This window comes from Roseateles sp. PN1, assembly GCF_038419725.1.
Lineage (GTDB): Bacteria > Pseudomonadota > Gammaproteobacteria > Burkholderiales > Burkholderiaceae_C > Paucibacter_A.
Window position 1 is genome coordinate 169286 of record NZ_JBCARA010000007.1, and the last position, 55796, is coordinate 225081.

The 55796-nt window shown below is 63.2% G+C and carries 51 protein-coding genes and 1 tRNA gene (2 of these 52 running past the window's edge); 38 read left to right on the forward strand and 14 right to left on the reverse strand.

What is annotated here, in order from left to right; translation table 11 throughout:
• The 3 genes in view from mutM to AABB87_RS12965 are tightly spaced (at most 26 nt apart) and all read left to right on the forward strand, a layout consistent with a single transcriptional unit that may run on beyond the window.
• Window positions 1–351, forward strand: partial view of a bifunctional DNA-formamidopyrimidine glycosylase/DNA-(apurinic or apyrimidinic site) lyase gene (gene mutM, locus AABB87_RS12955; RefSeq protein WP_341971623.1) — the end only. The gene continues 489 nt to the left of window position 1, outside the view; only the last 351 of its 840 coding nucleotides appear in the window; its start codon lies beyond the left edge, outside the window; it ends in the stop codon at window positions 349–351.
• Window positions 336–1382 (forward strand): A/G-specific adenine glycosylase, encoded by a 1047-nt coding sequence (gene mutY / locus AABB87_RS12960; protein ID WP_341971624.1) that lies wholly within the window; start codon window positions 336–338, stop codon window positions 1380–1382. Before mutM ends, mutY begins: the two co-directional genes overlap by 16 nt.
• Before the next feature lie 26 nt (window positions 1383–1408).
• The gene (locus AABB87_RS12965) at window positions 1409–1711 is read left to right on the forward strand and encodes a hypothetical protein (RefSeq protein ID WP_058718627.1); all 303 of its coding nucleotides are present in this window, start codon (window positions 1409–1411) and stop codon (window positions 1709–1711) included.
• A 39-nt stretch (window positions 1712–1750) separates the two neighbouring features.
• Here the strand turns inward: AABB87_RS12965 and rapZ are convergent, their stop codons facing one another.
• From rapZ to AABB87_RS12980, 3 genes are all read right to left on the reverse strand, one after another.
• Window positions 1751–2635: an RNase adapter RapZ gene (gene rapZ / locus AABB87_RS12970; RefSeq protein WP_058722012.1), complete on the reverse strand. Its 885-nt coding sequence runs from the start codon at window positions 2633–2635 to the stop codon at window positions 1751–1753.
• Between the two features lie 74 nt (window positions 2636–2709).
• Window positions 2710–4404 (reverse strand): DNA repair protein RecN, encoded by a 1695-nt coding sequence (gene recN / locus AABB87_RS12975; protein WP_341971625.1) that lies wholly within the window; start codon window positions 4402–4404, stop codon window positions 2710–2712.
• 42 nt (window positions 4405–4446) lie between these two features.
• Window positions 4447–5322, reverse strand: coding sequence for an NAD kinase (locus AABB87_RS12980; protein WP_058718629.1), 876 nt, complete (start codon window positions 5320–5322; stop codon window positions 4447–4449).
• Window positions 5323–5412: 90 nt separating this feature from the next.
• Between AABB87_RS12980 and hrcA the strand changes: the two genes are divergently transcribed.
• The 5 genes from hrcA to AABB87_RS13005 all read left to right on the forward strand — a co-directional run bounded on the left by hrcA (window position 5413) and on the right by AABB87_RS13005 (window position 9530).
• Window positions 5413–6432 carry a heat-inducible transcriptional repressor HrcA gene (gene hrcA / locus AABB87_RS12985; protein ID WP_058718630.1) on the forward strand — a complete coding sequence of 340 codons (1020 nt, stop codon included), beginning with the start codon at window positions 5413–5415 and terminating at the stop codon, window positions 6430–6432.
• Between the two features lie 64 nt (window positions 6433–6496).
• Window positions 6497–6574, forward strand: a tRNA-Ile gene (locus AABB87_RS12990).
• Window positions 6575–6720: 146 nt separating this feature from the next.
• Window positions 6721–7506, forward strand: coding sequence for an EAL domain-containing protein (locus AABB87_RS12995; protein WP_341971626.1), 786 nt, complete (start codon window positions 6721–6723; stop codon window positions 7504–7506).
• 138 nt (window positions 7507–7644) lie between these two features.
• Window positions 7645–8823: a hypothetical protein gene (locus AABB87_RS13000; protein WP_341971627.1), complete on the forward strand. Its 1179-nt coding sequence runs from the start codon at window positions 7645–7647 to the stop codon at window positions 8821–8823.
• 53 nt (window positions 8824–8876) lie between these two features.
• A complete protein-coding gene (locus AABB87_RS13005) occupies window positions 8877–9530 on the forward strand; it encodes a glutathione S-transferase family protein (protein ID WP_341971628.1) in 654 nt (217 codons plus the stop codon).
• Between the two features lie 6 nt (window positions 9531–9536).
• Here the strand turns inward: AABB87_RS13005 and AABB87_RS13010 are convergent, their stop codons facing one another.
• Window positions 9537–10301, reverse strand: a complete 765-nt coding sequence (locus tag AABB87_RS13010; RefSeq protein WP_341971629.1) for an SOS response-associated peptidase family protein — start codon at window positions 10299–10301, stop codon at window positions 9537–9539.
• A 72-nt stretch (window positions 10302–10373) separates the two neighbouring features.
• Between AABB87_RS13010 and AABB87_RS13015 the strand changes: the two genes are divergently transcribed.
• On the forward strand, window positions 10374–10928 hold the full coding sequence (locus AABB87_RS13015; protein ID WP_341971630.1) for a GNAT family N-acetyltransferase: 555 nt from the start codon (window positions 10374–10376) through the stop codon (window positions 10926–10928).
• Here the strand turns inward: AABB87_RS13015 and AABB87_RS13020 are convergent.
• Window positions 10925–11587, reverse strand: a complete 663-nt coding sequence (locus AABB87_RS13020; protein ID WP_341971631.1) for a YqiA/YcfP family alpha/beta fold hydrolase — start codon at window positions 11585–11587, stop codon at window positions 10925–10927. The genes AABB87_RS13015 and AABB87_RS13020 overlap by 4 nt on opposite strands.
• Window positions 11588–11852: 265 nt before the next feature.
• On the opposite strand from AABB87_RS13020, the gene AABB87_RS13025 reads away from it, so the two are divergent.
• The 3 genes from AABB87_RS13025 to AABB87_RS13035 all read left to right on the forward strand — a co-directional run bounded on the left by AABB87_RS13025 (window position 11853) and on the right by AABB87_RS13035 (window position 16184).
• Entirely contained in the window at window positions 11853–14681 is a 2829-nt protein-coding gene (locus AABB87_RS13025) for a zinc-dependent metalloprotease (protein ID WP_341971632.1), read from the forward strand.
• Between the two features lie 172 nt (window positions 14682–14853).
• Window positions 14854–15864, forward strand: a complete 1011-nt coding sequence (locus tag AABB87_RS13030; RefSeq protein WP_341971633.1) for a transporter — start codon at window positions 14854–14856, stop codon at window positions 15862–15864.
• Between the two features lie 74 nt (window positions 15865–15938).
• Complete coding sequence (locus tag AABB87_RS13035) at window positions 15939–16184, forward strand: YdcH family protein (RefSeq protein WP_058718637.1); 246 nt, start codon at window positions 15939–15941, stop codon at window positions 16182–16184.
• Between the two features lie 592 nt (window positions 16185–16776).
• Here the strand turns inward: AABB87_RS13035 and AABB87_RS13040 are convergent.
• The 5 genes from AABB87_RS13040 to thiD form a co-directional block, all read right to left on the reverse strand.
• The gene (locus AABB87_RS13040; RefSeq protein WP_341971634.1) at window positions 16777–17418 is read right to left on the reverse strand and encodes a hypothetical protein; all 642 of its coding nucleotides are present in this window, start codon (window positions 17416–17418) and stop codon (window positions 16777–16779) included.
• A gap of 147 nt (window positions 17419–17565) precedes the next feature.
• The gene (gene mpl / locus AABB87_RS13045) at window positions 17566–18939 is read right to left on the reverse strand and encodes a UDP-N-acetylmuramate:L-alanyl-gamma-D-glutamyl-meso-diaminopimelate ligase (protein ID WP_341971635.1); all 1374 of its coding nucleotides are present in this window, start codon (window positions 18937–18939) and stop codon (window positions 17566–17568) included.
• A gap of 52 nt (window positions 18940–18991) precedes the next feature.
• Window positions 18992–19666 (reverse strand): HAD family hydrolase, encoded by a 675-nt coding sequence (locus AABB87_RS13050; protein WP_341971637.1) that lies wholly within the window; start codon window positions 19664–19666, stop codon window positions 18992–18994.
• 20 nt (window positions 19667–19686) lie between these two features.
• Window positions 19687–20973 (reverse strand): glutamate-1-semialdehyde 2,1-aminomutase, encoded by a 1287-nt coding sequence (hemL, locus tag AABB87_RS13055; RefSeq protein ID WP_341971638.1) that lies wholly within the window; start codon window positions 20971–20973, stop codon window positions 19687–19689.
• 102 nt (window positions 20974–21075) lie between these two features.
• Window positions 21076–22071, reverse strand: a complete 996-nt coding sequence (gene thiD, locus AABB87_RS13060; protein ID WP_341971639.1) for a bifunctional hydroxymethylpyrimidine kinase/phosphomethylpyrimidine kinase — start codon at window positions 22069–22071, stop codon at window positions 21076–21078.
• Between the two features lie 244 nt (window positions 22072–22315).
• On the opposite strand from thiD, the gene AABB87_RS13065 reads away from it, so the two are divergent.
• The 8 genes from AABB87_RS13065 (at window position 22316) to AABB87_RS13100 (ending at window position 35476) form a co-directional block, all read left to right on the forward strand.
• Window positions 22316–22468 carry a rubredoxin gene (locus tag AABB87_RS13065; protein WP_058722014.1) on the forward strand — a complete coding sequence of 51 codons (153 nt, stop codon included), beginning with the start codon at window positions 22316–22318 and terminating at the stop codon, window positions 22466–22468.
• A 102-nt stretch (window positions 22469–22570) separates the two neighbouring features.
• A complete protein-coding gene (locus AABB87_RS13070; RefSeq protein ID WP_058718642.1) occupies window positions 22571–22990 on the forward strand; it encodes a response regulator in 420 nt (139 codons plus the stop codon).
• A gap of 69 nt (window positions 22991–23059) precedes the next feature.
• Window positions 23060–23431 (forward strand): response regulator, encoded by a 372-nt coding sequence (locus tag AABB87_RS13075; protein WP_058718643.1) that lies wholly within the window; start codon window positions 23060–23062, stop codon window positions 23429–23431.
• Window positions 23428–24006, forward strand: a complete 579-nt coding sequence (locus tag AABB87_RS13080) for a chemotaxis protein CheW (protein WP_341971640.1) — start codon at window positions 23428–23430, stop codon at window positions 24004–24006. Before AABB87_RS13075 ends, AABB87_RS13080 begins: the two co-directional genes overlap by 4 nt.
• A 176-nt stretch (window positions 24007–24182) precedes the next feature.
• Window positions 24183–26525 (forward strand): methyl-accepting chemotaxis protein, encoded by a 2343-nt coding sequence (locus AABB87_RS13085; protein ID WP_341971641.1) that lies wholly within the window; start codon window positions 24183–24185, stop codon window positions 26523–26525.
• A gap of 23 nt (window positions 26526–26548) precedes the next feature.
• Window positions 26549–33079, forward strand: a complete 6531-nt coding sequence (locus AABB87_RS13090) for a hybrid sensor histidine kinase/response regulator (protein ID WP_341971642.1) — start codon at window positions 26549–26551, stop codon at window positions 33077–33079.
• Between the two features lie 137 nt (window positions 33080–33216).
• On the forward strand, window positions 33217–34254 hold the full coding sequence (locus tag AABB87_RS13095; protein ID WP_341971643.1) for a GGDEF domain-containing protein: 1038 nt from the start codon (window positions 33217–33219) through the stop codon (window positions 34252–34254).
• 148 nt (window positions 34255–34402) lie between these two features.
• A complete protein-coding gene (locus AABB87_RS13100) occupies window positions 34403–35476 on the forward strand; it encodes an alpha/beta hydrolase family protein (protein ID WP_341971644.1) in 1074 nt (357 codons plus the stop codon).
• Here the strand turns inward: AABB87_RS13100 and AABB87_RS13105 are convergent.
• The gene (locus AABB87_RS13105; RefSeq protein WP_341971645.1) at window positions 35448–36914 is read right to left on the reverse strand and encodes a cryptochrome/photolyase family protein; all 1467 of its coding nucleotides are present in this window, start codon (window positions 36912–36914) and stop codon (window positions 35448–35450) included. The genes AABB87_RS13100 and AABB87_RS13105 overlap by 29 nt on opposite strands.
• Before the next feature lie 33 nt (window positions 36915–36947).
• On the opposite strand from AABB87_RS13105, the gene AABB87_RS13110 reads away from it, so the two are divergent.
• From AABB87_RS13110 to AABB87_RS13140, 7 genes are read left to right on the forward strand one after another with little or no spacing between them, the layout of a single operon-like run.
• Window positions 36948–37526 (forward strand): YqgE/AlgH family protein, encoded by a 579-nt coding sequence (locus AABB87_RS13110; protein WP_341971646.1) that lies wholly within the window; start codon window positions 36948–36950, stop codon window positions 37524–37526.
• A complete protein-coding gene (ruvX, locus tag AABB87_RS13115; protein WP_295082029.1) occupies window positions 37526–37933 on the forward strand; it encodes a Holliday junction resolvase RuvX in 408 nt (135 codons plus the stop codon). The genes AABB87_RS13110 and ruvX overlap by 1 nt, the downstream gene beginning before the upstream one ends.
• Complete coding sequence (gene pyrR / locus AABB87_RS13120; protein WP_341971647.1) at window positions 37930–38430, forward strand: bifunctional pyr operon transcriptional regulator/uracil phosphoribosyltransferase PyrR; 501 nt, start codon at window positions 37930–37932, stop codon at window positions 38428–38430. The genes ruvX and pyrR overlap by 4 nt, the downstream gene beginning before the upstream one ends.
• Window positions 38431–38441: 11 nt before the next feature.
• Entirely contained in the window at window positions 38442–39404 is a 963-nt protein-coding gene (locus AABB87_RS13125; RefSeq protein WP_058718652.1) for an aspartate carbamoyltransferase catalytic subunit, read from the forward strand.
• Window positions 39401–40735: a dihydroorotase gene (locus tag AABB87_RS13130; protein WP_341971648.1), complete on the forward strand. Its 1335-nt coding sequence runs from the start codon at window positions 39401–39403 to the stop codon at window positions 40733–40735. Before AABB87_RS13125 ends, AABB87_RS13130 begins: the two co-directional genes overlap by 4 nt.
• Before the next feature lie 5 nt (window positions 40736–40740).
• Entirely contained in the window at window positions 40741–41478 is a 738-nt protein-coding gene (locus AABB87_RS13135; RefSeq protein ID WP_058718654.1) for a lysophospholipid acyltransferase family protein, read from the forward strand.
• A 17-nt stretch (window positions 41479–41495) separates the two neighbouring features.
• The gene (locus tag AABB87_RS13140) at window positions 41496–42383 is read left to right on the forward strand and encodes a ribose-phosphate diphosphokinase (RefSeq protein WP_341971649.1); all 888 of its coding nucleotides are present in this window, start codon (window positions 41496–41498) and stop codon (window positions 42381–42383) included.
• 81 nt (window positions 42384–42464) lie between these two features.
• Here the strand turns inward: AABB87_RS13140 and gpmA are convergent, their stop codons facing one another.
• Entirely contained in the window at window positions 42465–43208 is a 744-nt protein-coding gene (gene gpmA, locus AABB87_RS13145) for a 2,3-diphosphoglycerate-dependent phosphoglycerate mutase (protein ID WP_058718656.1), read from the reverse strand.
• A gap of 253 nt (window positions 43209–43461) precedes the next feature.
• Between gpmA and AABB87_RS13150 the strand changes: the two genes are divergently transcribed.
• The 8 genes from AABB87_RS13150 to AABB87_RS13185 all read left to right on the forward strand — a co-directional run bounded on the left by AABB87_RS13150 (window position 43462) and on the right by AABB87_RS13185 (window position 50364).
• Entirely contained in the window at window positions 43462–44694 is a 1233-nt protein-coding gene (locus tag AABB87_RS13150) for a porin (RefSeq protein WP_341971650.1), read from the forward strand.
• A gap of 28 nt (window positions 44695–44722) precedes the next feature.
• On the forward strand, window positions 44723–45148 hold the full coding sequence (locus AABB87_RS13155) for a hypothetical protein (RefSeq protein WP_341971651.1): 426 nt from the start codon (window positions 44723–44725) through the stop codon (window positions 45146–45148).
• Between the two features lie 60 nt (window positions 45149–45208).
• Window positions 45209–46720, forward strand: coding sequence for a methyl-accepting chemotaxis protein (locus AABB87_RS13160; RefSeq protein ID WP_295081822.1), 1512 nt, complete (start codon window positions 45209–45211; stop codon window positions 46718–46720).
• Between the two features lie 162 nt (window positions 46721–46882).
• Window positions 46883–47293 carry a rhodanese-like domain-containing protein gene (locus AABB87_RS13165; RefSeq protein ID WP_058718660.1) on the forward strand — a complete coding sequence of 137 codons (411 nt, stop codon included), beginning with the start codon at window positions 46883–46885 and terminating at the stop codon, window positions 47291–47293.
• 120 nt (window positions 47294–47413) lie between these two features.
• Complete coding sequence (gene grxC / locus AABB87_RS13170; protein ID WP_341971652.1) at window positions 47414–47674, forward strand: glutaredoxin 3; 261 nt, start codon at window positions 47414–47416, stop codon at window positions 47672–47674.
• Between the two features lie 144 nt (window positions 47675–47818).
• A complete protein-coding gene (gene secB / locus AABB87_RS13175) occupies window positions 47819–48280 on the forward strand; it encodes a protein-export chaperone SecB (protein WP_341971653.1) in 462 nt (153 codons plus the stop codon).
• A 77-nt stretch (window positions 48281–48357) separates the two neighbouring features.
• Window positions 48358–49380: an NAD(P)H-dependent glycerol-3-phosphate dehydrogenase gene (locus tag AABB87_RS13180; RefSeq protein ID WP_341971654.1), complete on the forward strand. Its 1023-nt coding sequence runs from the start codon at window positions 48358–48360 to the stop codon at window positions 49378–49380.
• Window positions 49381–49389: 9 nt separating this feature from the next.
• A complete protein-coding gene (locus AABB87_RS13185) occupies window positions 49390–50364 on the forward strand; it encodes a Bug family tripartite tricarboxylate transporter substrate binding protein (protein WP_341971655.1) in 975 nt (324 codons plus the stop codon).
• Window positions 50365–50400: 36 nt separating this feature from the next.
• Here AABB87_RS13185 and trmL read toward each other — a convergent pair whose 3' ends face one another.
• Window positions 50401–50871: a tRNA (uridine(34)/cytosine(34)/5-carboxymethylaminomethyluridine(34)-2'-O)-methyltransferase TrmL gene (trmL, locus tag AABB87_RS13190; RefSeq protein WP_341971656.1), complete on the reverse strand. Its 471-nt coding sequence runs from the start codon at window positions 50869–50871 to the stop codon at window positions 50401–50403.
• Between the two features lie 20 nt (window positions 50872–50891).
• Window positions 50892–51647, reverse strand: a complete 756-nt coding sequence (locus AABB87_RS13195; protein ID WP_341971657.1) for a ComF family protein — start codon at window positions 51645–51647, stop codon at window positions 50892–50894.
• A 41-nt stretch (window positions 51648–51688) separates the two neighbouring features.
• On the opposite strand from AABB87_RS13195, the gene AABB87_RS13200 reads away from it, so the two are divergent.
• The 3 genes from AABB87_RS13200 to ctaD all read left to right on the forward strand — a co-directional run.
• A complete protein-coding gene (locus AABB87_RS13200; protein ID WP_341971658.1) occupies window positions 51689–52609 on the forward strand; it encodes a biotin synthase in 921 nt (306 codons plus the stop codon).
• 260 nt (window positions 52610–52869) lie between these two features.
• Entirely contained in the window at window positions 52870–54075 is a 1206-nt protein-coding gene (gene coxB, locus AABB87_RS13205) for a cytochrome c oxidase subunit II (protein WP_341971659.1), read from the forward strand.
• Window positions 54076–54201: 126 nt separating this feature from the next.
• On the forward strand, window positions 54202–55796 hold the 5' portion of the coding sequence (gene ctaD, locus AABB87_RS13210) for a cytochrome c oxidase subunit I (protein ID WP_341971660.1). Its footprint extends 52 nt past the window's final position; the window shows 1595 of its 1647 coding nt (coding positions 1–1595); its start codon is at window positions 54202–54204; its stop codon lies beyond the right edge, outside the window.

The window sequence follows — 55796 nt, forward strand, 5'->3', positions numbered from 1 at the left end:
AAGTCGGCCCTGCTGGCGGGCGATATCGTTGTGGGCGCCGGCAATATCTACGCCTGTGAATCCCTGTTTTTGGCCGGCATTGACCCTCGGCTGGCCGCTTCCAAAGTCAGTCGGCCGCGGGCCGAGCGCTTGGCGCAGGCTGTGCGCGGCGTGCTGGCCCAGGCGCTGGAGGCCGGCGGTACCACCTTGCGCGACTTCAAAGATGCGCACGGCGTGGCCGGCAGTTTTCAGATGCAGGCCAGCGTCTATGGCCGCGAAGGCCTGCCCTGCTTGCGCTGCGACACCCCGGTGCGCCGCATCGTGCAGGGCCAGCGCTCCACCTTTTTCTGCCCCAAATGCCAAAAGAAGTAGTCGATTTTTTCGCGCCCCGCCTGGTGGCCTGGCAGCGCAGCCATGGCCGCAATAGCTTGCCTTGGCAGAACACCCGTGACCCTTACCGCGTCTGGTTGTCCGAGATCATGCTGCAGCAGACCCAGGTGACGACGGTGCTGGGCTACTACCAGCGCTTTCTGGAGCGTTTTCCCACGGTGCTTGACCTTGGCGCTGCCACGCTGGACGAGGTTTTGGCGCTGTGGGCGGGCTTGGGCTATTACAGCCGGGCACGCAATCTGCACGCTTGCGCTCAAGCCGTAGCCAGCCAGCACGCGGGGCAGTTCCCGGGCACGGCTGCGGCTTTGCAGGAATTGCCCGGCATCGGCCGCTCGACCGCGGCCGCCATTGCGGCTTTTTGCTTTGGCGAGCGGGTGGCGATTCTGGACGGCAATGTCAAACGCGTGTTGACCCGCTTGCTGGCTTTCGAGGGCGATATGGCCAGTGCGGCAGAGGAGAAAAAGCTCTGGCTGCTGGCCACCGAGTTGCTGCCTGCGCAGGGCGATCAGATGACGGCCGATCAAATGACGGCATATACCCAGGGCTTGATGGATCTGGGCTCAGGTGTGTGCACCGCTCGCTCGCCGCAATGCCTGCTGTGCCCGGTGAGTGAGTTGTGCGCCGGCCGCGCGCAAGGCGAGCCCACGCGTTTCCCGATCAAGACCAAGAAATTGAAGCGCAGCCGGCGCGAGAACTGGTGGCTGTGGCTGGAGCATGAGGGTCAGGTCTTGCTGAGCCAGCGCCCGGCCACCGGCGTGTGGGCGGGGCTGTGGAGCTTGCCCATGTATGACGATGAGGCGGCGCTGCAGCAAGCGGCCAGCGCGCTGGCCACGCCGCTGGAGCCTATGCCGGGCATCAAGCATGTGCTGACCCATTTCGACTGGACTTTGCATACCCAGCGTGCTGAATTGCGCGCCCGGCCGGACTCTGGCCAATTCGACGGAGAATGGGTCGCTCGCGAGCGCCTGGCTGAATACGCCTTGCCGGCGCCGCTGAAGAAACTAATTGGCTGACACCTCGTTGGCAGCTTGGGGCTTTGATGAATAGCGCTGTTAAAACCACGATCGAATCGGCACTGGTGGCCTTGTTTGCCGCTGGCTGCTGCCTGTGGTTTCTGGTCTCGGCCGCCAATCTGGACGAGCCGCCTGCGGCGCGCATCGTCTTGCTGGCCGTCGGGCTGGCCATTTGCCTGGCGGCGCATTGGGCGTTTATGGCCGTGGTGCTCAAGCGCAGCGGCCGCTCGCTGCTGCTATGGCTGCCTTTTGTGGTGATCTTTGTGCCTGTTGGCAGTGCGGTGCTGCTGGCTATTCTGTTCTCTGAGGACAAGCCTCAGCAGGCTTGAGCCCTCGCGCCTGCGGGCTCGCGCAGGCAATCACTGCGCTCAGCGCGCGTCCAGCTCCCGGTGGCGTTTGAGCACCTGGCCGTGGCTGGCGAATTTGCGCGCCAGCGCCTCGACCAAGAAGACCGAGCGATGCTGGCCCCCGGTGCAGCCAATCGCCACCGTCAGATAACTGCGCTGATCAGCGGCATAGCTGGGCAACCAAGTGGCCAGGAAGCCGGAGATCTGGCCCATCATCAAGTCCACCTCGGGCTGGGCTGACAAATAGTCAGCTACCGGTGCGTCGCGCCCGTTCAGCGGCCGCAGCTCGCGGTCGTAATAGGGGTTGGGCAGCACGCGCACGTCGAACACCAGGTCGGCATCGCTGGGCACGCCATGCTTGAAAGCGAAAGACTGGAACACCAGCGTCAACGTGGTGCCGTCCACCACCACCAAGTCGCGCACCCAGGCGCGCAGTTGGGCTGGGCGCAGCTGGGAGGTGTCCAGCACCGTAGATTCCACCCGCAGGGCGCTGAGCAGTTCGCGCTCCAGCGTGATGGCGTCCAGCAAGGCGCGGTGCTGATCTTCGCCTTCGGTCTGCAACTGTTGGCCCAGGTCTTGGCGCAGTGGGTGCGGGCGGCGCGTCTCGGAGAAGCGCCGCATCAAAGCCTCGGTATTGGCGTCCAGAAAGATCGAGCGCACCGGTACGCCTTCGGCGCGCAGCTTTTTGATCAGCGGCAGCAGCAAGGGCAGGGAGCCGACGCTGCGCACGTCCACCGCAATCGCCACATGGCGCTTGCCGCGCAGCTTTTCCAGGCTCAGGAATTCCAGCAGCAGCTCGGCCGGCAGGTTGTCGACGCAGAAAAAGCCGGCATCTTCCAGTGCATGCATCACCACCGATTTGCCGCCGCCCGACATGCCGGTGACCAGCACCACATCGCTTTGCATGGGCGCTTCTGCGGTGCTGCGATTGCTGGCCAGTGCTGAGTCCGGCGTAGGGGCGTCGTTCTCGGTGCTGCTGCTCATGACTTGGCCTTCTTGTGTTTAGCGCCGGCCGTGGGCAGGCCGGAGAGGTCCAGCATTTCCTGGGCGTGTGCCAAGCTGGTGGACGACAGTCGCTCGCCACCCAGCATGCGGGCGATCTCGGCAGTTCGCGCTTCGCCGCTGACCGGGCGCACCTCGCTGCAGGTCTGGCCGCCGTGCAAGCTTTTGGCCACCACCAGATGCTGGTCGGCACAGGCGGCGACTTGGGGCAGGTGAGTCACCGCCAAGACCTGGCGCTCGCGCCCCAGCTGCTTCATCAGGCGGCCCACCGTTTCTGCAACCGCGCCGCCGACCCCCGCATCAATTTCGTCAAAGATCAGCGTGCCCACGCCGGCTTGTTGCTGCTGGCTGGCCGTGACAGCGATGGCCAGTGCGATGCGCGACAGCTCGCCGCCCGAGGCCACTTTGGCCAGCGGGCGCGCGGCGCTGCCGGCGTGGCCGGCCACCAGAAATTCGGCCGACTCCAGGCCAAAGCTCTGCGGTTGATCTTGGCTCAGCAATTGAATCTCGAACACCCCACCGTTCATGCCCAGCTGCTGCATGGCTTGGGTGACGGCGGCAGCCAGCTTGGGCGCGGCCGAGCGGCGCGTGGCCGACACCTTCTTGGCTTCAGCGCTGAACTGCTGCTTGGCAAGCGCCAACTGCTTTTCCAGTGACTCCAGATCACTGGCAGCGTCCAGCGCTTGCAACTCGCCGCGCCACTGGGCGTGCAAGGCAGCCAACTCCTGCGGCGGGCGGCGGTAGCGGCGCGCCAGGGTCAGCCAGGCGGAAACGCGCTCGTCCAGCTCCTGCATGCGGCCGGGTTCCAGCTCGGTGCTGTGCAAATAGGCGCTGAGCGTGTGGCTGGCGTCTTGCATCTGCGTTTGCGCGCCGCGCAAGGCTTCAACGGCGGGCAGCAGGCTGGCATCAAAGTCCAGCACTTTTTCGAGTTGATCGAGGGCGGTGCTGAGCATGCTCTCGGCGCTGGGCTCGGCTTCGCTGAGCTCGTTCAGCGCGCCGCGCGCGGCGTCCATCAGCGACTGCGCATGCGAGAGCTTTTGATGCTCGGCGTTGAGCTCGTCCCATTCGTCGGCGCCGGGCGCCAGGCGATCAATCTCGCCGATCTGCCAGGCCAGGCGCTCGCGCTCGCGCAGCAAATCGGCTTGGTCGGACTGGGCATGGGCCAGCGCATCGCTGGCTTGCTTGAAGGCGGCGAAGGCGGCCGTCAGCGGCGCCAAGTCGAGGCCGGCGTAATCATCCAGCAGGGCGCGCACGGCGGCCGGGCGGGTCAGACCTTGCCAGGCATGTTGGCCGTGAATGTCCAGCAGGCTGTCGGCCAGCTCGCGCAGCTGCGTCACGGTGGCGGGGCTGCCGTTGATCCAGGCGCGGCTCTTGCCTTGGGCGTCAATGACACGGCGCAGCAGCAGCGTGCCGGATTCATGCTCGAAGCCGGCCTCATCCAGCCAGCTGGTGAGGTGGGCGGGGCGGTCGAACTCGGCCGTGATGTCGGCACGGGCTGCGCCCTCGCGCACCACACCGGCGTCGCCGCGGCTGCCCAGAGCCAGCTGCAGGGCGTCGATCAGAATCGACTTGCCCGCGCCGGTCTCGCCGGTCAACACCGAAAAACCGTTAGCGAAATCCAGCTCCAGCTCGGGAACGATGACAAAGTCCCGCAGGCTCATGCGCCTCAACATAGTTGCATCCTCAGCATCGGCAAAGAACAGGCCGCAGTCATTTCAACTCACTCCCTCATACCAGCGCAGCTTGCGGCGCAGCGTGGCGTAATAACTCCAGCCCTTGGGGTGCAAAAAACAAACCTGGTGGGTCGAGCGGCGCACGGTGATGCGGTCGCCGTGCAGCAGGCTGGCCAGGCTTTGCATATCGAAGTTCACACTGGCGTCGCGGCCGGCCACGATTTCCATGCGCACCTCGCCGGTATCGGGCAAGACGATGGGCCGGTTCGACAAGGTGTGCGAGGCAATCGGCACCAGCAGCCAGCCCGCGATGGAGGGGTGCAGAATCGGCCCGCCGGCGGATAGCGCATAGGCGGTGCTGCCGGTGGGCGAGGCGACGATGATGCCGTCCGCCCGCATATTGGCCACGAACTCATCGCCCACATCAACGCGCAGCTCCACCATGCTGGCAGTGGCGCCGCGGCTCACCACCACATCGTTGAGCGCAAAGCCTTCAAAAATGCTGCGCTCGTCGCGCCAGACGGCGCCTTCGAGCATGGGGCGCTTCTCGGTTTCGAAGTCTCCCGCCAAGATGGGCGTTAGCGCCTCTTGGTAATGTTCGATGGAAATATCGGTGATGAAACCCAGCCGGCCCTGGTTGATGCCCACCAGCGGCACGCCGTAGCGGGCCATCTCGCGGGCAAAGCCCAGCATGGTGCCGTCGCCACCGACAACGATGGCCAGGTCGCATTGCTGACCCAACTCCTCGTTCGATTTGGCGTCGAAGTTGGTGATGCCGGTGTTCAGGGCGGTGTCGCGCTCAAGCGAAACGTCCAGGCCTTGCCGCATCACAAAGTCGGCAATTTCCTCAAGAATTGGGCGGATACCCCGGGCTTGATGCTTGCCCACAATTGCCACATGTTGGAACGGTTTGGCCATGGCGAGAATTACACCACAGGCCCTTGTTGTTTCATGGAGAGTTCCGGGCCTTGAGCCCTTGGCGTTCGCGCCTGTCCCTACAATGCGCACATGCTCGACGAGCGATCCAAATCCCTGCTGAAAACCCTGGTTGAACGTTATATCGCTGACGGTCAGCCCGTGGGCTCGCGCACGCTTTCCAAAGCCTCCGGCCTGGAGTTGAGCCCGGCCACCATCCGCAATGTGATGGCCGACCTGGAAGACTTAGGGCTGATCGCCAGCCCGCACACCAGTGCCGGGCGCATCCCCACCTCGCGCGGCTATCGCCTGTTTGTTGACACCATGTTGACCACGCAGACCGCGCTGCTCGGGGCCGATGCGCGGCCGATTGAGCCGCATTTGGCGCCCGATCAACCGCAGCGCGTCATCGCCAATGCGGCGGCCTTGCTGTCCAATTTGTCGAATTTCGTCGGCGTGGTGACGGCGCCGCGCAAGCCCAGCGTCTTCCACCACATCGAATTCCTGCGCTTGGGCGAGCGGCGGGTCTTGGTGATCATGGTCTCGCCCGACGGCGATGTGCAGAACCGTGTCATCTTCACGGCGCAAGACCTGAGCCAGTCCGAACTGGCCGAGGCCAGCAACCGCCTGAACAATGGCTATGCGGGTTTGAGCCTGGAAGGTGTGCGGGAGCGCTTGAAGTCCGAAGTCGACGCGTTGCGCGGTGAAATCGCCGCCTTGATGAGCGCGGCCGTGCAAGCCGGCACCGACGCCATGGCCGAGGAGCAAGAGCGCGTGGTCATTGCCGGCGAGCGCAATTTGCTCACCGTGCAAGACTTCGGCAACGATATGGGCAGCTTGCGGCGCTTGTTCGATATGTTTGAGCAAAAGACGCAGCTGATGCGCTTGCTGGATGTGTCCAGCCGCGCTGAGGGTGTGCGCATCTATATCGGCGGCGAGAGCCAGGTCGTGCCCTTTGAAGAGTTGTCCATCGTTTCCGCGCCGTATGAGATTGACGGCCACATCGTCGGCACCTTGGGTGTGATTGGCCCGACCCGGATGGCTTATGACCGCATGATCCAGATCGTCGACATCACCTCGCGCATGATGAGTCAGGCGCTGTCGCAGAAATAGCCCGGCGCCGGGCCTATACAATCCGCGCCTTCCGGTGCAATGCCGGAGTGCATTTCCCTCTCGGGGGCCGCTAGCTCATGATGGTTAGAGCAGCAGACTCATAATCTGTTGGTGCCGTGTTCGACTCACGGGCGGCCTACCAAATTCCTTCTCGGCATGGTCGTTGACTAGCCGGCGCATCCCACCAGGCAAAGCCGAGAAGAATGCGATTGCTAGCCTCGACGATGAATGACGTGCCCTTGTGCCAGTGGATGGAGCGAGTTCAATTGCTAAAAGGACTGTTCAGCCATGACTGCCTCTAACTTCATTCAGCTTGACGATGGCTCCCCCTGTGGCGGCTGCGGCGATGCTGACAAGCTGAGCTTTCGCTTCGACTTTGCCTATCAAGCCATTGTTGATCTGGCCTCGCAAAGCATTTGGGCGCACGAGGCCTTGGTTCGCGGCCCTGAAGGCCAAGGCGCTGGTTCGGTGCTGAGTCAGGTGAACGAAGGCAACCGTTACCGCTTTGACCAAGCCTGCCGGGTCAAATCCATCAAGACGGCGGCGACGCTGGGTTTGGAGACCCGGCTGTCCATCAACTTCTTGCCCAACGCGGTTTACAAGCCCGAGGTCTGCATCCGCACCACGCTTGAGGCGGCGCGCGTCAACGGCTTCCCCTTGGATCGCATCATTTTCGAGGTGACCGAGGGCGAGCGGGTGGAAGACGGGCCATGGCTGGCTTCCATCCTGCGCGAATACCAGCGCTGCGGCTTTTTGACCGCCATCGACGATTTCGGCGCGGGCTATGCCGGCCTGACCTTGTTGGCTGACTTTCAGCCCGAGCTGATCAAGCTCGATATGGCCCTGGTGCGCGGTGTTGACGGCAGTCGATCTCGGCAGGCGATCGCGCGCGGCATTTTGCGCATCTGCCAGGACTTGGGGATTGCCGTCATCGCCGAGGGCATCGAGACCGTGGGCGAGCGCGACTTCTTCAGCCATGAGGGTGTGACCTTGATGCAGGGCTATTTGTTTGGCCGCCCGGGCTTTCGCGCGCTGACGCTGCCGGATGCGGTGGCCTGGCCTGTGGCGCGATAGACGCAGCTGCCTTCTTGGGCGCCACTGATTCGCGGGGGTGCTTAGCAAGATAAGGCTGTCTATGGGGCAGCCTCTGCGTGGCCGAGCGCGAGTCCGTCATTTGATATGTTCAACTGGCGGCCTTGACTCAGCTGCCTGATGATGACGAACCCCACTCTGCGGAAAAATCTCAAACTTTCTACCTTGCTGGCCGGCTTGTCGGTGCTGGCCTTGACCGCAGTGCTGCCGCTCAAAGCCGCGGCGGCCACGAATGCCTTGACGCTTCAGGCGCAGCAGTTGGCCGGGCAGACGCCGGTCACTGACCCCGAATTGGCGGCCTTGTTCGCGCAGACCAATGCCACCTGGGAGGCGCTGAAAAAGGGCCAGCTGGCCGAGATGCGCAAGTTCTCGCAAGCCAAGCTGGCGGCGGAACAGACCGCCTGCAAGACCTTGTTCTACCCCTTCGGCGGGCCGGATGTGCTCAATGCCTTGACCCTGTTCCCGAGCTGCCAGCACTACATCTTGTTTGGGCTGGAGCCCGTGGGCACCTTGCCGAATTTGAGCAATAAGCCGGCGGCCGAGGTGAAGCAGTTCGTCAAGGCGATGAATCAGTCGCAGGAATACTTGCTCCGTCGCAATTTCTTTGTCACGCAGTACATGAGCAAGGATTTCCGCTCCAAGAAGCTGGACGGCGTGATTCCCTTGATCAGCGTGACGCTGGCGCGCCTGGGGTATGAGCTGAAAGGCATCGAGTACAAATCGCTCGATGGCACGCCCTTTTTCGAGTACAGAACGCGCGACGCGGCGATTGATCCCAAGGCCGACCCAAATGCCGCCCCCGCTTCAGCGGCAGAAGCCAAGCCGCGCAAACGGGTGCCGCGCGCGGTGCTGTTTAGCTTCAGCCTCCCTGGTAGCAACAAGGTGCAGACCCTGTTTTATGCCAATTTTGATGCTTCCGACGAAGGCCTCAAGCGCCGCCCCTATTTCCCGCGCTATATGGAAAAGCATGCGCCCACGGCGACCTTGCTCAAGGCGGCGTCCTATCTGATGCATGGCCCTGAGTTCTCGAACATGACGGCTCTGGTGCTGAGTAAAAGCCCGGTGATCGTGCAGGACGACACCGGCCTGCCTTACCGCACGCTGCTCGATGCCGGCTACCGGGTGGAGCTGTTCGGCAACTACAGCAAACCCATCGGCCTGTTCAACTACCGCGCCCAGCCCGAGCTGGCCAAGGCCTATGCGGCCCTGCCGGCGCGCAGCACCTTGCCTTTCATGTGGAGCTACAACGTGGCGCGCGAGGACATGGGGCTGCAGTTGGCGCGCAAGCCCGCGAAGTGAATGGGCATGGCCTGTTCATTCGGAATTTGACTGAAACGAAAAGGGATCACGGCATGAATTCAGCGGCATTGCCATTGAGCGTTCTGGGCAAGGCGAGTTCCATCAATGTGCGCAAGGTCTTGTGGCTGTGCGCGGAGTTGGACTTGCCCATCGCTCACGAAGTCTGGGGCTCGGGCGAGCGCGATACCCAGGTGCCTGAGTTCCTGGCGCTCAACCCCAATGCAATGGTGCCGGTGATTCGTGATGGCGACTTTGTGCTGTGGGAGTCCAACACCATTTGCCGCTATCTGGCGCTGCGCCAGGGCCGCTTTGACTTGCTGCCTGCCGACCCGCAAGGCCGGGCGCGGGTGGAGCAGTGGATGGACTGGCAAGCAACCGAGTTGAACAATTCCTGGCGCTATGCCTTCATGAGCTTGGTGCGGCAAAGCCCCGCGCATGCTGACCCGCAGCAACTGGCCGCGGGCATCGCCAACTGGCATCGGCATATGCAGATGCTGGACGCGCAGCTGCAGCGCAGCGGCGGGCCTTTTGTGCTGGGTGACAGCTTCAGCTTGGCCGACATCGTGCTGGGCTTGTCCACCCATCGCTGGATGATGGCGCCTCTGCCGGCCGAGCAAAGACCTGTGCTGCCTGCGGTGCAGGCCTTTTACGAAACACTGAGCCAGCGCCCCGGCTTTCTGGCCCATGGGCGCAATGGCATGCCTTAAGTCGCTCTAAAGCAGCAAGCCCTGCTGCGGCTCCGCCGGCCCTTGGGGCCCGGCGCGCAAGCGTGCCAGCAAGGCATCGGTTTCCTGTGTGACCGAGGGCTCGAAAAGCTCGGCCGCTGGCAGCTTCAAAACCTCACGGCAGGCTTCTTCTTGCGGGCCGTGCAGCCACAAGTCCCACAACTCAGGTTGGATGGGAATGGCGCTGCGCTTGTCTTGCGCATCGTCCGGCAGCTTGGGGTCGGGCTTGTGCAGGCGAGCCAGCAGCGGGTGGCCGTCGCAATTCATCGTTAGCACGCTGAAGTTGGGCACCAGTTCGCCCGACTCCGGGTTGACCCATTCGCTCCAAATGCCGGCCAACGCCCAGGGCGCGCCATCGGCGCGGCGCAGCGTCCACCAGATATTGCGGCCGGTTTCCCAATTGGGCTCCTGGTAGCTGGCGGCTGCGATCAGGCAGCGCCGGCCCTTGGCCCAGGCGTCTCGGTAGGTGGGGCGCTGGTCCACCGATTCGATGCGTGCGTTATTGGTCAGGATGGCGCGCGAAGCCGGCCTGGCGCTGGCCGCGCGCGGCGCGATCATGCCCCACTGGCCCTTCATCGCCAGGCGTGTGCTGCCTCCGCTCGAATTGGGCAGACCTGCGCGTATGAAAACACCGCTGCCAAACGGGCCTACGGCCACGCCGGGGTAGGCGTCGCCCTGCAAGCTGCTGTGCAGGCTGGCGCGGAAGTAGCGCTCGATTTCTTCCTTGGGCGAAACATGGTGGAGGTTGCACATGATGGCTGGAGAATGTAGCGCTAAGCTGGGCCTAAGCGCTCAGCCCATGCCTGCCAAGTAGAAAGGTCTTCGATGTCTGAGTTGGTTTACCTGGCCGCGCCTAGCTTGGCCGATGTGGACGAAATGCTGGCCTTTGAGCAGGCGAACCGGGCCTTTTTCGAGTCGCGCATCAATGCCAGGCCGGCCAGCTACTACAGCCGCGAGGGCGTGGTGGCGGCCGTGATGACGGCGCAGTGTGAGGCGCTGGAGGATCAGGCCTATCAGTTCCTCTTGCGCGAGCAGGGCAGCGGCGCCCTGGTCGGGCGGGTCAATCTGAGCCAGATTCGGCGTGCCCACTTCCACGCCGCCAGCCTGGGCTACCGGGTGGGTGAGGGCCACCAGGGCCGCGGTTTCGCCAAGGCGGCCGTGCGCCTGGTCTTGGCCGAGGCCTTCGGCAAATTGGGCCTGGCCCGGGTGGAGGCCAGCGCCAGGCCTGACAACACCGGCTCATTGCGGGTGCTGCTGGGCCACGGCTTTGTGCAGTACGGCCACTCGCGCCGCAGTTTTGAGCTGGGCGGCGTCTGGCATGACTTGCTGCATTTCGAGCGGCATGCGGCGCTTGCAGACGATCTGCCTGACGGGCCTTAGAGCCGCAAGAAGTCGCTGAGCTCGGGCAACAGGCCTTCGAAGTCAGCCGTCAGGCCGTGGTCCGAGCCGGGCAATAAGTGGATGCGGCAGTTGGCGTAGCGGGCCTGCATTTCGCGCCAGTCCAGCACCTCGTCGCCCTTGGCGATGACGGCCAGAAAGCGTGCCGGCGCACGCAGCTCACCCCCGTCCAAGGCCTGCAACTCGCCCATGAATTCGGGGCGCACGAAAAAGCGCTGCTGCGGGTCTTGCCAGCAAGTTTGTTCGCCGATGTAGCCGGCCAAATCGCGGGCCGGGTCCACCGCAGGGTTGAGCAGCACGGTGGGCACTGCCTCCCAGCCCGGCTGCTGGGCCATCGCTGTGGCGTAGAAACCGCCCAGCGAGCTGCCCATCAGCGCGCTGCTGTGCAGCGGCCAGCCCTGCGTCAATTCCTGCATCAAGGCCATGGACTCGGCGGGAGAGGGCGGCAGCTGCGGGCAGGCGAAGTGCAAATCAGGGCGGTGCTGCGCCACCCATTGCGCCATGCGCATGGCCTTGGCCGAGCGGGGTGAGGAGCGGAAGCCGTGCAGGTAAAGCAGATGCGTGCAGCGGGGGGCTGGCACTTGCTGCGAATCTGCCGAAGCGGCCAGGTATTGGGGTGTTCCCGGATAAACATCGTTCATGCCCCGCAGTGTAGGCAGGGCGCGCGGCGCGCTTGCGACAAAGCGTGGAATGGCCTGTGCGAACGGCGGTATTCGCAATTGACGCCGGGCGGGTGAGCGGGGACAGTTGCGGGCTTCACGCGCATGCACATGCCCCAGCCCATGCCCCAGCTTGGCCTTGTGAGGTTTTGGCCGATGGGCGTGCATGCGATGATTGATTTGTCGGCCTGCGCAGCGTTTTGCTGGCGCGGGCCTTGTTTCAAAAAACGGTCCAAGGATGGTCTGAATGAGTTCTTTTGTTGATGCCAAAGACGTGCTGTTGCAGGCACCGGCCCCGGCTACGGCTCCGGTTCTCCGCCGCGCTGTGGGTTTGAGCGCTGTCGCCGCTGCCGTGGCTTTGCTGAGCGCTTGCGCAGGCACGCCTTCGGCGACCGCACCGGCCGCTGCCGCTGCTAACGCCGCACCCGCTGCGCCTGCAGCACCTGCCGCTGCCAATGGCACGCCAGCCGCCAAGGCCGCTGCCGCTCCTGCCGCACCCGGTGCAGCTGCATCAGCCGCCGGCCAGCCGCCGCGCCCGCCCGCTGACCCCACCGCGCCCAAGCCTTTCGCCGATGTGATCAAGGAAGCTAAGTCGCAAGACGGCCTGTTCCCGATCTGGCGCAAGGATGAAAAGGTCTGGCTGGAAATCCCCAAGGACAAGATCGGCAAGCCCTTCATGTTCACCGCCAACGTGGCTAACGCCGTCGGTGAGCGTGGTCTCTACGCCAGCCAGATGGGCATGGACCAACTGGTGGAATGGCGCCGCATTGGCAACCAGATCCAACTGGTGGCCTTGAACACCGCCTTCCGCGCCGAAGGCGGCGGCAAGCTGGCCGTGCAACAAGCTTTCTCGCCCAGCTTGCTGGCCGCAGGCACGGTGGCCAGCGCCGAGCACCCCGAGCGTAAGTCGGTGCTGATCGACGCCGGCATGTTCCTGAACGATATTCCTGGCCTGTCGACCCGCCTGGAAATGGCCTACCGCCTGCCTTACGCGGCTGACCGCAGCAATTCTTACTTCGAAGCCACCCGCGCCGACGCCAAGCTCAGCACCCTGACGGCTCGCATGCACTTCTTCACCCCGCGCATCCCTGCGCCGCCGCTGGTGGCCCCGCCGGTGCCGGTGCCGACACCGCCGCAGGCAACACCTGACCCCCGCAGCATGTTCGTCAGCTTCGTCTACAGCTTCACGGCCCTGCCGGAAACTGCCATGGCGCCGCGCCTAACCGACCCGCGCCTGGGCCACTTCATGGAAAGCTTCACCGACCTGGGCAAGGACAGCAAGCCCAACCCGCGCGTGCACTACGTCAAGCGCTGGCGCCTGGAGAAAGCCGACCCGGCAGCTGCGCTGTCTGAGCCGGTCAAGCCCATCACCTACTGGATGGACAAGAACATTCCGCCCAAGTACCGCCCCGCCGTCGAGGCTGGCATCGTGGAGTGGAACAAGGCCTTCGAGAAGATCGGCTTCAAAAACGCCGTGGTGGCCAAGCAGCAGCCCGACGATGCCAATTGGGACAATATGGACGCCGACCACGCCTCGGTGCGCTGGTTTGTTGGCGCCGATGTGGGCTTCGCCATTGGCCCCAGCCATGCGGACCCACGCAGCGGCGAAATCATCGATGCCGACATCGGCATGAGCGATATCTTTGTGCGCGGCGGCCGTGCCTTCATCAGCGAAGACCTGGGCCCCGGCATGTCGGCCGGTTTGAGCCAGGCCCCGCTGAGCCTGGCCGCCAAGGCCGGCGGCGCGGACCATGCTTATTGCAATTACGCCCACGAAGCCGCTGTTGAGCTGGACTTCGCCCTGGATGTGCTGGAAGCGCGTGGCGAGATCGCGCCCGACAGCCCCGAGGCCGATGCCTTCATCTTCGCCCGCATCAAGGATGTGATCATGCACGAGGTGGGCCACACCCTGGGCCTGAAGCACAACTTCAAAGCCTCCACCACCATCACGCAGGCGCAGCTCAAGGACAAGGCCTTCACCGAAGCCAACGGTATTTCCGGCTCGGTGATGGACTACAACGCCTACAACATCCCGCTGCAAGGCGAGGCGCCCACCACGATCAACAACACCCAGCTGGGTGCGTATGACTACTGGGCCATCGAGTACGCCTACAAGCCCATCGCGGTGGAGAACGAGGCGGCCGAGCTGGCCAAGATCGCGGCCCGCAGCATCGAGCCGGCGCTGGCCTATGCCGATGATGGCGATGCCGGCGGCTTCGGCCCCTATGACGGCATGGACCCGACGGCCAACCGCTTCGACCTCGGCGATGACCCGCTGGCTTATTACAAGAAGCGCCTGAAGCTGTCCAAGGAATTGTGGGCCCGCGTGCAGGACCGCAAGCCCGAGGCTGGTGATGACCCACTGCGCCAGCGCCGTGCCCTGGTCAGCGGCTTCAATCAGCTGTTCCGCTCCTCCGAGTTGGTGGGCAAGTATGTGGGCGGCATGTATGCCACCCGCGATCTGCCTGGCAGCACTGGCCGCGCCAGCTTCAAGCCGGTGGAGCCCGCCAAGCAGCGCGAGGCCTTGCAGTTCCTGGCCTCGGGTCTGTTCAGTGTGGACAGCTTCAAGTTCCGCCCTGAGTTCCTCAGCACCCTGACCATCGACTACAACGAGTGGGATCGTGGCGGCCCGCTGAATGTGCCGGCGGCTGTGGCCCGCGTGCAGCTGGTGGCGCTGGACCGCTTGCTCAGCGGCAACACCGCGATGCGCTTGCTGGATCTGCCGTCCTATGTGCCTGAGAACCAGCGCAAGGGTTTGATCTCGCTCAGCGAGGTCTATGCCACGCTCAACAGCACGATCTGGAGCGAGCTCAAGAGCGGCACCGAGATCGACCGCCTGCGTCGCAATTTGCAGCGCGAGCATCTGAAGCGCTTGCAGGCCGTGCTGACCAAGGGCGGCGGCCCTGGCGTGTTGGCTGATGCCTACTCGCTGGCGCGTCTGCATGCGGTGCAACTGCAAGCTGACCTGAAGAACGCGCTGGCCAAGGGCGGCCATTCGGTTGAAACCCGCGCCCATCTGGCCGAAAGCCTGGACACCCTGTCCACCGTGCTGCGCGCCAATATGCAGCGGGTCTAAGACGCCTGGCTCGCGGCTGACGAGAGTCAGCTGCGAGGAAAAAATGGCAAAGGCCGGTGCGCAAGCGCCGGCCTTTTTTATTGCCCGCAAGGCAGTCTTGTGACAAGGCAGCGGGCCTTTGACTTAATTCGCTGGAACAATCCAGGCGCGGAAGTGATTTGAGTGAGGTTTGATGACGATGGCGTACACCTTTGCGGTCGAAGACCGGGCACTGATTTGCGGGTTCTTGTTCACGCACCAGGGTCAGGGTCGGGCCATCGAACTGGGCGAGGCCATGCAATGGCTGGCCAAGAGTCCTTCCGAGACCCCGGGCGAGTTCATCTGGCTGCATTTCAACCTGACCGATACCGCCTCCGAGAAATGGATGCAGTCCCATTTGGACCTGCCGCCGGAGTTCTTCGACGCGCTGCGCGAAGGCTCGCGCTCCACCCGCATCGAAGACGCGGCCGACAACCTGATCGCCGTTGTCAACGATGTGGCCTTCGAGTTTTCCTTTGACCCCTCCGAGATCGCCAGCCTGTGGGTCAACGTCAACCCCCGCGTGGCCGTCAGCGCCCGTGTGCATCCGCTGCGCTCTATCGACCGGCTGCGCCAGGCGGTGCGCGATGGTGCGCTCTTCGGCTCTTCGGTCGCGCTGTTGAACCATCTGATGCAGGACCAGGGCGATGTGCTGGTGCGCATCGTGCGCGATGCTACTTTGCAGGTTGACCGGGTGGAAGACGCGCTGCTGCAAGGCCATTTGCAACAAAAACGCGCCGATATGGGCAAGCTGCGCCGGGTGCTGGTGCGCTTGCAAAGGCTGTTGGCGCCCGAGCCCGGCGCTTTGTTCCGCCTGCTGCGCCAGCCGCCGCCCTGGGTCACGCCGCATGATCTGGACGAACTTCGCCAAAGCACCGAGGAATTCAGCATCGTCATCCGCGACTTGGCCGCGCTGCAAGAGCGCATCAAGCTCTTGCAAGAAGAAATGTCCGCTCAAGTGGGCGAGCAAACCAACCGCAGCGTCTTCACCCTGACCGTGGTGACCGTGTTGGCTTTGCCTATCAACATCATCGCCGGCATGCTGGGCATGAATGTGGGCGGCATCCCGCTCGCTGATCATCCCCACGGCTTCGCCATCATCGCCCTCATCATCCTGACCTTCACGGTGGTGGCGGGGTGGTTGGCGTTCAGGAATCGGGAGTAGGGAGATGGGCTTGAATGCCTGCGTGCAATACTTGGGATGCGATCCCTTGCGATTCAAACAAAGGAATTTGAGACATGCACAACAGCAGCCTGCTCCCTCACGCACTCAGCATCGAGTTTCCTGAATTGGCCGAGCGCATCAAGTTGCTCAAACAGGAAAATGCGCATTTCGCCAAGCTGCTTGAATCGCACGACGCGCTGGACAAGCAAATCAGCCAAGACGAACTTGGCGTCAAGGCGATTGAAGACAACGCCTTGCATGCGATGAAGCAGCAGCGGGCTCGGCTGAAGGATGAGCTGTATCAGTTGGCGAAGGGTTAAGTCCGAGCCCGACTCAAGTTCTCTGACGGGCTGCTAAGTCCGAGGCGCTAGTTGCTCCAGCGTCTTTCGCTATTCCTCGGCTTCGAATGATCTACGGCCCAGCCGGGATTTCGCCCCGGCGGGCGACCTACTTTCTTGGGCGCCCAAGAAAGTAGGCAAAGAAACCGCCCCGAATGCCTGGCCCCTTGCGGGGTCCGCTGCGGTGCTCGGCTTCGCCGGGCCGCGCCCAACTCACTGCGCTACGCTCCGTTCAAACAGGGGGCGCGAAGTCAGCCCTTGAAGGCGCTGCGCGCCGCCCGTCGAATCCTGCGCTCCTCGCCCAGGCAACACGGGGAGCCCCAAACGGCTCGCTGCGCGTCGCCTCCGTCAAAGCCAAAACCACCAGCGCGCCGCGCCTCAAGCCGACGCGCAGCGAGGCTTGACTGTATTCAAATCCCGTCGAGACTGGGTGAGGAGCGGAAACTTGCTGGCGTTTAGGAATCGGGAGTGGGGGCACTACAGCTTGGGCTGCGCAATGCGCAGTGGTATCAATTGGTGAATGGACGGTAATGCAGTTGATGCCGTTGAAGTACAAGGGCCGCCTGCGGCTTTCTTAGTTTCCAGTCTTGAGGAGAGCCAACAATTTTGCGCAAGACCGAGAGAAGGTCATATTGCCGGTGCCGCCCCAGCCCGTTTCGCTAGGGACGAGTAGTCCGAGTGACATAAGTCCTGAAACGAGTAAGGCACTTGGGCTATTGATGGGGATGCGAAGCGTACTCGGCCCATCGATTGTGGCTTCAGTCGCTTCAACTAGTCGAATTCCACCCTCGTATTGAAATGTATCAACCAGAAACGCAATTTCTGCCGCGGACAAGTCGCGCAGAACCCGCCCGAGAATGATCGCTTCACTAGCCTCAAGTTCGGTTTGCGTTAGGCAGTTCTGAACTGCGAGCTTCAACTGTTGAATCTTTTGCTCATCAGTCGTGTGGAGTACCGCCAAGACGCATTCATTTATCAGCTTGAACTGCGCATCAGACAAGTCACGGATCGATTGCTCGTTCCTCGCGACTATTTCTTGCAATTCCTGCATGGCTGCAGAAATTCGCGCTTCCTGTCTTTTGGCTGCAATCGAATTAGCCAGACCAGGCAATAGCGGAGCCAATACTCCTCCGGCTGCGGCTCCAAACGTGGTCAATGCGACCTCAAGTGGAAGAGATCCGGCTGCTCGTTCGAGGGGCGTTGGTTTAGGGAGCATCTTGCGGGATTGAACTGAAATTGTTCGCGGCGGCTAGACATATGCCTGGGAAAAAGAGGAAGCTCTTACTGCTGGAATCCTCTCCGGCGCGTATTGAATACTCACATTGCTTTCCTGGCCTAAGGTGAAACGAGAGGCAATAAACCTTCAGCCGCCAAACTTCGCCTTCAAGCCCGCCAGCAACTTTTCATGAATGCCGCCAAAGCCGCCATTGCTCATGCACAGCAAATGGTCACCGGGTTTGACCGCCTGCAAAACGGCGCTGAGCAGGGCGTCGACATCGGCGCCGACCTGGGCTTGGGTGCCCATGGGAGCGAGCGCTTCTTTGGCGTCCCAGGCCAGGCCTTGCTGGTTGCAAAAGCTCAGGTCGGCTTCTTCCAGCGCCCAGGGCAGTTGGGCCTTCATGGTGCCCAGCTTCATGGTGTTGGAGCGGGGCTCAAAAATGGCCAGGATGCGCTCGTCCGGCTTGATGCGGCGGCGCAGGCCGCCCACGGTGGTGCGCATGGCGGTCGGGTGGTGGGCAAAGTCGTCGTAGACCTTGACGCCGCCCACTTCGCCGCGCAGCTCCATGCGGCGGCGCACATTCTGGAATTCGGCCAGGGCGGCGGCGGATTGCTCAGGCGCCACGCCCACATGCTCGGCGGCGGCGATGGCCGCCAGGGCGTTGAGTTGGTTGTGCTCGCCGAACAGCGCCCACTCCACCCGCGCCACCTTGAGGCTGCCGCGCAGCACATCAAAGCTCTGCGGCTCACCGCGCGCGCGCAGCACGCCGGTCTCTTCTTTGCGGCCGCCGAAGCGCACCACCTCGCTCCAGCAACCGCGCCCGAGCACTCGCTGCAGTGCTTCCTCGCGGGCATTGACCACCAAGCGGCCATTGGCCGGCACGGTGCGCACCAGATGATGGAACTGGGTTTCGATGGCGCCGAGGTCGGCAAAGATGTCGGCGTGGTCGAACTCGAGGTTGTTCAAGACGGCCGTGCGCGGGCGGTAGTGCACAAACTTGCTGCGCTTGTCGAAGAAGGCGGTGTCGTATTCATCGGCTTCAATCACAAAGGCCTTGCCACTGCCCAGCTTGGCGCTGACGCCGAAGTTCTGCGGCACGCCGCCCACCAGAAAGCCGGGTTGCTGCCCGGCATGTTCAAGAATCCAGGCCAGCATGGAGGTGGTGGTGGTCTTGCCATGTGTGCCGGCCACGGCCAGCACGTGGCGGCCTTGCAGCACATGCTGGGCCAGCCACTGCGGGCCGCTGGTGTAGGGCAGACCGGCGTCCAGAATCGCTTCCATCAGCGGGAATTTCTCGCCGCGTGTGACCACATTGCCGATCACGAACATATCGGGCGCCAGGGCCAGTTGTTCGGCGCCGAAGCCGCTGGTCAGCTCAATGCCCAGGGCTTGCAGCTGGTCGCTCATGGGTGGGTAGACATTGGCGTCGCAGCCGGTGACGCGGTGGCCCGCCTCGCGTGCCAGGGCGGCCAGGCCACCCATGAAAGTGCCGCAAATGCCGAGGATGTGGATATGCATGGTCGTCGTCAATCTTCAGAAACGGGAGCGAAACTTAGCGGAGAGGGCAGGCTCAGGCAGCGAACCACAGTCCGGCCAGGGGCAGGGCGGCTTCGAGCGAGTTCAGCACCAGACAGCGCGGCGCGGTCGCCGGGTCGGGGGATTTGAGGTCGGGCACCAGCACCACGCCGGCCCCGGCTGCCAGCGCGCCCTGGGCGCCGTAGCTGGAATCTTCAAAGACCAGGGTCTGTTCGGGCGCGTGGCCAAGGCTGCCGGCGGCCAGTTGGAAGAGATCGGGGTGGGGTTTGCCGCGTGCGACTTGATCGCCACCGTGGATAGGGCCGAAAAAGCCCAGCAAGCCAGCCAGCCCAAGCCGGCGCAGCACTTCGGCGTGGCGAGTCGAGGAGGCCACCGCGCAGGGCACGCCATTTGAATGCAGGGTTTGCAGCAAGGCCAGGGCGCCGGGGCGCAAGGCAAAGCCCTGGCCTTGGAATTGCGCCTCGACCTCGCGGTCCACGGCCTCGTACATGGCCTCGGCATGCGCATGCGAGCCCAGCTTGTCGGCCAGCACGGCCAAGCAGTCGCGGCGATTGATGCCCACCGTCAGCAGATAGTCGGCCTCGCTGAGCGGTGTGCCCGCCGCCGCACTCTGGCGCAACCAGGCATCACGGATGGGCCGCTCGGAGTCAAGCAGCAGGCCATCCATATCGAAGATGGCCGCGGTGAAGCGGCGGCCGGTGTGCGGCATGGCGGGTGGTGGCGCGAGTTTTAGCGCAGGGCGTGGCGGGCGGCGTCCAGCGTGGCCTGGATGTCGGCCTCGCTGTGGGCGGCCGAGACGAATCCGGCCTCGTACAGCGCCGGGGCCAGGTAGACGCCGGCGTCCAGCATGGCGTGGAAGAAGCGGTTGAAGCGCTCCTTGTCGGTCGTCATCACGGTCTGGTATTCCTGCGGCAGCTGGTCCATCAGGAAGAAGCCGAACATGCCGCCTTGGCAATCCACGCTGAAGGGCACACCGTTCTCTTTGGCGACCACCGCCAGGCCATCGACCAGGCGGCGCGTCTTGGCCGACAGCTCTTCAAAGAAACCCGGCTTTTGGATTTCGCGCAGCGTGGCCAGGCCGCAGGCGGTGGCGACCGGGTTGCCGCTCAGGGTGCCAGCTTGGTAGACGCCGCCCAGCGGGGCCAGGTGCTTCATGATCTCGCGGCTGGCGCCGAAGGCGGCCAGCGGCATGCCGCCGCCGATCACCTTGCCGAAGACGCTGATATCGGGCTTGAAGCCGGGGATCAACTCGGCATACATGCCTTGTGCGCTGTGCAGTCCGACGCGGAAGCCGGTCATCACCTCGTCCAGCACCAGCAGGGCGCCGTACTCGGTGCACAGCTCACGCAGGCGCTTCATATAAGCGGTCTGAGTGCGCACGAAATTCATATTGCCGGCGATGGGCTCGATGATGACGCAGGCCAGCTCCTTGCCGTGCAGGGCAAAAGCTTCTTCCAACTGGGCCAGGTGGTTGAATTCCAGCACCAGGGTGTGCTGCGCCACTTCAGCCGGCACGCCGGCGCTGGTGGGGTGGCCAAAGGTGGCAAGACCTGACCCTGCCTTGACCAGCAGTGCGTCGGTATGGCCGTGGTAGCAGCCTTCAAACTTGATGAATTTGCTGCGGCCGGTGGCGCCGCGCGCCAGGCGAATGGCGCTCATGGTGGCTTCCGTGCCGGATGACACCAGTCGCACTTGCTCCATGCTGGGCACCAGCTTCAGGATCTCTTCGGCCAGTTCGATCTCACGCTCGGTCGGCGCGCCGAAGGAGAAGCCTTCTTGCGCTGCCTTGGTCACGGCTTCCAGCACGGCCGGGTGGCCGTGGCCCAGAATCATCGGACCCCAGGAGCCGATGTAGTCGATATAACGTTTGCCATCGGCGTCAATGATGTAGGCGCCTTCACCACGGGTGATGAAGCGCGGTGTGCCGCCGACGGCGCGGAAGGCGCGCACGGGCGAGTTGACGCCGCCAGGGATGACACGCTGAGCGCGTTCGAACAGGACTTGGTTTTTCGACATGGCTAGAAGAATCGCAAATGGGGAAGGGTGCCTGCCCTGGTTCAAGACTTGAGGGCAAGCGGTCAAACAGTTGGTGCGTTAATCAGTCAAACAATCAATCAATCAGTGCATGCGCTTGGGCGGACGGCTGCTGGGCAGGGCATCGTCCAGGCTGAGGCTGCCGGGCTCGTCCAGCGCGGCGGCTGCAGCAGCTTCGGCGGCGGCCGCGGCTTCCTCTTCTTCATTAGGCGGCAGGGCCCAGAAGAAGCGGTCGGGGATCGCATTGCCCATGCCGGGGCGGAAACCACCGTCCAGCGCCTGGTCAAGAAAGGACAGCGCCTCGCCCACTGCGGCGTGAATATCCGCGCCCACTGCCAACAAGGCGGCCAGTGCGGCCGAGAGGGTGTCGCCGGCGCCGACGAAATTGATGTCGAAGCGCTCGAACTTCTCGCCGGTGATTGGGCCTTGCGAGGTGGCCAGCACGTTGTCGACGAATTGATTGGGCAGATTGATGCCACTGACCAGCACATGGGCGGCGCCATGCTGGGCGGCGGCCACGGCCAACTCGCGCGGTGAGGCGGGGCGGTCGTTGTCCCAGTCGGGCAGCAGGAAGTCGGTGAGGGTCTTGTGATTGCCCACCAGCACATGGGTCTGCGGCAGGATCAGCTCGCGGAAGGAGTCCAGATAGCTTTGCTGCTGTTCTTCATCCAGCCAGGCCACATTTGGCAGATAGGCCACCAGGGGCACGTCCGGGTAGTCGGACAGCACTTCGGCCACCGCACTGACGCCCTCGGCGCTGCCCAGGAAGCCCACCTTCCAGGCGGTGATGGGGATGTCTTCCAGAATCAGGCGGGCCTGCTCGGAGATGGTGTCGGTGTCCAGGGTCTGGTGCTCGAACACCTCGGCGGTGTCGCGCAAGATGATGGCGGTGACGATGGGTAGGCAGTGCGCGCCCATGGCGGCGATGGTGGCGATGTCGCCGCCCAGGCCGCTGGCACCGCTGGCTTCGCTGGCGTTGAAGCTCATCACACAGGCGGGGGCTTGGGCAGCTTGCTCGTCTTCGCTGAGTACCCCATCAACGGCACCCGCCGGTGGGACTTTGGAATCGATTTTGCTCATAGTTTGCGGCGCAAGGTCAGGGTCGGGCAAAGCGGCTGGCCGCAGGCGATTTAGAACACGCGGGTTCAGCGAACGTGGGCGTTATTACAAGCAGTTGCAATTCGGGCTTGCTTTGGGGCAAATCCTGAGAATTGCCTCTGCATCACTGCCTATTTCGTCACGAAGTTGCTGGGGCCTGCGTGGCTACAATCTTTACATTGTAGTGAGCAAAAAGATATACACCGTGAGCGAAGCAAGTACCTGGATGTGCCTGATCTGCGGCTGGATTTACGACGAGGCCGCGGGCGATCCTGAACACGGCATCGCGCCGGGAACGCTGTGGGCCGATGTGGATATGAATTGGACCTGCCCTGAGTGCGGCGCGCGCAAGGATGACTTTGAAATGGTGCGTATCTAAGTCGATCCGCTAAGGGTTGACTAGCTGCCGGTCAGTAACTTTGCTGGCTATGCTGCCGGGCTTTTGCCCTGAACCGTTTGGCTTTGAAGAGTGAGGCTTGGCGTGCAAGTTCCTGATGGTCCTACCGGTCTTGACAGCGGTACTCCTGCTGCTGCAGCACGAGTGCTGGTCATTGACGACAGCAACACAATCCGGCGCAGTGCCGAGATTTTCCTCAAACAAGCCGGCCACGACATCGTGCTGGCCGAAGATGGCTTTGATGCGCTGGCCAAGCTCAGCGACTTCCGGCCCGATCTGGTGTTCTGCGACATCTTGATGCCGCGGCTCGATGGCTATCAAACCTGCGCCATCATCAAACGCAATCCGCAGTTCGCGGCTGTGCCGGTGATCATGCTGTCCTCCAAGGATGGTTTGTTCGACAAGGCGCGCGGCCGCATGGTGGGCTCGCAAGACTACCTCACCAAACCCTTTACCAAAGACCAGTTGCTTAAGGCCGTGCAGCAGCACCGCCGTGGCGCTTGATGCCTGCATCGAGCGCGGATCCCATTTGATATTGACACCTTGCTCGGCAGAGCGGCCTGAGGAGGACCTATGACCATTATGAAAATCTTGTTGGTTGACGATTCGAAAACCGAATTGCATGTGCTGAGTGAATTGCTCGGCAAGCGTGGCTACCAAGTCCGTACGGCCGAAAACGGCGAAGAGGCGCTCAAGCGCCTGGGCGAAGAAAAGCCCGACCTGATCCTGATGGATGTGGTGATGCCCGGCCAGAACGGTTTTCAGCTGACCCGCGCCATCACCCGCGATGAGCGCTATGCAGGCATTCCGGTGATCATGTGCACCAGCAAGAACCAGGAAACCGACAAGGTCTGGGGTATGCGCCAGGGTGCGAGTGATTACGTTGTCAAACCCGTCAAGGCCGAGGAGTTGCTGGCCAAGATTCGTGCCCTCGGTGGTGCATGAGTAATAAAGAAGCGCTGCGCGAACTGCAGCACCGCCTAGCTCACCGCATGCAACAGGCGCGTGAGCAGACCGGCACCGGTGCCAGCTGGCTGGCGGTGGAATGTGCGGGCTATGGCTTGCTGTTCTCCCTCAAGCATGCGGCGGAAATTTTCGCGCCCGTGCCGCTCAAGCCTTTGCCTTATGCCAAGCCTTGGATGGCAGGGCTCGCCAATCTGCGCGGCGGCTTGTTCACGGTGGTGGATCTGGCGGTGTTTCTGGGCTTGCGCGATGCGCAGACGCCTTTGGCCGAGCAGCGCGGCGAAGCGCGGGTGGAAGCCAGCCAGGCTCGCCTGGTGTCGCTGAATCCTGAACTGAATTGCAACTGCGCTTTGCTGGTGGACCGTTTGGCCGGCCTGCGCGGTGATGACCAGCTGCGCCTGGATACCTCTGATCCAGCGAGCCAAGCGGGCGCTGAAGGCCTGCGCCGACCGCGTTTTGCCGGCCCGCGCATGCTGGACGAGACAGGGCGATCGTGGCAACAAGTGCATTTGGATGCCCTTTCTAAACATGAACAGTTTTTGCAAGTCGTGGTCTGATTTCAGGCGACGAGATCAGGCCTTTGCGAAGGCCTGAATGCATTTGTGGCGACCCGTGGCTGGCTGTGTGGCTAGCGAGTTGCCTAAAAATTTGACGGCCAGTTTGGCCGATAGACAACAGTTTTGAGTCCGATGCCAGTCAAGATCGGCGAAATTTTCGAGAGCAAGAGGGTGAGATGAGCTTCCTGGACAAGATCAAAAAGCTGGGCAAGAACGAATCCGACCAGGCTGCCACTGGGGCGGCTGAATTGGCGGGCATGACGGGCTCAAGCGGCCTGGCTACAGCCCAGGGCGCCACGGGCCGTCAGGGCCTGGACCTTGACGTTGACCGCCAAGGTGCGGACACCGCAGCCTCTGCACCCATCTCATCGATCATTTCGGAGGCGACGCCGACCGAGTTCAGCAGCGCTGAATTCCCGGCCACGACCAATTTCTCCAGCACCACGACGGCTGCGATGGAGCAAGCAGATGGCGCGCAGGCAGGCAAGGTCGCCAGCGCTCGCAAGCAAGCCCTGTTTACCGCGATGGTGGCGGTGGGCTTGTTGGGTACGGCGGCGACGGTCGGCGTGACCATTTTGCAAAGCTCGCGCAGCGCCGCTCAGGTGCGCGCCACCGGCCAGGCCTTGATGCAGTCGCAGCGTATGGCTAAGTCGGTCACATCCGCCTTGGTGGGTAAGCCCGAAGCATTCGTTGAATTGCGTGAGAGCGTGGGCAGCATGGCCAGCGTGGTGAAAGACCTGCGCTCCGGTGAAGGCAGCTTGGCTGCCGCGCCGGCCAGCGTGACTGCCAGCTTGGATGCAATTTTGCCGCTGGTGCAGCGCGCCGAGCAAAGCGGCCAGATGGTGCAGTCGCAGGAGAAGGCGCTGATTGAAGTGGGCCAGGCCCTGCGCCAAATCAATAAGCAAAGCGGTGACCTGCTGGAAAGCGCGGAAACCGTATCGGCAGATGCCTTGCAGCAAGGTGCTTCAACGGCGGAAATCGCCGCCGCCGGTCAGCTGGTGATGTTGACCCAGCGCATCGGCAAGAGCGCCAATGAATTCCAAACGCAAGAAGGCGTGAGCCCTGAGGCCGTGTTCTTGCTGGGCAAGGACTTGAACTCCTTCAAGCTGATCACCGAAGCGCTGATCAACGGCAACCCTGAGTTGCACCTCAATAGCGTCAAAGACGCCGCCCTCAAGGCGCGTCTGGTGACTCTGCTGAAACAGTATGAGCTGACCCGTAGCCAAGCCCAGGTGATTCTGAGTAGCTTGCAAGGCCTGGTGGCAGCGCGTGAAGCGCAGACCAGCATCTTGGCCGATGCCGAGCCGCTGCGCAAAGGCCTGGAACAAGTCGCGCAGGAATTGGAATCGGCCGGTGGCGCCAATCTGGGTTTGATTGCCCTGATGGTGACCGCCCTGGCGGCGCTGGTGGTGGGTGCCTTGGGTTTCCTGCGCCTGTATGTGGCGGGCCAGACCCAACGTGCCGCCATGGCCGAGTCGCAAAAGCAAGAAGCTGAAACGCAAGAGCGTGAAGCCAAGCGCGTCAACGACGCCAACCAGGCCGCTATTTTGCGTTTGATGAACGAGTTGCAGACGGTGGCTGAGGGTGACTTGACCCAACAAGCCACGGTGACGGAAGACATCACCGGCGCCATCGCTGACTCGGTGAACTACACGGTGGAAGAGCTGCGCAATCTGGTGAGCCAGGTGCAGACCACGGCCGCTCGCGTGACCGACACGACTGGCCAAGTTGACCAGACTTCGACCGACCTGCTGGCGGCATCGAAAGAGCAGCTGCACGAGATTCGCTCCACCGGTGAAGCGGTGCTGCAGATGGCCGGCCGAATCAATGAGGTGTCCACCCAAGCGCAGGCCACTGCCACGGTGGCGCGCCAGTCGCGTGAGGCTGCTGAGTCGGGCTTGCAGGCGATGCAGAACAATATCAGCGGTATGAATTCCATCCGCGACCACATTCAGGAAACCTCCAAGCGCATCAAGCGACTGGGCGAGTCTTCGCAGGAAATTGGTGAGATCACCGAGCTGATTTCTGACATTACCGAACAGACCAACGTGCTGGCGCTGAACGCGGCCATTCAGGCCGCCTCGGCCGGCGAAGCCGGTCGCGGCTTCTCGGTGGTGGCGGAAGAAGTGCAACGCCTGGCCGAACGCTCGGGCGACGCCACACGCCGAATCGCCGCCCTGGTCAAGACCATTCAGACCGACACGCATGACGCCGTGGCCGCTATGGAACGCTCCACACTCGGTGTGGTGCAAGGTACGCGTTTGTCTGACGCGGCCGGTAAGGCGCTGGAAGAGATCGACACCGTGTCGCGTCGTCTGGACGGCCTGATCGCTGAGATTTCCACCCAAGCGCTGCGCGAAGCCGCTTCCGCCAACGAGGTGGCCGAGAACATTCAGCACATTTTTGCGGTGACCGAGCAGACCAGTGAGGGCACACGTTCCACCGCCCTGATGGTGCATGAGTTGTCGCGTTCCGCCGAAGCCTTGAAGGCCTCGGTCGCCCGATTCAAGGTTGCCTGAGGCAAGGGGCTAGGATGGATCTCATGTCCAATACGAGCCAGTCCCGGCCCCAGCCGGAACCGCGCGATATGCGGGACGCGCAGGATTCCGAATTTCCTGCCGACCTGAGTCCGCTGGCCTGGGTGCAGGAAGAGTTGCGCCGCTCGCTGGAGTCGGTGCACAAATCCTTGCGCCGCCTTTTGCGCGATGGCGATGGCCGCATGACGGGCTACTCCGCCTTGGGTGCCGACAGTCAGCCGCTGCCGGCGCTGCAAGCCGCCGCCGCCCAGTTGCATCAGGTGGCCGGTGTGCTGGACTTGGTCGGCTTGCCGGCCGGTGCCATCGTCTTGCGCGCGGCCGAGCAGGCCGTCGCTGACTTGGCCCAGCATCCCGCCAATATCGAATTGGCGCGGGTCGAAGTCATCGAGCGTGCAGATTTCGCGCTGCTCTCGCTGGTGTCTCGCATGTTGGGCGCGGGCGCGCCTTCGGCGGCCATTTCCAGCCTGAGCCTGTTTCCGAGCTACCGCGATCTGCAGGCCTTGAACGGCGCCGAGCGTGTTCATCCGGCCGACCTGTGGCAGTTTGAATGGCAATGGCGTGATCTGCCGGTTGATGGCAAGGTGCCTGTGCAAGCACTGGAGACGGTGCGCCCGGCCTTCGAGTCAACCTTGCTTAAGCAGATGCGGGAGCCGCATGCTGTTGCGGCACGCGCCTATGCCGCCAAGCTGAGTGATCTGTGTGCCGGCCTGGTGGGCGGCTTGCAGCATGCGCCCAAGACCAAGACCCTGTGGCAACTGGCCGCGGCCATGTTCGAGGCGCAGTCCTTGGGCTTGCTGCCGCTGGATAGCTTTGTCAAACGCCTGGGCTCGCGCTTGTTGTCCCAGCTGCGCGTGGTCGGGCTAGGCGATGCCGGTGATCTCGATGCCAAGCAACGGCTGGCGCAAGACCTGTTGTTCTTCTGCGCCCAAAGTGGTTCTTTGTCCAGCCCTGCCGAAGCACCTCGCCTGGCGGCGGTGCGGGAGGCCTATGGCCTGGCCAACCAGCCCTTGGGCGACTATGAAGACGAGAGCCTGGGTCGCATCGACCCGGCCTGGGTGAGCCAGGCCAAGCGCCGCGTCAGTGCTGCCAAGGAATCTTGGGGTACGGTGGCCGAGGGCGAGACCCATCGCATGCCGGTGCTGGACGAGCAGTTCGCCAGCCTGGCCGAATCTCTGCACCGCTTGTTCCCGAGCGGCGCGGTTCTGGGCGAAATGCTGCAGCGCGCCGTGGTCAGCACGGTGCGTTCGGCCAAAGCCCCGCCACCTGCCGTGGCGATGGAATTGGCCACCAGTTTGTTGTACGTCGAAGCGGCGCTGGACGAGGCCGTCTTTGACCAGCCCGAGCAGGCTGACCGCGTCAAACGCCTGGCCGCCCGCATCGCTGCGGTGGGCCGCGGCGAGGCGCCTGAGCCGCTCGAAGGCTGGATGGAAGATTTGTATCGGCGTGTCTCCGATCGCCAGACGCTGGGCAGCGTGGTGCATGAATTGCGCAGCAGCCTGGCCGAGGTGGAGCGTCAGGCCGATGAGTATTTCCGTGACCCGAGCCAGCGCGAACGTCTGATCCCGGTGCCGGGGCAGCTGTCCTCGATGCGTGGCGTCTTGACCGTGCTGGGCCTGGATCAAGCCGCATTGGCTTGCGTGCGTATGCGCGATGAGGTGGATCGCCTGGCCAATACCGAGGTGGATGTCGAGCGTGCCGCCCCGCGTGAGCTGTTCGATCGCCTGGCCAACAATCTGGGCGCGCTCGGTTTCATGATCGACATGCTGGGCGTGCAGCCGGCCTTGGCCAAGCGCATGTTTGTGTTTGACGAAAGCACAGGCCGCCTGAGCTCGCTGATGGGTCGCAGTGGTGATGCGCATGCCGCGCCGCCTGCGCCCATCATGCCCAATTTGCCGCCTCTGCCGCCGGCTTTGGTGGAGGCCGCGCAGCGCCCCGCCGAAGACACCCGCTTGTTGCCGGCGCACGACCCGGAAATGCGCGAGATTTTCCTGGAAGAAGCCGCCGAAGTGCTGGGCAATGCCCGCGAGGCCTTGGCGAGCTTGCGCGCGGATTCGGAAAGCACGCCGCAGTTGACGGTGATGCGCCGCGCCTTCCACACCCTCAAGGGCAGCTCGCGCATGGTCGGGCTGGAGCAATTCGGCGAAGGCGCCTGGAGCTGCGAGCAGTTGTTCAATGCTCGCTTGGCCGAGGCCACGCCCAAGGCGGACGCCGCCTTGCTCGAATTCAGCGAAGAAGCCTTGGATTACCTGGGCCGGTGGTGCGAACAGATTGCCTCGGGTCAAACACCGACGCTGACGCCCGAGCCCCTGCGCGAGAAGGCAGATGCCTTGCGCCTGCGTCCTTTGGCGGCAGTTCCTGCGGCAGCGCCCGCACCGGCACCCGTTCCCGTACCTGCGCCTGAAGTTCATGTGGCTGAAGTGCAAGCGGAACCTGCCGCTGCAGCTGCGCCGGAACTGGCATCGGAACTGGCACCGGCCGAGTCTGTGCAAGAACCTGAGCTGACCGTCGAAGCAGTGCCGGCGTCTGAAGCGCAGCCCGAGCCTATGCCCGAGCTGAGTTTTGTCACCTTGCCCGAGGTCGATGCTCTGCCGGTGATGCTGGCGCCTGTGCCACCAGAGGCCCCCGTCGTCCCAGAATTGGCAGGTTTCGAGCCCACGACCTTCAACGAATTCGCGCCTACCGAGGTGTCCGAGTTGCTGGACCTGCCGGCCCAGCCTGCGGCCGCGGTAGAGGCCTCACAGCCTGAAGAGTTTTTGCTGCCCGAGATCGAGGCCATCGAAGGCCTTGATGACGCCAGCCTGCCTGCGGCTGAGCCTGCTTTGGCCGCTGACGAGCAACTTTCCCCAAGCCACACCGAAGGCGAAGTGGCCAGCGAGAGCGACAGCGATTTGCCGGCCTTGCCTGCGGACGTTGTCGCCGCAGTCGAGCCGCAGACGCCAGAGCAAGACTTGCCCTTTGTGCTGGAGTTCAACAGCCTGCGGGCTGATTTGCCAGCCGCGAGCACCGAAGAATTTGAGCTGCCCGAGTTCGAGCTCAAGCTCGACCTGGGTGAAGAAGCTGCTCTGCCGGTGGCCGAAGCCGGCGCACTGAATGACGATGAGTTGATCGCCGCGCTGGCGCAGATTCACCGTGAAGCTGTGCCCGAGTACGCTGCTCCACTGGCCGATACCGAGTTGCTGCTGCCGCCTGACTTGGCGGACTCCGAGCCTGCCGAAGCCCAAGCGGAAACGGAAACGGAAACGGAAACGCCTGAGCTGGTCGCAGAGGAGGTTGAATCTGTTGGGCCCGCCGAAGCTGTTGAGCTCATTGAGCCCGCCGAGCCCATCGATTTGCCCCAGCACCAAGCACCGACGCTGGAATTGGTTCGCAGCCCGGCCCGCGACGCACAGGACGAAGACGCCGAGCAAGCCGCGGCTGAGCAGGCGGAAGATGACAGCGTCAAGGTCATCGGCCCGATCCGGGTCAGCATCACGCTGTTCAATATCTTCCTCAACGAGGCCGATGAGTTGTCGCGCCGCCTGGGCACCAGCCTGGCCGAATGGGCGCTGGAACTGAATGGCCCCGTGCCCGCCAATTGCGAGCCACTGGCGCATGCGCTGGCCGGCAATGCGGCGGCCGTGCAGTTTGAAGATCTGTCGATTCTCGCCCGCGCGCTGGAACACGCCCTGGGCCGTGCTCAACGCACGCGTCGCTATAGCGAGGCCGAGGCGCAGATGTTTGTGCAGGCGGCCGACGAAATTCGCCATCTGCTGCATCAGTTCGCTGCTGGCTTCCTCAAGCCGCTGGATCCCACTACTTTGGCCGCCCTGCAGGCGTATCAGCCGGAGCATGATGCGGACTTCGAGTCGGAGCTGGATTCGCTGTCCATGGGCCTGGATGCCTTGATCAAGGAGAAGGGCGATCAGGCGGCTGAGCCGGATATGGCTGCGTTTGCCGATGTGGCCGATGACGCTGCTGAGGTTGAGGAACAAGCCGCGCCAGCGCTGGCCATGGCTGAAGCCGCCATCGACCCGCTGCTGCTGACACCTGCAGCCCATGAGGATGAAGTCGAGCCCGGTTTGCCCGATGCTATCGAGCCCGAGCTGTTTGATATCTTTGACGAAGAAGCGCAGGAATTGCTGGGTCAGCTGCACGGTGCCTTGCGCGCTTGGCTGCAAGCGCCGCAAGACCGCAGCCAGGGGGCGGCCTGTATGCGCGCCCTGCACACCTTCAAGGGCGGTGCCCGCCTGAGTGGCGCCATGCGCCTGGGTGAGCAAGCCCACCGCTTGGAAACTGAAGTCGAGCGCGTTCTGCATCAACACGCTGACAGCGGCGCGCCTAGCCAAGCTGAGCTGCTGAGTTTGCAGGCTGGTGGCGACGCCCTGGCTGCCAGCATGGATGCCTTGCGCGCCGGCCATCTGGCGGCACCGGTGGCGCCAGCGGAAGCGGCGCCCACGGCCTTTGCGGCCACTACGGTGCAGCCGCTGGCGGCTGAGCAGGTGGCAGCCTTTGTTCCTGCTGTTGCCGAGACGGTCGAGGCGCTTGCGCCCATCGAGCTCGCCGGCCTTGAGCCGACCGCCGTGGCGGCTGAGCCAGCCGCGCCGGTTGAGCGCATCGACTGGTCGCGCTTTGTCGAAAACCCGCTGGATGAGAACGCCGGCGAGCTGGGCCCCATCGGCCCGCAAGCCATGGTGCGTGTGCGCGGCAGCTTGCTCGAGCGCATGGCGGCCCAGGCTGGCGAGGTGAGTATTCGCCGCACCCGCTTGGAGTCTGAGCTGGCGCAGATGAAGTCGGCCTTGCTGGATCTGGACGACAACTTGGAGCGCTTGCGCGCCCAGATGCGTGAGTTGGAATTGCAAGCCGAGGCCCAGATGGGTTCGCAGCAAGACCAGCTCAGCCGCGCGTCCGAGCATTTCGACCCGCTGGAATTCGACCGTTACACCCGCTTCCAGGAACTGACCAAGATGCTCACCGAATCGGTGGGTGACGTGGCCACGGTGCAGCGCTCTTTGCAGCGCAATGTGCAACTGGGTGAAGACGAGTTGGCGGCGCAATCGCGTCTGACGCGTGAATTGCAGGACGATTTGCTGCGCACTCGCATGGTGGAGTTCGACAGTTTGTCCGAGCGTATGCACCGGGTGGTGCGCCAAGCGGCGCGCGATACCGGCAAGCAAGCGCAGCTGCACATCGTCGGCGGCCAGACCGAGTTGGACCGCAGCGTGCTGGAGCGCATGGCCGGTGCTTTCGAGCATTTGCTGCGCAATAGCGTGGGCCACGGCATTGAAGCCAGCGAAGCCCGCGTGGCCGCAGGCAAAGACGCCACCGGCCAGCTGACCCTGACGCTGCAACAAGAAGGCAACGAAGTTCTGCTGAGCTTCAGCGACGACGGTGCCGGCCTGGATCTGCCCCGTATCCGCCAGCGTGGCGAGCAACTGGGTTTGATCAAGCCCGACGCGCCGGAGCTGAGCGAAGCCGAGCTGACCCAGCTGATCTTCACGCCCGGCTTCTCCACCGCCAGCCAAGTCACCGAGACCTCGGGTCGCGGTGTGGGCATGGACGTGGTGCGCGCCGAAGTGGCTACGCTGGGCGGCAGCATCGACACCCATACCGAGCCGGGCCAGGGCAGCCGCTTCACGCTGCGCCTGCCCCTGACCACGGCCTTGACCCAGGTGGTGTTGCTGCGCTGTGGTGATCAAACCGTGGCAGTGCCGGCGGCGCTGATGGATTCGGTGCAGCGCCTGCCGCTGGACCAGCTGGAAGGCGCTTACGCCAGTGGCAAGCTGAACTTGGCTGGCCACACGCAGCCCTTCTTCTGGCTGGGCAGTTTGCTCGGCCAGTCCGGTCATGGCCAGGCTCACGGCAAGACGGCGTCCATCGTGCTGCTGCGCAATTCCCAGCAACGTCTGGCCTTGCATGTGGACGAGGTGATGGGCAACCAGGAAGTGGTGGTCAAAAACCTCGGCCCGCAACTCAACCGTGTGCCCGGACTGGCCGGCATCAGCTTGCTCGCTTCCGGCGACGTGGCGCTGATCTACAACCCGCATGCCCTGGCCACTTGCTACGGCGAACAGGCCCAGCAGCGCTTGCGCGAACAGCAGGCCCAACTGGCCAGCGGTGCGCCGGTGGCGTTGGTCGAGGAGCCGCAAGAAGCCCTGGCGCCGCTGGTGCTGGTGGTGGACGACTCGCTGACCGTGCGCCGTGTCACCCAGCGTTTGCTGGAACGCGAGGGCTACCGCGTGCAATTGGCCAAGGACGGTCTGGATGCGATGGAGTGCCTGGCCGCCGAGGAATTGCCGGCCTTGGTGCTCAGCGACATCGAGATGCCACGCATGGACGGCTTCGACTTGGTGCGCAATATGCGCGCCGATAGCCGCCTGAGCAGCTTGCCGGTGATCATGATCACGAGCCGCATTGCACAGAAGCACAAGGACTACGCGGCAGAGTTGGGTGTTAGCCACTACCTCGGCAAACCCTATGACGAAGAACTTTTGTTACAACTAATCGCTGGTTACACTTCCGCTTCTGCGCTAGGAGAGACGGCGCCGCTGCAGCACTGAGATCGTGCTGGCCGGCGGCCCGCGCCGGCCAGTACCGTTTGCCCTTGGGCAGCCGGCTTGGGGGTGCCAGGGGTCTAAGAACGCCGACGCACAGGGGGAAACGCTGCTGAAGCCTCAACCATGAGGCAGGGAACACCATGTCCGAAGTCGTAGATCATCTAGCGGAAATGACGGGGTTTCGCGATCGCGATGTGATGGACGTCACGCTGGTCACGGCGCTGCGCGAGTTGCTGGAGCCCTTGTCGGTTGCCATTTACCGCTGTGTGGGCGAGCCCGGTGAAGAGCGTTGGCTGACCCGTGCCCGCTTGGCACAAGGTGATGCGGTCCCCACGGCCGACCCGCTGTGGGCCGAAAGCGCGAGCCTGCCTTTGGCATCCGACTTCCCGGCCCGGCTGGAATGCTTGCACAACCGCAAGATGCTGCAGCTGCCTGCTGGCAACCATTGGCTGGCTCTGTTCCCGATTGCCACCGACCGCGAAGTGGTGGGCGTGGTGGAAATCGAAACCAGCGAGGCATTAGCACCCAATTTGCAGCGCATCGTCGGCGGCGTGCTGCGGATTTATCACAATTTCCAAGGCTTGCTGGACTACAGCGAGCGCGACACCCTGACCGGTCTGCTCAACCGCAAGACCTTTGAGGACAGCTTTCTCAAGGCCGTCAGCGAGGCGCCCTCGCTCAAGCACAGCGCCCAGCCGGATGACGGCCGCCGCCATGATGGGCCGCACCCCCAGCATTACCTGGGCGTGATCGACATCGACCATTTCAAGCGCGTCAACGACAACTTCGGTCACTTGATCGGCGATGAAGTCTTGCTACTGCTGTCGCGCCTGATGCGCAGCAGCTTCCGCTTCCATGATCTGCTCTACCGCTTCGGTGGCGAGGAGTTTGTGGCCCTGATGCGCTGCGACGATCCGCAAGACGCGGCCCAGGCTTTCGAGCGCCTGCGCCAGAACACCGAAAACTATCTCTTCCCGCAAGTCGGCCACATCACGGTCAGCGTGGGCTTCACCCAGGTGAAACCGGGGGATTCGCCCAGCTCGGCCTTTGACCGTGCCGACAAGGCGGTGTATTTCTCCAAGCAAGCCGGGCGCAACCAAGTCAACAGCCATTCTGACTTGGTGCGCAGCGGTCATCTGCAGGAAGAGGCCCGGGCGAGCGCGGTGGAGCTGTTCTGAACGCCTGAACTCTCAGGTTCGCTCGCGCTGCGAACTCAGGCTGTGTTTCGCAATGTTTCGCTGCCCTGTTCGGGGCAGCGCTGCCCTTGAATCTGGGTTAGTCTGACCCCAGCTGCTCTTTTTCGAGCTTGCTGGGAAGGATCTGGACATGCTGAGATCTGGCTTGACATGCCTGTTGGTGGCGAGCTTGCTGCTGGCGGGTTGCAACACCACGCCGACGGCGATGGGGCCGACGGACACACTGAGCAGCTATGCGCAGACGGCAGTGGCCGAGGGCGCCCAAGTGATAGAAATGGACTGGCGTGATGAGAGCCGCCAGCGCGATGTGCCGGTGCGCCTGTACTGGCCCGCCCAGGCCGTGGCGGGCCAAGCGGTGCCGCTGGTGGTGTATTCGCACGGTATCGGCGGCTCGCGCCGCGGCTATAGCTATCTCGGCGCCTACTTCGCGCGCCAGGGCTATGCCAGCTTGCATGTGCAACATATCGGCAGTGACCGCCAGCAGGTCTGGATGGGCAATCCGCTGCAACTGGTGTCGCGCCTGCAGGCGGCGGCGCAAGAGGGCGAGGCCATCAGCCGGGTGGCGGATGTGAAGTTCGCCTTGGACCAACTGCTGCACAGCGAGCGCGCCGCGCTGATCGACCCCGAGCGCATCGTCGCCGCCGGTCATTCCTACGGTGCCAACACCACGCTGCTGCTGGCCGGTGCCCAGGTGACGCGCCAGGGCCACACGCTGGATCTGCGCGATCCGCGCTTCAAGGCGGCCATCGTGATCTCGGCCCCGCCTTTCTACGGCGATGGCGATGTGCGCCCTATCACCGGGCCGATCGCTATTCCGACCCTGCACATCACGGCCACCGAGGACGTGATCCGCGTCCCCGGCTACTTCTCGGACGCCAGCGACCGCCTGGCCTTGTTTGATGCTACCGGCCGCGATGAGCGCAAGGTGCTGGCCGTGTTTGAAGGCGGCTCGCACAGCATGTTCACCGACCGTGGCATCACCGGCGGCACCGCGCTCAACCCCCGCGCCAAGCAAGCCACGCAGGAGCTGGCCTTGGCCTTTCTGAACGATGTGCTGGATGGCAAGCCAGATGGCTTGCGCCACTGGAGTGCGCAATACCAGGACATCCTGGCGCGCTGGCAATCGCCCTACGGCCAGTTCAGCAGCCCGGCCGTGGCGCTGAAGCCCGAGACCGCTAGCCTGGCGGCAATACCCGGCTCTTGACGACGGCGTAGCGCGCCAGGGTCTGTTCCCTGGCCTCAGCATGGTCGACGATTGGGGTCGGATAGTCGCGCCCCAACACCAAACCGCAAGCCTGCAATTCCAGCGGCTTCGCAGTCCAGGGCGCATGCCGCAACTTCGCCGGCAGCTTGGTCAATTGCGGCAGGTAGCGGGTGATGAAGCGGCCCTCCGCGTCGAACTTTTCGCTCTGCGTCACCGGATTGAAGATGCGGAACCAGGGTTGCGCATCGCAGCCGCTGGAGGCCGCCCATTGCCAGCCGCCGTTGTTAGCGGCGAGGTCAAAGTCCAGCAGCTGTTCGGCAAAGTAGGCCTCGCCGCGTTGCCAGCTGATGCCCAAATCCTTGATCAAAAAGCTGGCCGTCACCATGCGCAGGCGATTGTGCATATAGCCGGTTTGATTGAGTTGCAGCATGGCCGCGTCCACCAACGGGTAGCCGGTGCGGCCTTCGCACCAAGCGGCGAAGCGGCTGTCGGCGTTGGGGCCGTTCTCCCAAGCAATCGCGTCATATTCGGCGCGGAAAGCGGCGTGCATGGCATGCGGATGGTGATGCATCAGCTGGTGATAAAAATCGCGCCAGATCAGCTCGGCCAGCCAGATCTCGGCCCCTTTCTCGCCCGCTTGCATGCGCGCCCAGGCCGCGCGGGCCAATTGGCGGATTGAAATCGTGCCAAAGCGCAGATGCACGCTGAGGTAGCTGGGGCCCTTGATGGCGGGGAAGTCCCGGCTGCGGTCATAGCGTTCGATGCGCTCCAAAAACTCATCGAACAAATCGGCTGCGCCGAGGCTGCCCCGCATCAAGATCGGGTTGAGCTCGGCCGGCTCAAAGCCAATCTCAGCCAGCGTGGGCACGCCTTTGGCTAAAGGCGTGGCGGCCAGCGCGGTGGCGTGACGTTCCACCGGATAAGCGCGCAGGTAGAAATCATTGAGCTTGCGCAGCCATGCGTTTTTGTAAGGCGTGAACACGCCGTAAGGCTTGCCCTGTGCGGTCAGCACCTCGCTGCGTTCGAAGATCACATGATCTTTAAAGGTCTCGAAGCCACAGGCAAAGCTGGCCAGGCGCTGGGCCACCAGGGCGTCGCGGGCCAGCGCTGCCGGCTCGTCATCGTGGTTGTAGAACACCGCCTGCACGCCCAATTCGGCCGCCAGTTTGGGGACTTCTTCCGACGCCGAGCCATGCCGCACGATCAGGCCGCCGCCCGGGCAGAGCTCGCGCAACTGCACATCCAGCACCCGCAAGGCCTCTAGGATGAAGATCACACGGCGGTCGCTGCGGGGCAGGGCGGCGAGGATGTCTTGGTCCAGCACAAAGACGCAAAACACCGCCTTGCCAGCGCGGCAAGCGTGATAGAAGGCGGCTTGATCTTCGACACGCAAGTCACGCCGGAACCAGAGTAAAACGCGATCCAAACGATTCATCATGGCAGCAGTGTCGCCGACGAATAAAATAGCTGCATGAGCCAAGACCGGATAGACCTCGCAAACCAATTCCTGATTGCCATGCCCGGCATGGCTGACGACGCTTTTGCCGGCAGCGTCATCTATATGTGCGAGCACAACGAGAAGGGCGCGCTGGGTCTGGTGATCAACAAGCCCATCGCCCTGACGCTGGGTAGCTTGTTCGAAAAGGTGGAGCTGAGCCCGCCGCAACAAGCCTTGGCCGATACCCCGGTTTTCTACGGCGGCCCGGTGCAAACCGAGCGCGGCTTTGTGCTGCACGAGCCGCTGGATGCCAAGGGCGGCCATTACAACGCCACCCTGGCCGTGCCAGGTGGCCTGGAGATGACCACCAGCCGCGATGTGCTGGAGGCCTTGTCCAACGGCGCCGGCCCCAAGCGCATTCTGGTCACGCTGGGCTATAGCGGCTGGGCAGCAGGCCAGCTGGAAGAAGAAATCGGCCGCAATGGCTGGCTGACCGTGGATGCCTCGCCGGACATCATCTTCGACACCCCGGTGGAGCAGCGCTACGAGCGCGCCCTGGGTCTGCTGGGCGTGGATCCGCGCATGCTGAGCCAAGAGGCCGGCCACGCATGATGAGCGCTACCCCAGCGCCACAGCAGCAACAGACCTTTCTGGCCTTTGATTTCGGCACCAAGCGCACCGGTGTTGCCACCGGCAGCCGCTTCACGCAGACCGCCGAGCCCTTGAAAAGCCTGGCGCTGGAGGGCGAAGCCCGCATGCTTGCGATCGACAAGCTGATCAAAGAATGGCAGCCCGACGCCTTGGTGATCGGCGTGCCACGCCACCCCGATGGCGCCGAGCATGAGATGACCCTGCGCGCGCGCAAATTCGGCCGCCAGCTGAAGAGCCGCTTTCGCCTGGCCGTCCACGAGGTGGACGAACGCTACACCTCTGTTGAAGCGGAAAGTTATGGCGTGCGCGATGTCGATGCCGCCGCCGCCGCTTTGATTCTTGAACAATTTTTCCGGGAGACCTCGTGACGACCTTACTTCTCGATGCCGAGGCGCTTTACGCCGACTTGTTGCGCGGCGTGCAAAAACTGCTGCTGAGCCAGCCCGACAGTGCCTTGGTGGGCATTTGGTCCGGTGGCGCTTGGTTGGCCGAGCGCTTGCAAAAAGATTTGGGCCTGGTGGGCGCCGCGGGCGTGATCTCTAGCAGCCTGCACCGCGATGATTTCGGCTCCAAAGGCATGGCGGCCAGTGCCGATCACACCAAGCTGCCTTTCGATGTGAATGGCCGCCCGCTGATCTTGGTGGACGATGTGCTGTTCACCGGCCGCACCACGCGGGCGGTGATCAACGAGCTGTTTGATTTCGGCCGCCCGGCCAGTGTCACCCTGGCCGTGCTGGTGGACCGGGGCGGGCGCGAGCTGCCGATCGAGCCGGCCTTCTCCGCCGCCCGCATCCATCTGGACGCGGCGCAGCGCCTGCGCCTGGCCAAGGATGAGACCGGCCGCTTCAGTTTCGACATCAAATAAGGGGATTCATCGTGTTGTCCAAGCGAAATCCGCAACTCAACAAGCACGGCGAGCTGGTTCACCTGCTCTCCGTTGAAGGTCTGCCCCAGGCCATCATTCACCAGATCCTCGACACCGCCGGCACCTTTTTGTCGGTGAATGACCGCGAGGTCAAGAAAGTGCCCTTGCTGCGAGGCAAGTCGGTGTTCAATTTGTTCTTCGAGAACAGCACCCGCACCCGCACCACCTTCGAGATCGCGGCCAAGCGCCTGTCGGCCGATGTGCTGAATCTGGACATCGCCCGCTCCAGCACCGCCAAGGGCGAGACCTTGCTGGACACGGTGGCCAATCTTTCGGCCATGCATGCCGATATGTTTGTGGTGCGCCACAGCGAGTCGGGCGCGCCCTATCTGATCGCCCAGCATTGCGCGCCGCATGTGCATGTGGTCAACGCCGGTGACGGCCGCCACGCCCACCCGACGCAGGGCTTGCTGGACATGTACACGATCCGGCATTTCAAGAAGGACTTCAAGAACCTGACCGTGGCCATCGTCGGCGACATCGTGCATTCGCGCGTGGCTCGCTCAGACATTCATGCGCTGAACATTCTGGGCGTGCCCGAGATCCGCGCCGTTGGCCCCAAGACCTTGGTGCCGGGTGATTTGCGCGAGATGGGCGTGCGCGTTTGCCACGATATGGCCGAGGGTGTGCGCGGCGCCGACGTGATCATCATGCTGCGCCTGCAGAACGAGCGCATGAGCGGCGCCATGCTGCCCAGCGCTGGCGAGTTCTTCAAGAACTTTGGCCTCACGCCTGAGAAGCTGGCGCTGGCCAAGCCTGACGCCATCGTCATGCACCCGGGCCCCATCAATCGCGGCGTGGAGATTGCCTCCACCGTGGCCGATGGCTTGCAGAGCGTGATCTTGCCGCAGGTGACCTTCGGCATCGCCGTTCGCATGGCCGTGATGTCCATCCTCGCTGGAAACGAAGCATGAAGATTTTGATCAAGGGTGGTCGCCTTATCGACCCCGCCTCCGGCCTGGACCGCATCGGTGATCTGGCTATCGCGGCCGGCCGCATCGTCGCCCTGGGTGAGCCGACCGAGTTCGCAGCTGACCGCATCGTCGATGCCAGCGGCCTGATCGTCGCCCCCGGCCTGGTTGATCTGGCCGCGCGCCTGCGCGAGCCCGGCCATGAGCACGAGGGCATGTTGGAGAGCGAGCTGGCCGCTGCAGCGGCCGGTGGCGTGACCAGCCTGGTCTGCCCGCCCGACACCGACCCGGTGCTGGACGAGCCCGGCCTGGTGGAGATGCTCAAGTTCCGTGCCCGCAAGCTGAGCCGCTGCCGGCTCTTTCCCCTTGGCGCGCTAACCAAAGATCTGCGCGGTGAGTCGCTGACCGAAATGGCCGAGCTGACCGAGGCCGGTTGCATCGGCTTCTCGCAGGCCGAGTCTCCGGTGCGCGACACCTTGGTGCTGAACCGCGCCCTGATGTATGCGGCCACCTATGGCTACACAGTCTGGCTGCGCCCGCATGACGCTTACCTCGGCAACGGCGTGGCGGCCAGCGGTGCGGTGGCCACGCGCTTGGGCCTGTCCGGCGTGCCGGTGATGGCCGAAACGGTGGCCCTGCACACCATTTTTGAGCTGATGCGTGCCACCGGCGCCCGCGTCCACCTGTGCCGCATTTCCAGCGCCGCCGGCGTGGCCCTGATTCGCGCGGCCAAGAAGGAAGGCCTAGCGGTGACGGCCGATGTGTCCATCAACTCCCTGCATCTCACCGATGTGGACATCGGCTACTTCAACCCCGCCATGCGCCTGACCCCGCCGCTGCGTCAGGGCCGTGACCGCGACGCGCTGCGCGCCGGCCTGGCCGATGGCACGCTGGACGCTTTGGTCAGCGACCATATGCCGGTGGCGGCGGATGAAAAGAATGTGCCCTTCGCCGAAGCGACGCCGGGCGCGACCGGGCTGGAGCTGCTCTTGAGCCTGGCCCTGCGCTGGGCCCAGGACGGCGGCCTGCCTTTGAGCCAAGCGCTGGGCGTGATCACCGCCAAACCGGTGAGCGTGCTGGGCGACGCCCTGGGTTCGCTGGCGGCCAGCGCCGGCCGCTTGGTGGTGGGTGGCGTGGCCGATGTCTGCGTGTTTGACGACAAGGCCAGCTGGGCGGTGACGCCCGATGCCTTGAGCAGCCAGGGCAAGCACACCCCGTTCGCATTTGAGACCAGTGGCTTCGAGCTGCCGGCCCAGGTGCGCATGACGGTAGTGGCGGGGCATATCGCCTTTGAAGCCTGCCATGTGCTTGGCTCAGCGGCCGGCCACGCCTGAACCTGATGCGCACCCTTGTCGCCCTGGGGCGCCTATTTCGTTTGTGCCTGCATTTGCTCTGGGGCGTGGTTCTGATCCGGCTGCGCTTTGCCACCTTGAGCACGGCGCGCCGGCATGTGGAGGTCAAGCGCTGGTCGGGCGAAATGCTGCGCATTTTGGGCGTCAGCCTGGAAACCAGCGGCACGCCACGGCCCGGCGCCAAATTGATCGTTGCCAACCATGTGTCCTGGCTGGACATTGCGGCCGTGCATGCGGTGGTGCCGGAGGCGCGCTTTGTCTCCAAAGCCGATGTGCGTGATTGGCCCGTGGTCGGATTGATGGTGGACGGCGTGGGCACTTTGTTCATCGAGCGCGCCAGCAAACGCGACGCCCTGCGGGTGGTGCACCAGATGGCCGAGGCGCTCAAGAATGGCGACACGGTGGCGGTGTTTCCCGAAGGCACGACAGGGCCGGGGCCCGAGCCGCTAGGCTTCCACGGCAATCTGCTGCAGGCCGCCATTTCGACCGATGTGCCCTTGCAGCCCTTGGCCTTGCGCTGGTCGGAGCCCGGCATGCGCTTCAGCACGGCGGCTCAGTTCATTGGCGGTACCACCCTGGTTCAAAGCCTGTGGGCGGTGCTGAAGGCGCGGGGCTTGAGCGTGCGCGTTGATGTGCTGATGTCCATGAGCACCAGCCACGCTGACCGCCGAGCGCTGGCCGAGCATGTGCGTGATGAGATCATGCAAGGCATGGCGCGGCATTGACGGGCTAAAGTCAGGCCATGAATCCAAATGCAGTTTTGTTGGCTTTCGAGGAGGAAGCCATTCTTGCCGATGAATTGGCGCAGGCCCTGGGCCTGCCTTTGAAGTTCATCCGCCGCCACCGCTTTCCCGATGGTGAGTTCCGCCTGGTGCTGCCCACGCCCTTGCCGACCACCGTGTTGCTGCTACGCGGCCTGCAGCAGCCGAATGAAAAGCTGACCGAGTTAATGATCGCGGCACCCACCGCCCGCGACTTAGGCGCGCAGCGCTTGCTGCTGATTGCGCCCTATCTGGCCTATATGCGCCAGGACATGGAATTCACGCCCGGCGAAGCGGTCAGCCAGCGCCATATCGCGCGCCTGCTGAGCCAGTTCTTCGACCATGTGCTGACGATTGATCCGCATCTGCACCGCATCAGTCATCTGGACGAGGTGATGCCGGCCGGGGCGGGGTTGGCCCTCTCGGCCGCCGGCTTGCTGGGACGCTGGGTGGCCGAGCAGGTGCCTGGCGCTTTGCTCTTGGGGCCGGATGAAGAGTCGGGCCAATGGGTGCGCGAGGCGGCGCAGGCCGCGGGCCTAGATCACGCCATCGGCAGCAAGGTGCGCCATGGCGACGCTCAGGTCAGCCTGGCCTTGCCGGATGTGCCTGTTGACGGCCGTGCCTTGGTTTTGCTGGACGATATGGCCAGCACCGGCCGCACCCTGATCGGCGCGGCCCAGGGCCTGCTGGCGCGTGGTGCTCTCACAGTAGATGTGGCCGTGACGCACGCGCTCTTCAACGGCGCTGCGGTGGCCGATCTGCACGCTGCCGGCGTGCGCCATGTGTGGAGCAGCAATAGCGTGCCGCATGCCAGCAATGCGGTCAGCATCGTGCCGCTGCTGGCCGAGACCTTGCGTCGCTTTGTGTAAACCGCGGGCGGGGCAGGGCGGGTCGTGAGACCCACCCTTCGGCCTGATTCAGGCCTGCACTTGGCCTGAGTTAGGCCTGACTTAGGCCTTGCCCTGGCTTGCCACGGCCGCTGCCGCCTTGGCAGCTGCGTCGGCGTCACCCAGGTAGTAGCTGCGGATGGGCTTCAGGTCGGCGTCCAACTCGTAGACCAGCGGGATGCCGTTGGGGATGTTGACGCCGACGATGGCGTCGTCCGCGATATTGTCCAAATACTTCACCAGCGCGCGGATGCTATTGCCGTGCGCAGCAATGACAACGCGCTTGCCCAGCTTGATGGCCGGGGCCACGCTGTCGTTCCAGAAGGGCAGCACGCGCTCGACGGTGTCCTTCAGGCATTCGGTCAGCGGAATGTCTTGCGGGTTCATCTTGGCGTAGCGCAGATCGCCGCGCTCGCTGCGCGGATCGGTGGCTTCCAGCGCCGGCGGCGGGGTGTCGTAGCTGCGGCGCCAGACCAGCACTTGGTCGTCACCGTACTGCTTGGCAGTTTCCGCCTTGTTGAGGCCTTGAAGGCCGCCGTAGTGGCGCTCATTGAGGCGCCAGCTGTGCACCACCGGCAACCAGGTGCGGTCCATCTGGTCCAGGGTGTGCCACAGCGTCCAGATGGCGCGCTTGAGCACGGAGGTGTAGGTAATGTCGAAGTCGAAGCCGGCTTCCTTGAGCAAGCGGCCGGCTTGCTTGGCCTGTTCGACGCCAGTGGGGGTCAGATCGACATCGGTCCAGCCCGTAAAGCGGTTTTCGAGGTTCCAGGTGGATTCGCCATGGCGAATGAGCACGAGTTTGTACATGGACTAGTTAGGGTTCGAGGCCGCCCGGTTCGGGCTGCGCGGATTTTAGGGGCTATTGACTAATAGGCCGCAAATGAGCGCCGAACGCGCATAAATACGCGGGTTGACCCCAGGAAAACAGGGAAATGGGCGGGGAAAGTCGTCTAATCGAAGTTCAAGTTGTAGGTCCGTTAGTCGATAGAAAAAGGGCGACAGGCGAAATACTCCCCTCATGCCTGCCGCCATCTCTGATGTAAACCAGGAACCCCAAAAAATGTTGTCCACAACATATCGTTTCCGCCCCACGGCCTTGGCCCTGGGAATTCTCATGATCGGTGCGCAGGCGCAAGCCCAAGACAAGGCACCGGGTGAGTCCATCTTCAGCCTCTCAGGCTTCGGCACTTTGGGTGTTGTGAAAACCGACACCGATGAAGCCCGCTATCGCCTGACAGGCCAGCCGCGAGGTGCTACCACCGAGGTCAGCGCCGACGTGGATACCAAGATTGGCGTGCAAGTCGGTGCCAAGTTCAGCCCCATGTTCTCGGCCACCGTGCAGGTGCTGAGCAAGCAAAACGGCTATGGCAGCTATCAGCCGGCCGTTGAGTGGGCCTTCGCCAAGGCGCAGTTCTTGCCGTCCCTGAGTGTGCGGGTTGGCCGCATGGGCGCGCCCTTGTTTGCCGTGTCCGACTTCCGTGATGTGGGTTATGCCAACACCTGGCTGCGCCCCCCGCAAGATGTCTACGGCCAGGTGCCGCTGAGCCATTTCGACGGCGCGGATGCTAACTACCAAGTGGCCCTGGGCAGCTCCACACTGACTTTCCAGCTCTATGGCGGCAAGTCTGAATCCGTCGTGACCGGCAGCAAGGTCAAGCTCGACAGCATGGTGGGCTTGAACGCGACCGCCGAATTGGATGGCGGCTTCAGTGTTCGCCTGGGTCATGTGCAAGGCAAGCTCACTATTGAGAACGCCAGCTTGGGTGGCTTGGTGAGCGCTTTGTCCAAGACCCCGTTCGCCAGCGTTGGCCAGGAGATGGATGCCACTAAAAAGCACGCCACCTTCACCGGCCTGGGCCTGGGCTACGACCAAGGCAATGTGCTGGCGCTGCTGGAATACACCCGCCGCAAGACCGACTCGTACGTGCCCAGCACCACCGGCTGGTTTGCGACGGTGGGCTATCGCCTTGGCAAGTTCACGCCTTATGTGACCTTGTCGGAGCTGCATCAGGACAGCAGCAATGTGAACACCAGCGTAATCCCGGCTGGCGTGCCGGTTCCGGGTTTGGCGCCTGATCTGCGCAAGCTGATCGACGGTGTGCTGCAAAGCCAGAGCACGCGTCAGAAGACCAAGGCCGTTGGCGTGCGTTGGGATTTCTATCGCAATACCGACCTGAAGTTCCAGTATGAGCGCATCACACCGGACGGCCCTGGCTTGTTCGGCAGCACCACCGCGGCCTTCGGCAACACGCCTGTCAATGTCTACAGCTTGGCTGTGGATGTGGTTTTCTAAAAGGCGGGCAAAGACTATGAAAACAACTATGACAACAGGCCTGCGTGCACTCGTTTTGGCTGTGGGTGTGTGCTGCGTCGGTGTGACGCAAGCGCAGGTGGCAGTGATCGTCAATGCCAAAAGCGCGACCGCCAGCATGACGGCGGATCAGGTTGCCAATATCTTCTTGGGTAAGTCCAATACCTTGCCCAGTGGCGCCACGGCGGCGGCTGTGGATCAGCCCGAGTCGGCTGCTGTGCGCGAGCAGTTCTACACCAAGGTCACCGGCAAGCAAGCAGCCCAGGTGAAGGCCGCTTGGTCGCGCCTGGTGTTCTCGGGCAAGGCCACACCGCCCAAGGAAATGGCCAGCTCGGCCGAGGTGAAGAAGTTCGTCGCAGCCAACCCTGATGCGATCGGCTACATCGAAAAGTCGGCGGTAGACGGCACGGTCAAGGCAGTTTTGACGGTGGATTGATCCGCGGGGGTGTTTAAGGTTGCGCTGTCCAGGCAGCGCAACCGATATGGAGGCTTAAGAATGAATGTAAAGACCAGAATCTGGCTCTTGCCGGTATTCGCGGCCCTGATCTTCGCTGTCGGCATTGCCGTGGTGTGGGGCTTTTCGGCCCGCACCTCCTCGGCCATCACTGCGGTGGGCGAGGTGCACTATCCCTTGGTGGACGCCACCACACAACTCGCCTCGCAATTGGAGGCTTTAGGCGCCACGATTCAAAGCGCGGTGGCCGAGGGCGAGAAAAAGCGTCTTGATGAAGCCAAAGAGCGAGCCACAAGCATTCGCAAATTGTTGGATTCGATCGAGAAGATCGAAGGCCAGGCCGAGTCAGGCGCCAAGCTCAAGAAAGGCTTCGAGGCCTATTTCGCCGCCTCGGTGGACACAGCTGAATTGTTCCTGGGAATCAAGCAGGGCGATCAGGCCGGTGCCATCCCGAAGATGCAAGCCGCATTGAAGGCTCTTGATGATGATGTGAAGAGCGCTCGCACCCGTGCGGTCGAAGGCTTCGACAGTGGCTTGGCCAAGGCGGATGCCGGTGTTTCCTCGAGCCTGATGGCTATCCTGATCGCCGGCTTGCTGGTGGTGGTGGCCTTGGGCGTGGGTTCATTTCTGGTGATTGGCAGCGTCTGGCGTCAGCTGGGCGGCGAGCCGGAATATGCCCGTGATGTGATGCGTCAGATGGCTGATGGCGATTTGTCGCAAAACATTGTGGTGGCGCCAGGTGCCGATGCCAGCTTGCTAGCCGCGGTGCGGGCCATGTCGCAAGGCTTGGCGTCTATCGTCTCGGAAGTGCGTCAAGGCACTGACTCGATGTCGGTCGCCTCGCGTGAGATCGCTGTGGGCAACCATGACCTCTCGGTACGCACCGAGAAGCAAGCCACTTCGCTGGAACAAACCAGCGGCAATATGCAGACCCTCACCGACACCGTGCGCCACAGCGCCGATTCGGCCGCCCAGGCCAATCAGCTGGCGGGCTCGGCCGCGGCCGTGGCACGCCGGGGTGGTGAAGTGGTCAGCCAGGTGGTGGTGACGATGGAAGAGATCAACACCAGCTCCAAGAAGATCAGCGACATCATCGGCGTGATCGATGGCATTGCCTTCCAGACCAATATCCTGGCCTTGAACGCTGCGGTGGAAGCCGCGCGGGCGGGTGAGCAGGGACGTGGTTTTGCGGTGGTGGCGGCGGAAGTGCGCTCGCTGGCGCAACGCTCGGCCGAGGCTGCGAAGGAGATCAAGACCTTGATCGGCGCCAGCGTCGAACGGGTCGAGTCTGGCAGCCGCTTGGTGCAAAACGCCGGCAGCACGATGGATGAGATCGTCGCCAGCGTGCAGCGGGTTTCCGACATCATCAGCGAGGTGACCGCCGCTTCGGGCGAGCAAAGCCAGGGCATCGGGCTGGTCAATCAGTCCATCGTTCAGCTGGATCAAATGACTCAGCAGAACGCCGCACTGGTGGAGCAGGCCGCAGCTGCCGCCAGCAGCTTGGAGCAGCAGGCCACCAGCCTGCAAGCGTCGGTGGCGACCTTCAAACTGTAAAGCTCGGGTTCGTCAGCGTAGCCCGCTGGCTGCGTTGGCCCGCGGCTGTTTCGCAATCAAGCATCAAGCCCGTCGGTTCCTCCGACGGGCTTTTTCTTGCGCCGCTCGCCGAGCTGCCGCAGCTTTCTATAATCGAAGTCTTTTCTCAATCGGACGCACCCCTTGAACTTCTTGCTCGAAAACTGGATTCTGGTCTTGGCCGCTGTGACGTCTGGTGGCCTCTTGCTTTGGCCCGCGCTGGCCAAGGGCGGCCAAGGCGCTGCTCTTTCCACTCAAGAGGCCGTGCGCCTGGTCAACCGCGAGAAAGCGGTGCTGATCGATGTGTGCGAGCCCGAGGAATACGCCAAGTCGCATGTGGCGGGCGCCCGCAATATTCCGCTTAGCAGCTTGGAAGGCCATAAGTCTTTGCCCAGCAACAAGGCCCTGCCCTTGGTGTTGGTGTGCCAAAGCGGCGCACGCGCAAACCGAGCAGCTGGCATGCTGCGCAAGCTGGGGTATGAAAACGCCCAGCCTTTGGCCGGTGGTCTGAACGCCTGGCGCGAAGCCAATTTGCCGGTCGAGAAGTCCGCGTAAAAGGCGAACGGCTGTTCGCCAAAGACCCGCCTTTGGGCCGGCGTTCTGAACGCCCGGCGAGACGCCTATTTGCCAGCCGTGAAGCCGGCTTGAATGAACTGTGATTGAGGAATGATGACGATGGCTGCCGTGAAGATGTACACCACCCAGGTCTGCCCCTACTGCGTGCGGGCCAAGTCCTTGCTGAAGCAGCGCGGCGTTGAGCAGATTGAAGAGATCCGCATCGACCTGGACCCCAGCGCACGCGACGCCATGATGGCCTTGACTGGCCGCCGCACCGTGCCGCAAATCTTCATTGGCGACACCCATGTCGGTGGTTGCGATGATTTGATCGCGCTGGATCAGAAGGGTGGCCTGCAGTCTTTGCTGCAAGCCGCTTGATGTTGGGGTACTTGAGGCTGGGGCACTTGCCCGAAATCTCAAGAGGGTGAAGACCCCCGCGCGGGCGTCATAAACCCTGGGCCATAATCAGCGCCGCTGCCCGCAGCAGGAGTTTGCGGGCCTTTTTATTTTTGGATAAACACCATGGCCGACGAGAACAACACCCCCGTATTCCAGATTCAGCGCATGTATCTGAAGGATCTGTCGCTGGAGCAACCCAATGCACCGCAAATCCTGCTGGAGCAATCGCAACCCCAGGTTGACATCAATTTGGCTCTGTCGGCCGAGCCAGTCGCTGATGGCGTGTTCGAGGTCTGCGTGACCGCAACCGTCACCACCAAGGTGGGCGAGAAGACGCTGTTCCTGATCGAAGCCAAGCAAGCCGGTATCTTCGAGATCCGCAATGTGCCGCAAGAGCAGGTCGAAGGCATTCTGGGCATCGTCTGCCCGCAGATGATTTACCCCTATCTGCGCGCCATCGTGTCGGACGTCTGCACCCGCGCCGGCTTCCCGCCCGTGCTGCTGACGGAAGTCAACTTCCAAGCCATGTTCGAAGCTCAGCAAGCCCAGCGCGAAGCAGCGGCTGCCGCACCGACCATTAACTAAGTCCACACCCGCTTGCGTGTGTCACGCCCCATGTCGCTTTGCGCGCCTGGGGCGTTTTTACTCTTGAATCTCTCTGCATGAAGATCACAGTTCTTGGCGCCGGTGCATGGGGCACGGCCCTGGCGATTCAAGCTGCCGCCCGCCACGAGGTGGTGTTGTGGGCGCGCGACCCGGCTGCCGTGGCCGAGATGCGCAACCAGCGCCGCAATGTGCATTACTTGCCCGAGGCCGCGCTGCCCGAGGCTTTGCAGATCGAAGGCGATCTGGGCTTGGCTGTGGCTCATGCCGTTCAGCAGCAGGGCTTGATCATCATCGCCACGCCCATGGCCGCCTTGCGCAGCATGTTGGCTGGCTTGCCTGATGGCGCGCAGGTGCTGTGGCTGTGCAAAGGCTTTGAGGCCGGCACCGGCATGCTGGGTCATGAAATTGCGCGTGAGGTGCAACCGCGCCTGCGGGTCGGCATCTTGTCGGGTCCCAGTTTTGCCCAGGAAGTGGCCGCCGGTCAGCCCACCGCGCTGGTGGCCGCCAGCGAAGACGAAGCGCTGGCGCAAGCCGCCGTGGCGGCATTTCACAGCGAGCGTTTGCGCGTCTACACCTCCAATGACCCGGTCGGGGTGGAGGTGGGCGGGGCGGTCAAGAACGTCATGGCCATCGCGGTAGGCACGGCCGATGGCCTGCGCTTGCTGGCCGAGGGCCGTGGCGACGTCAGCCAGGCGCCGGGCCTGAATGCGCGCGCGGCGCTGATCACCCGCGGCCTGGCCGAGATGCTGCGTCTGGGCTTGGCACTAGGTGCACGGGCCGAGACCTTTATGGGGCTGTCGGGCATGGGCGACCTGGTGCTGACGGCAACCGGTGATTTGTCCCGCAACCGCCGCGTGGGTTTGTTGTTGGCCGAGGGTCTGCCCTTGGCGCAGATTCTGCGCGACTTGGGCCATGTGGCCGAAGGTGTTTACAGTGCGCCCACCGTGCTGGCGCGCGCCCAGGCCAAGGGCGTGGACATGCCCATCGCCGCGGCCGTGGTGGCTGTTTTGGAAGGGCGCTTGAGCCCGGTCGAGGCGGTGGATCAGCTGATGAGCCGGCAATCGCGCGCCGAAGTTTGAGCCTGAGCCATGCTGCGCCGTGAACTCTTGCTCGCTGGTCTTGGTGCAGCAGCCTTGCCGAGCATGGCTGCTGCAGCTTCAGCGGCCTGGCCAAGCCGGCCGATCAAGCTGATCGTGCCATTCCCCGGCGGCAGCTCGCCGGACATCGTGGCGCGAGCCTTGGCCGATCCGCTGTCCAAGGCCTTGAATCAAACCGTCATCATCGATAACCGGCCCGGCGCCGGCGGTAATATCGGTACGGCGGCGGCAGCCTTCGCGCCACCCGATGGCAGCACTTTTTTGTTCACTATTCAAGGGCCGCTGGTCACCGCGCCTTTGTTGAATTTGCGCCTGCCCTATGAGCCGCAGCGGGATTTGCTGCCCGTCAGCCTGGTGGCTTCATCGCCCAATGTGCTGGTGGTGGACCCCAAGCCGGGTGCCAACGATTTGGCGGCATTTGTGCGCGTGGCTAAACAGGCCAAGGGCGGGCTTAACTACGGCAGCGTCGGCTTGGGCAGCGCGGCCCATCTGGCGATGGAGTCTTTCAAATCGCGCGCGGGCATTGCTCTGAGCCATGTGCCTTATGCCGGCTTCGCCCAGGTGGTGCAGGCGTTATTGAATGGCGAAGTGCAGGCGGCCTTCATGGTGCCAGGTCTTGCCATGCCGCAAGTGCGAGCAGGGCGCTTGAAGGCGCTGGGTGTCAGCAGCCTGGGCCGTGTGGCGGCCTTGGCTGAATTGCCGACCCTGGCCGAGCAGGGCTTTGCCGGCTTTGAGGCGATTTCTTGGCAAGCCGTGCTGGCGCCGGCCAAGACACCGGCGGCCATTGTCGAGAAGCTGGCCGCGGCCCTGCAAGCCATCATCCGCAGCGACGACTTCCGCAACCGCCTGCTGACGCATTATTTCAGCGCCATTGGCAGCTCGCCGGAAGGCTTGGCTCAGCAGATGCGCTCGGATCGCCAGCACTGGGGGCAGATCATCAAGGCAATTGGCCTGAAGCCTGAATGAATTGCTGCGTGAATCGCCGCGGCCGTGAACTGGCCCTCAGGCGCCGCCGGCGTAGCCGTTCTGCCGCCAAGCCTCAAACACCGCTACCGCCACGCTATTGCTGAGGTTGAGGCTGCGCTGATCGGGCCGCATGGGCAGGCGCACGCGCTGGCTCAGCGCAAACTGATCGCGCAGCAGCGGCGGCAAGCCGGCGGTCTCTGAGCCGAACACCAGAAAGTCGCCCGGCTGCCAGGCCACTTCCGCGAAGGGCCGGCTGCCCTTGGTGGTGAAGGCGAAAAGTCGGTCCGCTTGCGGCTTGGCCTGGGCCAGAAAGTCCTCCCAGCTGGCATGACGCAGCACGGCGGTGTACTCGTGATAGTCCAGTCCGGCGCGTTGCAGCAGCTTGTCCTCCATCGCAAAACCCAAGGGCTCGATCAGGTGCAGGGTGCAGCCGGTATTGGCAGCCAGGCGAATGATGTTGCCGGTATTGGGGGGGATTTCCGGGTGGACCAGAACGATGTGAAACATGGCGGTGGGGCGGGCAAAAATCAGGGTTGATCGGGTTCGGGGGTACGGGCCAGTATCCAGGCTTGCACATGGCTGGCGCCGGCTTGGCGCAAAACGCGCGCCAATTCAAAGAGCGTGGCGCCGCTGGTCATCACATCATCTAGCAAAGCAATGTGCTGGCCGTGCAAATCCTTGGCGCGCCGCGGTTCGATGGCAAAGGCGCGCCGCACATTGGCGGCGCGCTCTTGCAAACTCAGGCGCGCTTGTTGTTCGGTATGGCGTACCCGTAGCAGCAAGTCGGGTGCGCACTTTAGCTGGTGTCGCCGGGCCAGGCGGCGTGCCAACTCATAGCTTTGGTTGTAGCCGCGCTCGCACAGGCGTTGCGGCGTCAGCGGCACGGGCAGCAGGCAGTCGGGGCGCGCGGCCTGCGCGCTGCTCAATGCCTCGTCCAAGCGATCCACCAGGCAGGCGCCCAACTCCAATCCCTGGTGAAACTTGAAGCGCTGCAGCAGGCCGTCCCAGGGGAAGCCGTAGTCCAGGGCCGCGATGCAGCGATCCAGCGGCGGCGCCTGCTGCAGGCAGCGCCCGCAGCGGGGCTGAGTTGTGGACGAGAGGCCGGGTGGTAGGCGCGTGGCGCAGGTCCAGCAGCGGATGGCTGGCTGTGCGTAACGCTGCAGGCAATCGGCGCAGATGGGTTGCCGGGCCCAATGTCTGCAGATCGCACATTGGCTGCGGCATGGTGCCAGCAGCCGCGCGGCGGTAACGGGCTTGCTGAGGCTGCTCTGACGCGCATCCATGGGCTCAATATACTGCCAGGCATGAGCGCTGAGACTTTTCCATGACTATCGAACAAGAGCCCCAAGGGCAAAAATCCCACCGGGCCCAAGCGGTCGACAACACCGCGGTAATGCGCCAAGTGCGGCGCTTGGCCCAAGCCGAAGGGGCGCCCTGGTTGCATGAGGAAGTGGCCAAGCGCATGGCCGAACGCCTGAGCTTCATCAAGATGCAGCCCAAGAGCGTCTTGCAATGGTCGGCCTTTTTGGGTGGCGGCGCGGCGGCCTTGGCGCAGATCTATCCGCAGGCCCAACAGCTTTGTGTGGAGCCGCAAGCAGATTTGCTGCTGCGCAGCCTGCAGCAGCATAAAAAACCGTGGTGGCAGGTCTTGGCCCGTGGCAAGCCGGTGCAGGTCCTGGCACCCGAGGCGCTGGCCGCTGATCAGCAGTTCGATCTGCTGTGGGCCAATATGGCTTTGCATGCTTATGCCGACTTGCCACAAATCCTTGCACTTTGGCATAGGGGTTTAGCGACGGACGGCTTTGTGATGTTTTCTTGCCTCGGTCCGGACAGTTTTGTCGAGCTGCGCCAGCTCTATGCGGCGCGTTCTTGGCCGCGTCCGGGGCCCGAGTGGTGGGATATGCACGACATCGGCGACCTGATGGTGCAGGCCGGTTTTGCCGAGCCGGTGATGGATCAGGAGCGCCTCACGCTGACCTGGGCCGAGCCGCAGGCGCTGCTGAAAGATTTGCGCGCTTTGGGCGGAAACATCGCGCCCATGCGGTTTGCGGGCTGTCGGGGGCGGGCGTGGCAGCGCGACTTGCTTCTGGCCTTGGAAGATTTACGTGGCCCCGATGGCCGCCTGAAGCTGACCGTGGAGCTGGTCTACGGCCACGCCATCAAGCCCGTGCCGAAATTGCGCGTCACGCCGGAGGCGAGTTTGAGCCTCGACCAGATGCGGGCAATGATCCAAAAGACAAGGTGAGTCAGGGCAAGCACCGGCTCTGTCTGTGCGAGGCGTGAGCTAAACTGCCCGCTGATACAAATTGTGGCAGCTGAGTTTAGTGTCAGGTCATGCCTTTGGCCTTGCGTTAACTCAAGAAAAGTCATTGGGGCAAAGCTGTTTTTCTGCATTTGCCCTTCCGAGGGATTGCTGGATCTCGGTTTGATGGCATGGATGCGGCCTTGCTTGAGTGCCGGGCGGCAGGACATCCAACGGATGAATTGGAGACAAGAGTGACGACCATGAAGACGATGAGCGCAGGACTGCATCAGGCCAAAAATGGGGCCAGTCGGCTAGGGCGCTTGGCGCAGTTGGCAACGGCCTCGGTGGCTGGTTTGGCCGCACAAGCGGCTTTCGCCGTGAACGATCTCCCCGGCGGTCCGGCGGTCAATCAGATCAATTTGCATCCTCCTGTCACTCGCATTGCCGAGGATCAGATGTGGTTGCATAACTTCATGATGGTCATCTGCCTGGTGATTTTCGTCGCCGTTTTCGGCGTGATGTTCTATTCCATCTTCAAGCACCGCAAGTCCAAAGGCGCGGTGTCGGCCAACTTCCACGAAAGCGTCAAGGTCGAAATCGCCTGGACCATCGTGCCTTTCATCATCGTGATCTTGATGGCCCTGCCGGCCACCAAGGTGGTGGTGGCAATGAAGGACACCACCAATGCCGACCTGACCATCAAGGCCACCGGCTACCAGTGGAAATGGGGTTACGACTACATCAAGGGTGAAGGCGAGGGCATTGGTTTCCTGGCCACGCTGGATAGCGCGCAGCGCGAGATGTCCGACGCTGGCAAGCCAGCTGGCGATGACTATCTGCTCAAGGTCGACAACCCGCTGGTCGTGCCGGTGGGCAAGAAGGTGCGCATCATCACCACCGCCAACGACGTCATCCACGCCTGGATGGTGCCGGCCTTTGGCGTCAAGCAAGATGCCATCCCTGGCTTTGTGCGCGACACCTGGTTCAAGGCCGAAAAGATCGGCGATTTCTACGGTCAATGTGCCGAGTTGTGCGGCAAGGAGCACGCCTACATGCCCATCCACGTGAAGGTGGTGTCGGCTGCTGACTACAGCGCCTGGGTGGACGGCAAGAAGAAGGAAATCGCAGCCAAGGCCGATGACCCAAGCAAGGTCTGGGATCAGGCCGCCCTGGTGGCTCGCGGTGAGAAGGTCTATGCGGCCAACTGCGCGGTTTGCCACCGGCCCGACGGCAAGGGCGCCGGTCCGATCAAGCCTCTAGACGGCGCGGCGGTGGTTTTGGATGAAGACAAGCTCAAGCAAATCGCGGTGCTGCTCAACGGCCAGAACAACGGCACGATGCCGGCGTGGAAGCAGTTGTCCGACACCGAGATAGCCGCTGTGATCACCTACACCAAGAACAACTGGTCGAACAAGACCGGCCAATTGGTGCAGCCTGCCGAAGTTGTGGCAGCGCGAAAACAATAATTCTGCGGGCTCGGGCAGCGCCGCGAGGCCTGCGCCGACCCCAACTGACCAAGAATTTCTGCGCGACAGATCAGCCTTAGCTCTGTCCCCAACTGACTAGATGAACGTCTAGCAAAGGAAAAGTAAATGAGTGCAGTGCTCGACAACCACGGTCACGCCAGTCATGGCCACGACGACCACCACGACCACCATGCCCCCACCGGCTGGCGGCGCTGGGTTTTCGCCACCAATCACAAAGACATCGGGACGCTCTACCTGTTGTTCTCCTTCACCATGCTGATGGTGGGCGGCATCTTGGCGCTGTGCATCCGCGCCGAGCTGTTCCAGCCGGGCTTGCAGTTTTTCAACCCGGAACTGTTCAACCAGTTCACCACCATGCACGGCCTGATCATGGTGTTCGGCGCCATCATGCCGGCCTTTGTGGGCTTCGCGAACTGGATGATTCCCCTGCAGATTGGTGCATCGGACATGGCGTTTGCGCGCATGAATAACTTCAGCTTCTGGCTGTTGATTCCAGCCGCGCTGATGCTGGTGGCCTCCTTTTTCATGCCTGGCGGCGCACCCGCTGCCGGCTGGACGCTGTATGCGCCGCTGACCCTGCAGATGGGCCCCTCGATGGACGCTGGCATTTTCGCCATGCACATCATGGGTGCTTCGTCCATCATGGGTTCGATCAACATCATCGTCACCATCCTGAACATGCGCGCGCCTGGCATGACCTTGATGAAGATGCCGATGTTTGCCTGGACCTGGTTGATCACGGCTTATCTGCTGATCGCCGTCATGCCCGTGCTGGCTGGCGCCATCACCATGACGCTGACTGACCGTCATTTCGGCACCAGCTTCTTCAGCCCCGCCGGCGGCGGTGACCCGGTGATGTACCAGCACATCTTCTGGTTCTTCGGCCACCCCGAGGTCTACATCATGATCTTGCCGGCCTTCGGCATCGTCAGCCAGATCGTGCCGGCTTTTGCCCGCAAGCGCCTGTTCGGCTACGCCTCCATGGTGTACGCCACGGCTTCGATTGCCATCCTGTCCTTCATCGTGTGGGCTCACCACATGTTCGCCACCGGTATGCCGGTGACGGGTCAGCTCTTCTTCATGTACGCCACCATGCTGATCGCCGTGCCCACGGGCGTGAAGATCTTCAACTGGCTGGCCACCATGTGGCGCGGTTCCATGACTTTTGAAGTGCCGATGCTGTGGGCGGTGGGCTTCATCTTCGTGTTCACCATGGGTGGCTTCACCGGCCTGATCTGCGCGATGGCGCCGATCGATATCCAGATCCAAGACACCTACTACGTCGTCGCCCACTTCCACTATGTGTTGGTGGCCGGCTCTCTGTACGCTTTGTTCGCCGGTTACTACTACTGGGCGCCGAAGTGGACTGGTGTGATGTTCAATGAGACGCGCGGCAAGATCCACTTCTGGGGTTCGCTGATCGCCTTCAACGTCACCTTCTTCCCCATGCACTTCCTGGGCTTGGCTGGTATGCCGCGCCGCTATGCCGACTACCCGATCCAGTTCACCGACTTCAATATGATCGCCTCGGTGGGCGCCTTCTGGTTCGGTCTGATGCAGGTCTACTTCTTCTTGTTCGTGGTCATCCCGATGATGCGCGGCAAGGGTGCCAAGGCGCCTCAGCGTCCCTGGAATGATGCCGATGGCAAGGGTGCGGAAGGTCTGGAGTGGGAAGTGCCGTCGCCGGCGCCCTTCCACAC

Excerpts from the sequence above, each read along its gene's own strand:
- AABB87_RS12980 (WP_058718629.1), bottom strand. The coding sequence starts at position 5,322 with ATGGCCAAACCGTTCCAACATGTGGCAATTGTGGGCAAGCATCAAGCC.
- AABB87_RS13110 (WP_341971646.1), top strand. The coding sequence starts at position 36,948 with ATGAGCCAAGACCGGATAGACCTCGCAAACCAATTCCTGATTGCCATG.
- trmL (WP_341971656.1), bottom strand. The coding sequence starts at position 50,871 with ATGTTTCACATCGTTCTGGTCCACCCGGAAATCCCCCCCAATACCGGC.
- recN (WP_341971625.1), bottom strand. The coding sequence starts at position 4,404 with ATGTTGAGGCGCATGAGCCTGCGGGACTTTGTCATCGTTCCCGAGCTG.
- AABB87_RS13095 (WP_341971643.1), top strand. The coding sequence starts at position 33,217 with ATGTCCGAAGTCGTAGATCATCTAGCGGAAATGACGGGGTTTCGCGAT.
- rapZ (WP_058722012.1), bottom strand. The coding sequence starts at position 2,635 with ATGCAAAGCGATGTGGTGCTGGTCACCGGCATGTCGGGCGGCGGCAAA.
- AABB87_RS13135 (WP_058718654.1), top strand. The coding sequence starts at position 40,741 with ATGCGCACCCTTGTCGCCCTGGGGCGCCTATTTCGTTTGTGCCTGCAT.
- AABB87_RS13015 (WP_341971630.1), top strand. The coding sequence starts at position 10,374 with ATGTCTGAGTTGGTTTACCTGGCCGCGCCTAGCTTGGCCGATGTGGAC.
- AABB87_RS13195 (WP_341971657.1), bottom strand. The coding sequence starts at position 51,647 with ATGGATGCGCGTCAGAGCAGCCTCAGCAAGCCCGTTACCGCCGCGCGG.
- AABB87_RS13185 (WP_341971655.1), top strand. The coding sequence starts at position 49,390 with ATGCTGCGCCGTGAACTCTTGCTCGCTGGTCTTGGTGCAGCAGCCTTG.
- AABB87_RS13005 (WP_341971628.1), top strand. The coding sequence starts at position 8,877 with ATGAATTCAGCGGCATTGCCATTGAGCGTTCTGGGCAAGGCGAGTTCC.
- AABB87_RS13105 (WP_341971645.1), bottom strand. The coding sequence starts at position 36,914 with ATGATGAATCGTTTGGATCGCGTTTTACTCTGGTTCCGGCGTGACTTG.
- AABB87_RS13075 (WP_058718643.1), top strand. The coding sequence starts at position 23,060 with ATGACCATTATGAAAATCTTGTTGGTTGACGATTCGAAAACCGAATTG.
- AABB87_RS13065 (WP_058722014.1), top strand. The coding sequence starts at position 22,316 with ATGTGCCTGATCTGCGGCTGGATTTACGACGAGGCCGCGGGCGATCCT.
- grxC (WP_341971652.1), top strand. The coding sequence starts at position 47,414 with ATGGCTGCCGTGAAGATGTACACCACCCAGGTCTGCCCCTACTGCGTG.
- AABB87_RS13130 (WP_341971648.1), top strand. The coding sequence starts at position 39,401 with ATGAAGATTTTGATCAAGGGTGGTCGCCTTATCGACCCCGCCTCCGGC.
- mutY (WP_341971624.1), top strand. The coding sequence starts at position 336 with ATGCCAAAAGAAGTAGTCGATTTTTTCGCGCCCCGCCTGGTGGCCTGG.
- AABB87_RS13140 (WP_341971649.1), top strand. The coding sequence starts at position 41,496 with ATGAATCCAAATGCAGTTTTGTTGGCTTTCGAGGAGGAAGCCATTCTT.
- mpl (WP_341971635.1), bottom strand. The coding sequence starts at position 18,939 with ATGCATATCCACATCCTCGGCATTTGCGGCACTTTCATGGGTGGCCTG.
- AABB87_RS13010 (WP_341971629.1), bottom strand. The coding sequence starts at position 10,301 with ATGTGCAACCTCCACCATGTTTCGCCCAAGGAAGAAATCGAGCGCTAC.
- AABB87_RS13090 (WP_341971642.1), top strand. The coding sequence starts at position 26,549 with ATGTCCAATACGAGCCAGTCCCGGCCCCAGCCGGAACCGCGCGATATG.
- gpmA (WP_058718656.1), bottom strand. The coding sequence starts at position 43,208 with ATGTACAAACTCGTGCTCATTCGCCATGGCGAATCCACCTGGAACCTC.
- AABB87_RS12995 (WP_341971626.1), top strand. The coding sequence starts at position 6,721 with ATGACTGCCTCTAACTTCATTCAGCTTGACGATGGCTCCCCCTGTGGC.
- AABB87_RS13085 (WP_341971641.1), top strand. The coding sequence starts at position 24,183 with ATGAGCTTCCTGGACAAGATCAAAAAGCTGGGCAAGAACGAATCCGAC.
- hrcA (WP_058718630.1), top strand. The coding sequence starts at position 5,413 with ATGCTCGACGAGCGATCCAAATCCCTGCTGAAAACCCTGGTTGAACGT.
- AABB87_RS13155 (WP_341971651.1), top strand. The coding sequence starts at position 44,723 with ATGACAACAGGCCTGCGTGCACTCGTTTTGGCTGTGGGTGTGTGCTGC.
- AABB87_RS13020 (WP_341971631.1), bottom strand. The coding sequence starts at position 11,587 with ATGAACGATGTTTATCCGGGAACACCCCAATACCTGGCCGCTTCGGCA.
- coxB (WP_341971659.1), top strand. The coding sequence starts at position 52,870 with ATGAAGACGATGAGCGCAGGACTGCATCAGGCCAAAAATGGGGCCAGT.
- AABB87_RS13100 (WP_341971644.1), top strand. The coding sequence starts at position 34,403 with ATGCTGAGATCTGGCTTGACATGCCTGTTGGTGGCGAGCTTGCTGCTG.
- AABB87_RS13000 (WP_341971627.1), top strand. The coding sequence starts at position 7,645 with ATGATGACGAACCCCACTCTGCGGAAAAATCTCAAACTTTCTACCTTG.
- thiD (WP_341971639.1), bottom strand. The coding sequence starts at position 22,071 with ATGAGCAAAATCGATTCCAAAGTCCCACCGGCGGGTGCCGTTGATGGG.
- AABB87_RS13025 (WP_341971632.1), top strand. The coding sequence starts at position 11,853 with ATGAGTTCTTTTGTTGATGCCAAAGACGTGCTGTTGCAGGCACCGGCC.
- AABB87_RS13080 (WP_341971640.1), top strand. The coding sequence starts at position 23,428 with ATGAGTAATAAAGAAGCGCTGCGCGAACTGCAGCACCGCCTAGCTCAC.
- AABB87_RS13035 (WP_058718637.1), top strand. The coding sequence starts at position 15,939 with ATGCACAACAGCAGCCTGCTCCCTCACGCACTCAGCATCGAGTTTCCT.
- AABB87_RS13200 (WP_341971658.1), top strand. The coding sequence starts at position 51,689 with ATGACTATCGAACAAGAGCCCCAAGGGCAAAAATCCCACCGGGCCCAA.
- AABB87_RS13030 (WP_341971633.1), top strand. The coding sequence starts at position 14,854 with ATGACGATGGCGTACACCTTTGCGGTCGAAGACCGGGCACTGATTTGC.
- AABB87_RS13050 (WP_341971637.1), bottom strand. The coding sequence starts at position 19,666 with ATGCCGCACACCGGCCGCCGCTTCACCGCGGCCATCTTCGATATGGAT.
- ruvX (WP_295082029.1), top strand. The coding sequence starts at position 37,526 with ATGAGCGCTACCCCAGCGCCACAGCAGCAACAGACCTTTCTGGCCTTT.
- AABB87_RS12965 (WP_058718627.1), top strand. The coding sequence starts at position 1,409 with ATGAATAGCGCTGTTAAAACCACGATCGAATCGGCACTGGTGGCCTTG.
- AABB87_RS13160 (WP_295081822.1), top strand. The coding sequence starts at position 45,209 with ATGAATGTAAAGACCAGAATCTGGCTCTTGCCGGTATTCGCGGCCCTG.
- secB (WP_341971653.1), top strand. The coding sequence starts at position 47,819 with ATGGCCGACGAGAACAACACCCCCGTATTCCAGATTCAGCGCATGTAT.
- AABB87_RS13150 (WP_341971650.1), top strand. The coding sequence starts at position 43,462 with ATGTTGTCCACAACATATCGTTTCCGCCCCACGGCCTTGGCCCTGGGA.
- AABB87_RS13180 (WP_341971654.1), top strand. The coding sequence starts at position 48,358 with ATGAAGATCACAGTTCTTGGCGCCGGTGCATGGGGCACGGCCCTGGCG.
- hemL (WP_341971638.1), bottom strand. The coding sequence starts at position 20,973 with ATGTCGAAAAACCAAGTCCTGTTCGAACGCGCTCAGCGTGTCATCCCT.
- AABB87_RS13040 (WP_341971634.1), bottom strand. The coding sequence starts at position 17,418 with ATGCTCCCTAAACCAACGCCCCTCGAACGAGCAGCCGGATCTCTTCCA.